General features: G+C 59.1%; 46 protein-coding genes (2 of these 46 cut by a window edge). 20 read left to right on the top strand and 26 right to left on the bottom strand.

Annotated features, from left to right (window positions below):
• From G547_RS0116365 to cysM, 5 genes are all read right to left on the bottom strand, one after another.
• Window positions 1-420: the beginning of an HD-GYP domain-containing protein gene (locus tag G547_RS0116365; protein ID WP_027330757.1), read on the bottom strand. Its footprint begins 816 nt before the window's first position; the window shows 420 of its 1236 coding nt (coding positions 1-420); its start codon is at window positions 418-420; its stop codon lies beyond the left edge, outside the window.
• A 166-nt stretch (window positions 421-586) separates the two neighbouring features.
• The gene (mazG, locus tag G547_RS0116360; protein WP_027330756.1) at window positions 587-1381 is read right to left on the bottom strand and encodes a nucleoside triphosphate pyrophosphohydrolase; all 795 of its coding nucleotides are present in this window, start codon (window positions 1379-1381) and stop codon (window positions 587-589) included.
• 5 nt (window positions 1382-1386) lie between these two features.
• Window positions 1387-3630: a GTP diphosphokinase gene (relA, locus tag G547_RS0116355; RefSeq protein WP_027330755.1), complete on the bottom strand. Its 2244-nt coding sequence runs from the start codon at window positions 3628-3630 to the stop codon at window positions 1387-1389.
• 57 nt (window positions 3631-3687) lie between these two features.
• Window positions 3688-5052 carry a 23S rRNA (uracil(1939)-C(5))-methyltransferase RlmD gene (rlmD, locus tag G547_RS0116350; protein ID WP_051235639.1) on the bottom strand — a complete coding sequence of 455 codons (1365 nt, stop codon included), beginning with the start codon at window positions 5050-5052 and terminating at the stop codon, window positions 3688-3690.
• On the bottom strand, window positions 5049-5948 hold the full coding sequence (cysM, locus tag G547_RS0116345) for a cysteine synthase CysM (RefSeq protein WP_027330753.1): 900 nt from the start codon (window positions 5946-5948) through the stop codon (window positions 5049-5051). Before cysM ends, rlmD begins: the two co-directional genes overlap by 4 nt.
• 147 nt (window positions 5949-6095) lie before the next feature.
• Between cysM and G547_RS21930 the strand changes: the two genes are divergently transcribed.
• On the top strand, window positions 6096-8900 hold the full coding sequence (locus G547_RS21930; RefSeq protein WP_051235636.1) for a response regulator: 2805 nt from the start codon (window positions 6096-6098) through the stop codon (window positions 8898-8900).
• Between the two features lie 138 nt (window positions 8901-9038).
• Entirely contained in the window at window positions 9039-10670 is a 1632-nt protein-coding gene (locus tag G547_RS0116335) for a sodium:solute symporter (RefSeq protein ID WP_027330752.1), read from the top strand.
• A 535-nt stretch (window positions 10671-11205) separates the two neighbouring features.
• Here the strand turns inward: G547_RS0116335 and G547_RS23890 are convergent.
• The 10 genes from G547_RS23890 to G547_RS21920 form a co-directional block, all read right to left on the bottom strand.
• Window positions 11206-13383, bottom strand: coding sequence for a galactose-1-epimerase (locus G547_RS23890; protein ID WP_245573500.1), 2178 nt, complete (start codon window positions 13381-13383; stop codon window positions 11206-11208).
• A gap of 194 nt (window positions 13384-13577) precedes the next feature.
• Complete coding sequence (locus G547_RS0116320) at window positions 13578-14345, bottom strand: hypothetical protein (RefSeq protein ID WP_027330751.1); 768 nt, start codon at window positions 14343-14345, stop codon at window positions 13578-13580.
• 114 nt (window positions 14346-14459) lie between these two features.
• Window positions 14460-15170, bottom strand: coding sequence for a DNA repair protein RecO (gene recO, locus G547_RS0116315; RefSeq protein ID WP_027330750.1), 711 nt, complete (start codon window positions 15168-15170; stop codon window positions 14460-14462).
• A gap of 14 nt (window positions 15171-15184) precedes the next feature.
• Window positions 15185-16090: a GTPase Era gene (era, locus tag G547_RS0116310; protein ID WP_027330749.1), complete on the bottom strand. Its 906-nt coding sequence runs from the start codon at window positions 16088-16090 to the stop codon at window positions 15185-15187.
• 2 nt (window positions 16091-16092) lie between these two features.
• Entirely contained in the window at window positions 16093-16797 is a 705-nt protein-coding gene (rnc, locus tag G547_RS0116305; protein WP_027330748.1) for a ribonuclease III, read from the bottom strand.
• The gene (locus tag G547_RS0116300; protein WP_027330747.1) at window positions 16797-17216 is read right to left on the bottom strand and encodes a DUF4845 domain-containing protein; all 420 of its coding nucleotides are present in this window, start codon (window positions 17214-17216) and stop codon (window positions 16797-16799) included. Before G547_RS0116300 ends, rnc begins: the two co-directional genes overlap by 1 nt.
• A gap of 31 nt (window positions 17217-17247) precedes the next feature.
• Window positions 17248-18129, bottom strand: a complete 882-nt coding sequence (lepB, locus tag G547_RS0116295; RefSeq protein ID WP_027330746.1) for a signal peptidase I — start codon at window positions 18127-18129, stop codon at window positions 17248-17250.
• A 46-nt stretch (window positions 18130-18175) separates the two neighbouring features.
• On the bottom strand, window positions 18176-19975 hold the full coding sequence (gene lepA / locus G547_RS0116290) for a translation elongation factor 4 (protein ID WP_027330745.1): 1800 nt from the start codon (window positions 19973-19975) through the stop codon (window positions 18176-18178).
• A 186-nt stretch (window positions 19976-20161) separates the two neighbouring features.
• Window positions 20162-21550, bottom strand: a complete 1389-nt coding sequence (locus G547_RS0116285; protein ID WP_425411503.1) for a DegQ family serine endoprotease — start codon at window positions 21548-21550, stop codon at window positions 20162-20164.
• 200 nt (window positions 21551-21750) lie between these two features.
• Complete coding sequence (locus G547_RS21920; protein ID WP_084646129.1) at window positions 21751-22659, bottom strand: MotY family protein; 909 nt, start codon at window positions 22657-22659, stop codon at window positions 21751-21753.
• Between the two features lie 144 nt (window positions 22660-22803).
• Here G547_RS21920 and pyrC point away from each other — a divergent pair, with 144 nt between their 5' ends.
• Window positions 22804-23859, top strand: a complete 1056-nt coding sequence (gene pyrC, locus G547_RS0116275; protein WP_027330743.1) for a dihydroorotase — start codon at window positions 22804-22806, stop codon at window positions 23857-23859.
• Window positions 23860-23894: 35 nt separating this feature from the next.
• Window positions 23895-24524, top strand: coding sequence for a ribonuclease T (rnt, locus tag G547_RS0116270; protein ID WP_036189453.1), 630 nt, complete (start codon window positions 23895-23897; stop codon window positions 24522-24524).
• 24 nt (window positions 24525-24548) lie between these two features.
• On the opposite strand, the gene G547_RS23975 is transcribed toward rnt, so the two are convergent.
• Window positions 24549-24683 (bottom strand): hypothetical protein, encoded by a 135-nt coding sequence (locus G547_RS23975; protein ID WP_281167784.1) that lies wholly within the window; start codon window positions 24681-24683, stop codon window positions 24549-24551.
• A 164-nt stretch (window positions 24684-24847) separates the two neighbouring features.
• On the opposite strand from G547_RS23975, the gene G547_RS0116260 reads away from it, so the two are divergent.
• Entirely contained in the window at window positions 24848-25669 is an 822-nt protein-coding gene (locus G547_RS0116260) for a universal stress protein (RefSeq protein ID WP_027330741.1), read from the top strand.
• 75 nt (window positions 25670-25744) lie between these two features.
• On the opposite strand, the gene G547_RS0116255 is transcribed toward G547_RS0116260, so the two are convergent.
• Together G547_RS0116255 and purL are read right to left on the bottom strand one after the other, a co-directional pair.
• A complete protein-coding gene (locus tag G547_RS0116255; protein WP_027330740.1) occupies window positions 25745-26407 on the bottom strand; it encodes a DUF3313 domain-containing protein in 663 nt (220 codons plus the stop codon).
• 34 nt (window positions 26408-26441) lie between these two features.
• Window positions 26442-30308: a phosphoribosylformylglycinamidine synthase gene (gene purL, locus G547_RS0116250; protein WP_027330739.1), complete on the bottom strand. Its 3867-nt coding sequence runs from the start codon at window positions 30306-30308 to the stop codon at window positions 26442-26444.
• Window positions 30309-30623: 315 nt separating this feature from the next.
• On the opposite strand from purL, the gene mltF reads away from it, so the two are divergent.
• Entirely contained in the window at window positions 30624-32102 is a 1479-nt protein-coding gene (mltF, locus tag G547_RS21915; protein ID WP_051235632.1) for a membrane-bound lytic murein transglycosylase MltF, read from the top strand.
• 72 nt (window positions 32103-32174) lie between these two features.
• A complete protein-coding gene (locus tag G547_RS0116240) occupies window positions 32175-32822 on the top strand; it encodes an IMPACT family protein (protein WP_027330738.1) in 648 nt (215 codons plus the stop codon).
• Here the strand turns inward: G547_RS0116240 and G547_RS21910 are convergent.
• Both G547_RS21910 and G547_RS0116230 read right to left on the bottom strand, forming a co-directional pair.
• Window positions 32799-34520 carry a hydrogenase maturation protein gene (locus tag G547_RS21910; RefSeq protein WP_051235631.1) on the bottom strand — a complete coding sequence of 574 codons (1722 nt, stop codon included), beginning with the start codon at window positions 34518-34520 and terminating at the stop codon, window positions 32799-32801. The two genes, G547_RS0116240 and G547_RS21910, sit on opposite strands and share 24 nt — an antisense overlap.
• A gap of 21 nt (window positions 34521-34541) precedes the next feature.
• Window positions 34542-35321, bottom strand: a complete 780-nt coding sequence (locus G547_RS0116230) for an MHYT domain-containing protein (RefSeq protein ID WP_036189204.1) — start codon at window positions 35319-35321, stop codon at window positions 34542-34544.
• Window positions 35322-35695: 374 nt separating this feature from the next.
• On the opposite strand from G547_RS0116230, the gene G547_RS22840 reads away from it, so the two are divergent.
• Genes G547_RS22840 through G547_RS0116195 form a run of 7 tightly spaced genes read left to right on the top strand, consistent with a single transcriptional unit; the run spans window position 35696 to window position 43280 of the window.
• On the top strand, window positions 35696-36580 hold the full coding sequence (locus tag G547_RS22840) for a response regulator (RefSeq protein ID WP_051235629.1): 885 nt from the start codon (window positions 35696-35698) through the stop codon (window positions 36578-36580).
• 46 nt (window positions 36581-36626) lie between these two features.
• Complete coding sequence (locus G547_RS0116220) at window positions 36627-36989, top strand: response regulator (RefSeq protein WP_027330736.1); 363 nt, start codon at window positions 36627-36629, stop codon at window positions 36987-36989.
• Between the two features lie 12 nt (window positions 36990-37001).
• Window positions 37002-37604, top strand: a complete 603-nt coding sequence (locus tag G547_RS0116215) for a chemotaxis protein CheW (RefSeq protein WP_027330735.1) — start codon at window positions 37002-37004, stop codon at window positions 37602-37604.
• Window positions 37601-39466, top strand: coding sequence for a methyl-accepting chemotaxis protein (locus G547_RS21900; protein ID WP_051235628.1), 1866 nt, complete (start codon window positions 37601-37603; stop codon window positions 39464-39466). Before G547_RS0116215 ends, G547_RS21900 begins: the two co-directional genes overlap by 4 nt.
• Window positions 39467-39468: 2 nt before the next feature.
• Window positions 39469-42279: a hybrid sensor histidine kinase/response regulator gene (locus G547_RS0116205; protein ID WP_027330734.1), complete on the top strand. Its 2811-nt coding sequence runs from the start codon at window positions 39469-39471 to the stop codon at window positions 42277-42279.
• The gene (locus G547_RS0116200; RefSeq protein ID WP_027330733.1) at window positions 42279-42782 is read left to right on the top strand and encodes a hypothetical protein; all 504 of its coding nucleotides are present in this window, start codon (window positions 42279-42281) and stop codon (window positions 42780-42782) included. Before G547_RS0116205 ends, G547_RS0116200 begins: the two co-directional genes overlap by 1 nt.
• A gap of 6 nt (window positions 42783-42788) precedes the next feature.
• The gene (locus G547_RS0116195; protein WP_027330732.1) at window positions 42789-43280 is read left to right on the top strand and encodes a chemotaxis protein CheW; all 492 of its coding nucleotides are present in this window, start codon (window positions 42789-42791) and stop codon (window positions 43278-43280) included.
• 25 nt (window positions 43281-43305) lie between these two features.
• On the opposite strand, the gene G547_RS21895 is transcribed toward G547_RS0116195, so the two are convergent.
• On the bottom strand, window positions 43306-44748 hold the full coding sequence (locus G547_RS21895) for a sodium/proline symporter (RefSeq protein WP_084646127.1): 1443 nt from the start codon (window positions 44746-44748) through the stop codon (window positions 43306-43308).
• Window positions 44749-44860: 112 nt separating this feature from the next.
• Between G547_RS21895 and G547_RS0116185 the strand changes: the two genes are divergently transcribed.
• Window positions 44861-46657: an ABCB family ABC transporter ATP-binding protein/permease gene (locus G547_RS0116185; protein ID WP_027330731.1), complete on the top strand. Its 1797-nt coding sequence runs from the start codon at window positions 44861-44863 to the stop codon at window positions 46655-46657.
• Here G547_RS0116185 and G547_RS0116180 read toward each other — a convergent pair.
• From G547_RS0116180 to G547_RS0116170, 3 genes are all read right to left on the bottom strand, one after another.
• Window positions 46654-48243 carry a PKD domain-containing protein gene (locus tag G547_RS0116180; RefSeq protein ID WP_084646125.1) on the bottom strand — a complete coding sequence of 530 codons (1590 nt, stop codon included), beginning with the start codon at window positions 48241-48243 and terminating at the stop codon, window positions 46654-46656. The two genes, G547_RS0116185 and G547_RS0116180, sit on opposite strands and share 4 nt — an antisense overlap.
• A 144-nt stretch (window positions 48244-48387) precedes the next feature.
• Complete coding sequence (gene traF / locus G547_RS0116175) at window positions 48388-49719, bottom strand: conjugal transfer protein TraF (RefSeq protein ID WP_027330729.1); 1332 nt, start codon at window positions 49717-49719, stop codon at window positions 48388-48390.
• A gap of 229 nt (window positions 49720-49948) precedes the next feature.
• Window positions 49949-50389 carry a DUF6491 family protein gene (locus G547_RS0116170; RefSeq protein ID WP_051235626.1) on the bottom strand — a complete coding sequence of 147 codons (441 nt, stop codon included), beginning with the start codon at window positions 50387-50389 and terminating at the stop codon, window positions 49949-49951.
• Between the two features lie 464 nt (window positions 50390-50853).
• Between G547_RS0116170 and G547_RS23515 the strand changes: the two genes are divergently transcribed.
• Both G547_RS23515 and G547_RS0116160 read left to right on the top strand, forming a co-directional pair.
• Window positions 50854-51030, top strand: coding sequence for a hypothetical protein (locus tag G547_RS23515; RefSeq protein WP_157209918.1), 177 nt, complete (start codon window positions 50854-50856; stop codon window positions 51028-51030).
• 186 nt (window positions 51031-51216) lie between these two features.
• Window positions 51217-53343 (top strand): TonB-dependent siderophore receptor, encoded by a 2127-nt coding sequence (locus tag G547_RS0116160; RefSeq protein ID WP_051235624.1) that lies wholly within the window; start codon window positions 51217-51219, stop codon window positions 53341-53343.
• Here the strand turns inward: G547_RS0116160 and G547_RS23510 are convergent.
• Both G547_RS23510 and G547_RS21890 read right to left on the bottom strand, forming a co-directional pair.
• Window positions 53340-53513 carry a hypothetical protein gene (locus G547_RS23510; protein ID WP_157209917.1) on the bottom strand — a complete coding sequence of 58 codons (174 nt, stop codon included), beginning with the start codon at window positions 53511-53513 and terminating at the stop codon, window positions 53340-53342. The genes G547_RS0116160 and G547_RS23510 overlap by 4 nt on opposite strands.
• 67 nt (window positions 53514-53580) lie before the next feature.
• A complete protein-coding gene (locus G547_RS21890; protein ID WP_036189200.1) occupies window positions 53581-54654 on the bottom strand; it encodes an SGNH/GDSL hydrolase family protein in 1074 nt (357 codons plus the stop codon).
• A 371-nt stretch (window positions 54655-55025) separates the two neighbouring features.
• Between G547_RS21890 and G547_RS21885 the strand changes: the two genes are divergently transcribed.
• From G547_RS21885 to G547_RS0116140, 3 genes are all read left to right on the top strand, one after another.
• Window positions 55026-56567, top strand: a complete 1542-nt coding sequence (locus tag G547_RS21885) for a rhamnogalacturonan acetylesterase (protein ID WP_051235622.1) — start codon at window positions 55026-55028, stop codon at window positions 56565-56567.
• A gap of 47 nt (window positions 56568-56614) precedes the next feature.
• Window positions 56615-57454, top strand: coding sequence for a sugar phosphate isomerase/epimerase family protein (locus G547_RS0116145; protein WP_036189197.1), 840 nt, complete (start codon window positions 56615-56617; stop codon window positions 57452-57454).
• A gap of 84 nt (window positions 57455-57538) precedes the next feature.
• Window positions 57539-57671, top strand: the 5' portion of a protein-coding gene (locus G547_RS0116140; protein WP_027330725.1) for a glycoside hydrolase family 88/105 protein. It continues 1169 nt past the right edge of the window; the window shows 133 of its 1302 coding nt (coding positions 1-133); its start codon is at window positions 57539-57541; the stop codon falls past the right edge of the window.

Below are 57671 nucleotides of genomic sequence, written 5' to 3'. Positions count from 1 at the left end.
GTTTCGAAGAATGCTATCAACGCAGCCCCGGACGGTCACTTTGGCCTGCTCAGTATCGATGGTGCCGCCGAGGCGGATGTCATCGACCAGAGTCTTGGTTAAACGTCGGGCGTCACGAAAGACTTTAATGGCGTGGCCGTGCTCTTTGCGTGCGGACACTTTATTGATATAGGTTTTTTTGGCGGGCGCGGGCACTTCAACGAAGGAACGATGCTCGGGGGGAACCCATTTTGATTGGACGGCATCGATCCAGACGTACTCGGCATGTTCCGCCACCGTCTGTGCCTCTTCGGGGGTTTCAATCATAAAGCCTTGAACCAGAAACGGCGTTTCCAGCCAATCCCGGTCCAGTTTGGATACGAACATGCCGACTCTCAGCTCGGACACGTGGATTTTGGTCGAGCGATTGCTCGTATCCATGAATCCGGGCCGTACCTCTTGCCACTCCACGCCTTACGCCTCCTTCAAGGGGCCAATATTGCTATTGTAGACAACAGGCGCGAGGTTATAAGAGAAATGGCGCCAAAGCACCGACTATTTATGCATAAATAGTCGGGAAAACCCAATTAAAAGTCATATAAATCTTTTATTCTTTAGACTTGGCCTGATCCCACAGGCGGTCGAGCTGGGCGAGCGAAGCACTGCCGAGTTGGTCGCCGGCCTGGGCCTCCACATAGCGGAAGCGGCGCTCGAACTTGCGGTTGGCGCCGCGCAGGGCGGCTTCGGGGTCGATTTTGAGGTGTCGGGCGATGTTGGCGGTGGCGAATAGCAGGTCTCCCAGCTCTTCTTGCTGGGCCTGTTTGTCCCCACTGTCGATTTCCGCTTCCAGCTCGGCCAGCTCCTCGCGGACTTTGGCGATAGGGCCGGAGACGTCGGGCCAGTCAAAGCCCACTCCCGAGGCGCGTTTTTGCAGCTTGGCGGCGCGGCTCAGTGCCGGCAGGGTCACGGGCACATCGTCCAGCACCCCCATGACCCCTTTCTCGGCCCGCTCTTCCTGTTTGATGGCTTCCCAGCGGACTTTCACTTCGTCCTGAATGGCGTCCTGGTCATCGACGCGGCTTTCCAGGGTGCCGTCCGGGAAGACGTGCGGGTGGCGCCGAAGCAGTTTGCTGACCAGCCCGTGCACAATGGCCGGGAAGTCGAAACGCTCTTCCTCTTTGCCCAGTTGGCTGTAGAAGATCACCTGAAACAGCAGGTCCCCCAACTCTTCCCGGAGGTGGTCATAGTCTTCCCGCTCGATGGTGTCCACCACTTCGTACGCCTCCTCCAGGGTGGAGGGCGCGATGGTTTTGTAGGACTGTTTCAAATCCCACGGGCAGCCGGAGCCGGGCTCGCGCAGGCGGGCCATCAGGTAAAGCAGGTCGTCAACGGTATAGGTCATGGCAGTCAGTGCTTGCGTCGGGCCGAGGCGATGTTGGGCAATTGGTTCAGGCGCGTGAGAATGCGGCTGAGCTCGTCGATACTGCGGATTTCCGCCGTGACCAACATGTCCACGGTGTTTTTGCGTTTGTCCGAGAGCGTCTGCATGGCGCTGATGTTGATGCGCTCACCATCCAGCAGCGTGGTGATATCGCGCAGCAGGCCGTGCCGGTCGTAGGCCTCGATGATGAGGTCCACCGAGTAGGCGCTTTGCGGGGTTTCCCCCCAGGAGACTTTGATGATGCGTTGGGGATCGTCCGCTTGCAACTGCAGGATATTGCTGCAGTCCTGCCGGTGAATCGAGACGCCTTTGCCCAGAGTAATGTAGCCGGTGATGGCATCGCCGGGTACCGGGTTACAGCAACTGGCGATCTGGGTGAGTAGGTTGCCCACCCCTTCGATGTAGAGGTCCGAGTCTTTCTTGCGCTTGGCGGAGCGGGCCTTGAAGGGGATGACCGGCTCTTCCGGGTGGGTGGCCTTGATCATCCGCTGGGCGGCGCTCAGCACCTGCCCCACGCCGATGTCGCTGGCGCCGACGGCGGCATAGAGGTCGTCCAGGCTGTGCATGTTGAGCTTTTGCGCGAGTTGCTCGAAGTCCAGATCCAGCAGCGCCAGGCGCTTGAATTCCCGGTCAAGCAGCGCCTGGCCTTCGGCGATGTTCTGATCCCGCGCCTGGACCTTGAACCAGTGCTGCACCTTGGCCCGGGCCCGGGGCGTGTTGATGTAGCCCAGGGCGGGCGAAAGCCAGTCACGGCTGGGCGCTTCGCGCTTGCCGGTGAGAATCTCGACCTGGTCCGCGGTGTTCAGGTGGTAGTTCAGCGGAACGATGCGGTTGTTGACCTTGGCCCCCCGGCAGCGGTGCCCCACGTCGGTGTGGATGCGGTAGGCGAAGTCCAGGGGCGTGGCGGTTCTCGGTAAGTCCACCACATGGCCTTCGGGAGTAAAGACGTAGATGCGGTCCTGGTCGACCGCGCGCAGCCCTTCTTTCAGGGACTGCCCTTCCCCGCCGAGTTCGTCGTGCCACTCCAGTACTTGCCGCAGCCAGGCGATTTTCTGTTCGTAGCTTTTTTCGCTGGCATCGGCGTCGGTGCCTTTGTAGCGCCAGTGGGCACACACCCCCAGCTCCGCCTCTTCATGCATGGCGAAGGTGCGGATCTGGATTTCCAGGACTTTGTTTTCCGGGCCGATCACCGCCGTGTGCAAGGAGCGGTAGCCGTTTTCTTTGGGCGAGGCGATGTAGTCGTCGAATTCGTGGGGAATGTTCCGCCACAAGCTGTGCACGATGCCGAGCACCGTATAGCATTCGCGTACGCTCGGAACCAGAATCCGCACCGCGCGGATGTCGTACACCTGGGAGAAGCTGATGCCCTTGCGTTGCATCTTTCGCCAGATGCTGTAGATGTGTTTGGCCCGGCCGGTAACATCGCCTTCGATGTTGGCATCCTTCAGCTCGGTTCGCAGCACATTGAGGACGTTATCAATGTACTCCTGGCGCGCCAAGCGGCGCTCATCCAGCAGTTTGGCGATGCGTTTGTAGTCGTTCGGTTCGAGGTAGCGAAAGGCCAGGTCTTCCAGTTCCCACTTGATATGGCCGATGCCCAGGCGGTGGGCCAAAGGCGCGTACACATCCGCCACTTCCCGGGCGACCTGACGGCGGCGCTGGGGGCCGGCGGCCTTGACCGCACGAATCGCACAGGTGCGTTCGGCGAGTTTGATCAAGGCCACCCGCACGTCGTCCACCATGGCGACCAACATTTTGCGGATGTTCTCGGCCTGCTCTTCGGACTCGCGGCCGAACACCCGCTCCTCGCCCTCGCCTCTCTGGTAACTGATGGCGGCCATGCGCAGCACGCCCTTTACCAGCTTGGCCACGGTTTCGCCGAATTGCTGCTGGACTTTGTCGAGGGAGAGTTTTTCCTCGCGCACGGCGCGATAGAGAACGGCGGCCACGAGGCTGTCCTGGTCCAGTTGCAAGTCGGCCAGCAACTCGGCCATATCCAGGCCGATGGTCAGGCAACTGCTGAATTCGCCCCAACCGTAATCCACAGTGGTGGGGGCGCTGTCGGCCAGGGCGCTGAGTTCACAGGCCTCTCTGAGCTGTTGGCGACTTTCCGCCGAACGCTCGGTTGCACCGGGTAGGCGCCCTATCCAGGCATCGATATCAATGGTGCCGTCATCGGTCACCGGATGATCTTCTCGGACTTTTACCATTGGTCGTTTTCAACCTCGGGGAGCAGCGCGTGCGTGCCCCCTATTTTCCAATCGGTTTTAGCGGCGCACAAACAGCGCCATGGATTCCACATGCTCGGTGTGCGGGAACATATCCAGCACGCCGAGTGATTGCAAGTCGTAGCCGGCGGTGGCCAGCTCGCCGGCATCTCGCGCCAGCGTGGCCGGGTTGCAGGAGGCGTAGACCAGCCGGCGGGGCCGGAGTTGCGCCAGGGGCGCCATCAGTTCCCGGGCACCATCGCGCGGCGGGTCCAGCAGGACCGCATCCAGCGGTGTGCCCTTGGGCCAGAGGCGGGCGTCCCCACGGGCCAGGTTGGCCGTATCGAACTCGGCCTCGAGGCCGTGGCGGCGAGCGTTTTCCCGGGCGCGCCCGACCATGGCGTCACTGCCTTCCAGCCCCCGGACCCAAGCCCCGGAGCGAGCCAAGGGTAGCGTAAAGTTGCCCATGCCACAAAAGAGATCCAGCACGCGCTCCCCCGGTTGCGGGGCGAGCCAGTCAACGGCCTGGCGGACCATGGCCCGGTTGACCTCGACATTGACCTGGGTAAAGTCCTGCGGGTGAAAGGCCAGGTCGAGCTCGAAATCCGGCAGACCGTAGTGAAGCCGCGGGTCACAGGGCTCGCCGTTCAGATCGCTGAGCCCTTCGCTGGTGGTCTGCCGCCAGATCCGATCGCCCAGGGCGCCATCGCCCACCGTGCCGAGCCGTTGCAGGTCCCGTGGCGACAGGGCTTTCAACTCCCGGACCACCATGGCCGGCCCTTCCTCGGACAGGATCAGTTCGATATGCCCGACCGCGTCCCGGCGCTCCAGGCCTTCCAGCCACCCCCGCAGCGGCGCGAGCAGCGCATTGAGCGCGGGGGCCAATACCTCGCAGGCATCGATAGGCGTCAGTGTGCGCTCGCGCTTGCGGCGAAAACCGAGCGTGACCGTGCCGTTCTTTTCGGTCCAGACCCCGAGGCGCGCCCGGTGCCGGTAGCCTTCCGAGGGGGACAGGATCGCCGGCACCAGTTCTTTCGGGCGCACCTTGCCCTGGCGCTCGAGCTGATCCAGCACCGCCTGCTGTTTGGCCGCCACCTGCGAGCGGGGGGCCAAGTGCTGAAGTTGGCAGCCGCCGCAGGTGCCGTAATGGCGGCACGGGGGTGTCTGGCGCTGTGCGGCCGGCACCAGGACCTCGGTCACCTCCCCTTCGGCGAAACGGCTTTGCTCGCCCAGTAGACGAACCGTGACGGTTTCGCCGGGCAAGGCGCCGGCGACAAACAGTGTTTTGCCCTCCCAGCGGGCGATGCCCCGGCCGTCATGGCTGAGCCGCTCGATGGCCAGGGGCTCCGGCAGAACGCGAGCCTGAAAGCGCGCCGCCGGCCGCTGCTGCTGGCGACCGGGGCGTCGATACGGACGGCGACTCACGCGCGGAATACGCCCGAGGAGAGGTAGCGGTCACCCCGGTCGCAGACAATGGCCACGATCACCGCATTGCTCACTTCCCGGCTCAACGCCAGGGCCGCCGCCACAGAGCCACCGGAAGAAACCCCGGCAAAGATGCCCTCCTCCCGGGCCAGGGCGCGCATGGTCTCCTCGGCGAGTGTCTGGGGCATATTGACGATCCGGTCCACCCGGGCGGCGTCGTAAATCTTGGGCAGGTAGGCCTCGGGCCAGCGCCGGATGCCCGGTATGCTGGCGCCCTCCTCCGGCTGCAGCCCGATGATTTCAATCTCCGGGTTCTGCTCTTTGAAATAGCGCGAGCAGCCCATGATGGTGCCAGTAGTGCCCATGGAGCTGATGAAGTGGGTAATCCGCCCGTCCGTCTCACGCCAGATTTCCGGCCCGGTGGTTTCATAGTGGGCCGTAGGGTTGGACTGGTTGCCGAACTGGTCCAGCACCCGCCCCTTGCCGTCGGCCTGCATTTTCAGGGCCAGGTCGCGGGCGCCTTCCATGCCCTCTTCCTCGGTCACCAGTATCAGCTCGGCGCCGTAGGCAGTCATGGCGTCCTTGCGCTCCTGAGTGGCGTTGGCGGGCATGATCAGAGTCATGTTGTAACCCTTGATCGCCGCGACCATGGCCAGGGCGATGCCGGTATTGCCGCTGGTGGCTTCGACCAGCGTATCCCCGGGCTTAATCAGCCCCTTGGCTTCGGCCTGCTGAATCATCCACAGCGCGGGCCGGTCCTTGACCGAGCCGGCCGGGTTGTTACCCTCGAGTTTCACCAGAATCTGGTTGCTGGTCTCGCCCGGTAGCCGCTGCAAGCGCACCAGGGGGGTATTGCCGACGTAGGATTCAATCGTGGGAAAACGTGAGGGGGCCATAATCACACTGCCGTTACTATCGATGGGGGGAGGCGGTGAACACCTTCACTGCCCCCTGAAAGGCCGCTATTCTACCGCCGAATATGCTATGGTGAAACCAGCCCGCGGCGAGCCCGCAGATGGAACGGACACGACAAAAACCACACCATGAGATTGACCGACCTGAAAGCCCAGATCTGGCGACTGGTATTATTCCCCGCCCTGGGGGTTACCCTCATTCTCGCCGCCACCCTGACGCACTTGTACCTGAACCAGTTGAACAAGTTCGTCAGCCACCGCGGCGGCGCCTTGAGCGAGAAGCTGGCTGAGCTCAGCCGCGAGACTCTGAACCGGAACGACCCCGACCTGTTACGCTCGATTATCGACGCCTCGCTCGAGGAGCCCTACATCCGGGCGGTGGAGCTGCACCTGCGGGAGAACGACACGGTGGTACACAGCGGCCCCCGTATGATGCCGTTAACCAACCCCGAGCCGGTCGATCTCACTCAGCCCCAGCAGCGAAATACCCTAAAGTCCATCCGCTTCGCTCATCCTATACCGCCCCGGAATGAGGGAGAACCCTCTCCGGGTTGGATCGAGGTGGAGCTGCTGGCCGCCCCCTTCGTGGTGCTGCGCTACCAGACCATTCTGATCACGCTGATCCTGACGCTGATGTGCCTGGGCCTGTGTACCTGGTTTGCCACCCGGCTCTACAAGCGCTTGACCCGCCCGATCGAACAGATCCGGACCACGATTCAGGGAATGGCTCGCGGCCAGATGGACCGGCGCCTGCCCGAGCTGGAAAGCAAGGAACTGAACGAGCTGGCCCGGGCAGTGAACGATACCGCCGAATCCCTGGAGCAGGCGCACCGGGATATGCAGGTGCATATTGACCAGTCCACCGAGGATTTGCGCGAGACGCTGGAAACCATTGAGATTCAGAACATCGAGCTGAACATGGCCCGCAAAGAGGCCCTGGAAGCGAGCCGCATCAAGTCCGAGTTCCTGGCCAACACCAGCCACGAGATTCGCACCCCGCTCAACGGCATTCTGGGCTTTACCAACCTGGCCCTGAAAACCAAGCTCGACGAGCAGCAGAAAGAGTACCTGGAAACCATTCGGGACTCCTCCCAGAACCTGCTGACGGTGATCAACGATATTCTGGACTTCTCCAAAATCGAATCCGGCAAGCTGACCCTGGACTATGTGCCCCTGCCGCTTCGCAAGGTGGTTGAGGAGTCCGCCCACATCCTCGGGCCCGATGCCCACGAAAAGAATCTGCAGCTGATTACCCTGATCGACGGCAACCTGCCCCTGCACTTGCTGGGCGACCCCCTGCGGTTCAAGCAGGTGCTGACCAACCTGGTGAGCAATGCCATCAAGTTCAGCCAACAGGGCAACATTGTGGTGCACGCCGCCCTGATCAACCGCCAGGAAACCCAGGTCACCGTGAAGATCAGCGTAAGCGACAACGGCATCGGCCTAACGCCCGAGCAGAAGGAACGATTGTTCAGTGCCTTCAATCAGGCGGATACTTCCAGCTCCCGCGAGTATGGCGGCACCGGTCTGGGGCTGGTCATCTGCAAAGGGCTGGTGGAGCGCATGGGCGGCGAAATCGGTGTGGAAAGCCAGCCGGAGCAAGGCGCTCGCTTCTGGTTCACCGCCCGCCTGGGCATTGACAAGAGCCGCCCGGAGACCCCGGCCGAGCGCTTCCTGCTGGGCGAGCGCGTGCTGATTTGCGGTGACAACCCACCCTCCTGCCACCAGCTCCAGGAACTGGTGCACCAGTGGCAGGCGGATACGGAAACCATCAACAAGGTGCACGACATCTTCCCGCACCTGCGCAAGGCCCGCGAGCGGGACCAGCGTTTCCGCCTTCTGCTGCTGGACATTTCCCCGAGCGAGCAGACTCTGCAGCCCGCCCTGCTTGAGAATCTTACTCAACAGGTACGGGCGGAGTTTGACTGCGCTCTGGTCGCCTGTTGCACTCCGGCCCACCAGCGACTGTTCCGCCAGGGGGTAGAGAGCTGCAGCACCACCTTCGTGAATAAACCCATCACCTACGAAACCCTGCTGGAAACCCTGGCTCGCCAGATGGACATTCCCCTTTCCTCGGGAACAGGCCAGGAGGATGCCCCCCGTTCCCCAGAGGAGCCGCCGGCGGCGCGTATTCTGGTGGTGGATGACAACCCGGCCAACCTGCAGCTGGCGAGCGAGCTGCTGCGCGGCCTGAACACCGATGTGATTCAGGCCAACAACGGCCAGGAGGCGCTCACCCTGTGCCGGGAGCAGAATTTCGACCTGATTTTCATGGACATCCAGATGCCCGGTATGGACGGCATTGAGACCACCAAGCGGCTGCGCACCGAGCATCCGGGGCGGCGCACGCCCATTATCGCTCTGACTGCCCACACCATGACCGAGCAGAAAGCGGAGCTTCTGATCGCCGGCATGGACGACTGCGTCAGCAAGCCGGTGAGCGAGGCCCAACTGGCCCACATCGTCAACCGCTGGGTTCATCTCAGCGGGCGCAAGGCGGTGGAAGGTGGAATGGCTTCCACCACGCCCACCCAGCCGCGGCTCCCGGCCATTGAGCTGGAAGAGGACGAGCAACCCGGCCCGGTGGACATTCCGCTCAGCCTGAAACTGGCCAACAACAAGCCGGCGCTGGCGCGGGACATGCTGGAAATGCTGCTGACCAACCTCGGCGGTGAACGGGACGAGATCAACGCGGCCTTCGAGCAGAAGGACTATCAACAGCTGGAGGAGTTGGTGCACCGGCTCTACGGCAGTTGCTGCTACTGCGGGGTGCCCCGACTCAAGCGCATCAGCGGGTTGTTGGACAAAATACTCCAGGCCCGCCAGTATGATCAGGTGGCCAGCCCGATCACCGCCTTGAACAACGAGGTGGACGAGGTCCTGAAATGGGGTTACGCGCGGGATATCAGCGCCCTGTTTCAGGTTGAGCGGTGAAAACCGCTCATTTGACGGGAAGTGATTCTCACGATGGCCTTATGAATGTTATGATAATACTTTAATAAGCAGGCCCCTTTTAAGGGGTCGTTTTTTTACCTATAACGCTAATATAGCCATAACAGGGTGGTAGAAACGATGATTCCATTCAGTGGTCTGGACTGGGCCGTGCTCGGCCTGTTCTTCCTGGTACTCCTCGGGGTGGTGGTCTGGTCCTTCATGGAGAAGGAAAAAGACACGACCGATTACTTCCTGGCGGGCCGCAACGCGGGTTGGCTGGTCATCGGTTCCTCAATCTTCGCGTCCAATATCGGCTCCGAGCACCTGGTGGGCCTCTCCGGCGCCGGTGCCGAAACCGGCATGGCCATGGCGCACTGGGAGCTGCAGTCCTGGATTATCATTATCCTCGGCTGGGTGTTCGCGCCTTTCTACTGGAGCGCCAAGGTCTACACCATGCCGGAGTTCCTCGAACGCCGTTACTCCAGCAGCTCGCGCACTTTTCTCTCGTTCATCTCCCTGGTCAGTTACGTTCTGACCAAAGTCTCGGTAACGGTCTACGCCGGTGGCGTGGTGCTGAAAACCGTTCTGGGGATCGACTCTATCTGGGGCATCGACTTCTTCTGGATCGCCGCCATGAGTCTGGTGCTGGTCACCGGCCTGTATACCGTGGCCGGCGGCATGAAGGCGATTCTGGTCACGTCGGTGATTCAAACCCCCATCCTGATCCTCGGTTCGCTGGTGATTCTGTTTGTGGGTATGGACAAAGTCGGCGGCATGGCCGAGCTCGAACGCATCAACGGCGCGCGCATGGACCTGATCCGGCCGCTGGATGACCCACAGTTCCCCTGGCTGGGCGTGATCGGCGGTTCCATCATCATCGGTTTCTGGTACTGGTGTACCGACCAGTACATCGTGCAGCGGGTTCTGACCGCCAAAGGCATCCAGGCCGCCCGTCGCGGTACCATCTTCGCCGGTTACCTGAAGTTGCTGCCGGTGTTCATCTTCCTGTTCCCGGGCATGATCGCCTACGCACTGCACGAGCAGGGCCAGATCAACCTGGCCAGCGCGGACCAGGCGTTCGCCACGCTGGTGACTGAACTGCTGCCCTCAGGCATCAAGGGCATCGTGATCGGTGGTCTGATTGCCGCCCTGATGAGTTCTCTGGCTTCACTGTTCAACTCCTCGGCCACCCTGTTCACCATCGACTTCTACAAGAAGTACAAGCCTGAATCGAGCGAAAACCACCTGGTGAAAGTCGGTCGCTACGCTACCGTCGCGGTCGTGGCGCTGGGCATTCTCTGGATTCCGGTGATGCAGTTGATTGCCGATGTACTGTACGAATACCTGCAGTTGGTGCAGTCCCTGATTGCCCCGGGCATCGCCGCGGTCTTCCTGCTGGGTGTGTTCTTCCGCCGCATTACCCCAACCGCCGGTTTCACCGGTCTGGTAGCCGGCTTTGTGATCGGTATGACCCGTCTGGTATTGACCATTTTCGAGGACAGTCTGCCCGAAGGCAGTATCTGGTTGGGCATGGTTGAGCTGAACTGGTTGTACTTCTGCTCGATTCTGTTCATCTTTATCACACTGCTGGTGATTGGCGTGAGCTTCTTCACCAAGCAGGCCAGCGATGAGCAGGTGGCCGGTTTGACTTATGGTTCAATCAGCAAAGAGCAGCGCAAGGAGATCCGCGACGGTATCGATAAGTGGGATATCATCCACACGCTGATTATCTTCGGGATTACCGCGTTCATCTATGTCAGGTTCTGGTAACCGGTAGTTCGGCAAGGATGCCGCCAAGAAACAACGAAACGGCTCACCTTTTGGTGGGCCGTTTTTGTTTGAAGCGGTTGGTGACTACGCATTGGAGTGCTGCGGGTATATATCTTGGGGCGAGACACGCCGTAAATACGTCCCTGTAGGCTCGAATCGCGGGTCCCCCGCTCCACGGTCTCGCCCCAAGATATATACCCTCCGCCAGTGCCGAATTAGACCGCGCTAGAGATAGTTTAGTATGTCAAGAATTTGAGTAGGGTAGCGTAAGCGAAGCGCCACCTACCATCGTTGCCCATTCAGGAGATTTACAAACAATTCCCGTAGGGCAGATAAGCGCCAGCGCATCTGCCAATTGCCAAGTATTTCGGATGGCAGGGGGCGCTTGTCCACTTATTGGTGGGTGGCGCTTCACTTACGCCACCCTACCCCAAATCACGTCCTTACCTCACCGCGAAGTAACAGCCCCGCATAAAAAAACCGCCCAAGGCAGAACCTTGGGCGGTTTTCTTGTTGAGCTTAAAAGCGCTCTGGTTTACTTGACGCTAAACCGGAAGCTCATGCTCGTTTCGTACACCTCACCCGGCTCCAGAATCGTGCTCGGGAATTCCGGCTGATTGGGTGAATCCGGGTAATGCTGCGGCTCCAGGCAGAAACCACCGTGCAGGATGAACTTCCGCTCACCATCGGTCAGCGAGCCATCCAGGAAGTTACCGGAATAAAACTGAATGGCCGGCTCCTCCGTCAGAACCTCCAGCACACGGCCCGTATCCGGATCCTCCGCACGGGCGGCCAGGATGCGACCCTCTGCGTCAGCACGGTTCAGCACATAGTTGTGATCATAACCGCCACCAACACGCTCCAGTTGCGCAAAGTCCGCGTTGATATCCTCGCCGATCGGCTTGGGTTCGGTGAAGTCCATCGGGGTACCTTCCACCGGGGCCAGCTCACCGGTCGGAATCAGGCCGCTGTCTACCGGCGTATAGCGATCCGCGTTGATCTCCAGCACATGGTCCAGAATAGACCCCTCGCCGGACAGGTTGAAATAGGTGTGCTGAGTCAGGTTCACCGGGGTGGCCTTGTCGGTCACCGCGTGGAAGTCCGTCAGCAGCGCGTTATCGTCGGTCAGCACGTAGCGGGTAGTGACTTTCAGGTTACCGGGGTAGCCCTGGTCACCGTCTTCACTCAGCAGGAACAGCTCGACCGCCAGGCCGCGCTCATCGGAGACGAACTTCGCGTCCCACAGCTTTTTGTCGAAGCCGACAATGCCGCCGTGCAGGTGGTTCTCACCATCATTCTGGTCCAGCTCGTAGACCGTGCCATCCAGCTCAAAGCGGCCTTCGGCGATACGGTTACCGTAGCGGCCGATCAGCGCACCGAAATACGGGGGGTTCTGCTCCAGATAGTCTTTCAGAGTATCGAAGCCGAGGACCACATTGCCCATTTCCCCTTCACTGTCTGGGGTAAAGATATGAGTCACAACACCGCCGTAGTTCATCAGCTTCACTTCCATACCCTCGCCGTTGTTCAGGGTATAGAGGGTCACTTCGCGCCCGTCAGGCAGCTCACCGAAAGGCTGCTTGTTCAGGTACGCCGGACCGTAGTTTTCATCGGCCGTCGCGGTGCTTGGCTCTTCATCCACGTGGTGGTTGTCGGCGCGGTCCGCATGGAATACCGGGAAGCCGTTCGCATCCCACTCCAGCACGCGCACCCGGGCGTGACGGTTGGGGTCGGACAAGGGCGAGCCTTTCAGCTCCTTGTAGTTGCGAGTGTGGTAAACCAGCAGGTCGGTTTCGCCATCTTCCGCTTTGGTGAAGCTGTTGTGGCCCGGACCAAAGCGTTTGAGCTCGGCGTTGGAGGAGAACACTGGCTCCGGTGATTTCTTCCAGACGCCCGGGTCCATCAGGTCCGCGTCGGCGTCTGCCCACAGCAGCCCCATGGCGTAGTTATGGTCGGTGGCGGCCGCCGAGTAGGTGACGAAAATACGGTCTCCGTGCTTGATCACGGCGGCACCCTCGTTCACTTCGTGGCCGACACGCTCCCAGTCCAGCTCGGGCTCGGAGAGCGTGATGACCGGGCCGGTGATAGAGGCCGGGCCGTCCATTTCCGCCATATAGAGTGCGGAGTTGTACTTCTGCTCCCGGTCACCCTGGGCCCAGATCAGGTAGCGGGTGCCGTTGTGCTCAAAGGTGGTGGCATCCAGTGCGAAGCTGTCCCAGGGCGTCTCAATCTGCCCGACATGGGTCCACTCCCCGGTCATGGGGTCTTCGCTGTCATTGGCCAACACGTGCATGCGCATCCGGAACGGCGCATCGCCATCGCCCAGCGCTACGTGAACGTACCAGACACCGTCAACGCGGTGCAGCTCGGGGGCCCAGACGTTTCCGGCCATTTCGCCCTCTTCCGGACGCTGCCAGATCACCTTGGGCTCGGCATCGGTCAGGCCATTGAGGGTATCGGCGGTGAGCAGCTCGATCCGGTCAAACTCCGGGGCGGTGGAAATGAAGTAATACTGGCCCTCATCGGTCCGGTGAATCCAGGGGTCAGCGCCGTATTTCACCAGGGGCACGTTATATTCGGCAAGGGAGGTGCCGCTTTGGGGTTCGGCGGATGGGGTGCTCTCTTCGGTCTCGGAGCAGGCCAGCAGGCCCAGGGCGGAGACTGCCAGCAGCCCCCCGGCGAACAGGCGCCGCAGTGGAGTGATGCTTGTCATAAACAGTACCTTCAGATCGTTGTCGTTATAAGGGTAGTATTCAGTCCGTTATTCTACGAAAGGCCCTATTGTAATACAATACTGAGCCTCAAACGTGACTAGTTTTACGACAACAATGGAAGGGGGTCCAACGGGAGACAGCCAGTCAATCTTTATCACGATGCACTACAAAACCCCAAAATCCTCAATCCAATTTAATATTCATCCTCAAAAGGATCTAGCCCGAGCTCACGTCTCTTTTTATTCAAGGAGTCGTAAATAGACTCGGCTCGGCGGTCAACAATCTCTTGGTTCTCCTTTGTGAAAACGAAGTTAGTATCATCAACAACCCCCTTTAGAAAGTCCCGATGTCCTATATCATTACCCATTTTTGAAGACACGGCACATAGAGCAAGCACGTCGTAAACCGCCTCCCTCGCAGCTTTCTCGTCGTAAAGCTCCGCCTTCAGTCTAGAGGATATCGATATAGCTCTGGTTACCAAAGCGGAAGTCGCACCTCTGGCCGCGGCCTCCATTAATACATCAGCTTCTTGGGCGAACTCTAAACGTCGGGCATATCGGTGTGATAACTTCAACAACGCTCTAACGTCTCCACCATCACCCAATGAGCGCAACGTTTCATCGCTATAGCCATCGTAAGTCTTTATCTCAATATCATCAAAATAGCCATGCTGCTCATTCAGTGCAGCTTGCTTTTCCATTGCCTTAATGAGCGCTTCCTCGCTGCTCTCGGCGCCATCTTGGCTCTCAATAACAGCTTGTTCTGAATGAGTGTTCGAACTCGGCCCTGAACCATCATCAGTCTCGCGCGTATAACCCGCACTAGACGATACGGTGCGCTCTACGACAGCTGGTTTTTCCGATGCATCATTTTTTACCTCAGCGTTCTGGTTATAGAGGTAAGCCATCAAAACGACACAAGCCAGACCAACACACGCAAGCACTATTGTAAAATTTTTCATACGTTAAACAGTTCCCGCAGACAGATTCGCCGCTTCGATAAATAAACTCGATTTGATCAGCTTCAGAGGTCTACATATGCCCCTTTTGCAGCCGGTGACACGGCAATACAAAACTCACTTGAACAAGTCCCGACTTTTCAGAGGCTTGGAGCCAAGCAGAGGATGGAGCATCTGGCGGCTGAGTCGTTTTGCTACGGCTAAGACTTGGGGCTGAGTGAAGTCCGCCTCAGCGCAGGCCAGCAGATCGGCGCCAATGAAGAGCTTGGGGGTTTCGATGGGATTCCGGCTGCTGTAGGTGGGGATAAAACCCGCTTCCGGGTCGAACCGGTAGAGGCACTCCGGTGAGATGGCATCGCCGGTGTCCGCTTCCTGGGTGAAGCTGATGCCGTAGCCGAGGTGGTCCAGCAGACGCCACTCGAACTGGCGCAGTAGCGGTTCGGGGGTTCCGCCATCCAGTGCCGACAGGGCCTGCATGGTCCAGCGGTAATCGTCGAAGATGTCAGGGTTGGGGTCCTGCTCGCCGAGCAGGCGCACCAGCAGTTCGTTGACGTAGAAGCCGCTGTACAGTGCCAGGCCGGCAAGGCGAAGGCTGGGGCCATCGGCTTCTACGGCGGTGAGGGTCTTCAGGTTGCTCTTGCCGGCCAGGGAGACCAGTACGGCAATAAAGGGATTCAGCAGGGGGCGGCGCTGGCTTTTGCCCCGGCGCACGCCCTTGGCGACGGCGCCGATGCGGCCGTAGTCCGGGGTCAGCAGGTCCACCAGCAGGCTGGTGTCCCGGTAGGGGCGGGTGTGCAACACATACGCGGGCTGAAATTCAATGCGCATGGTTCACTACCCGTTTATACGTCGTCGTAACCCAGGCTGCGCAGGGCCCGACTGTCATCGGACCAGCCGGATTTGACCTTGACCCAGAGCTTGAGCATTACTTTCTTCTCAAACAGCTTTTCCATATCCAGGCGGGCCTGCTGCCCGATCTGTTTGATGCGCTCACCACGCTCGCCGATCAGAATCCGTTTCTGGCCTTCCCGCTCGACCAGTACCACGGCGGAGATGTGGAGCACACGTTCTTCGTCTTTGAATTCTTCAATTTCAACGGCCATCTGGTACGGCAGCTCATCACCCAGTTGCCGGGTGATTTTTTCCCGTACCATTTCCGCCGCCATAAAGCGGGAGCTGCGATCGGTGAGCTGGTCCTCTGGATAGAAGTGCACACCTTCGGGCAGACGTTCGACGATCAGGTCTTCCAGCCGATCCAGGTTGGTGTTCTTCAGGGCGGACAGCGGGATGATTTCCGCTTTCGGAAAACGCTCGCCCAGCTTCTGCAAATGCGGCAGCAAGCTCTCTTTTTGCTCGACCTTGTCGACTTTGTTGATGGCGAGAATGATCGGGCAGCTCAGATTTTCAAGCCGCAGGGCCACCATTTCGTCTTCCTCGGTCCAGGTGAGCCGGTCCACCAGAAACACGACCACGTCCACATCTTTGATGGCGGTGGTGGCAGCCTGATTCATATAACGGTTGATGGCTTTTTTCTGGCCCTGATGCAGCCCGGGGGTGTCGACAAAAATGATCTGGTTGGACCCTTCGGTCTTGATGCCCTGAACATTGTTACGCGTCGTCTGCGGCTTGCGCGAGGTGATGCTGACCTTCTGGCCCAGCATATGGTTGAGCAATGTGGATTTGCCCACATTGGGCCGGCCCACAATCGCCACGTAGCCGCAACGGCTGGGGGGTTGAGTCTCGGTCATGGTTAGCCCTTGCGCTTGGGTTTGAGTTCAAGTTTCTGCAGTTGTTCGAGCACTTCGGCGGCGGCCTGCTTTTCAGCGACGCGCCGACTGTTAGCCCGGGCCCGCGCCGCCTCTTTCAGCGGCGCCACCCGGCATTCGATGGTAAAGCGATGGGCGTGAGCTTCACCCTCGACTTCAACGACGTTGTATTCCGGCAGCGGCAATTTGTGGGCCTGGAGGAATTCCTGAAGTCGGGTTTTGGCGTCCTTGGCGGGGCTGGCCAGCGAGAGCGCGTCGAGCCGTTCCCGGTACCAGGCGTTGACCCGCTCGGCACAGACTTCGAAACCAGACTCGAGGTAAATGCCGCCGATCAAGGCTTCGATGGTATCGGCCAAAATGGAATCGCGGCGGCTGCCACCACTTTTCATTTCCCCCTCACCGAGCAGCAGGCAGTCGCCCACCTCGAACTCACGCGCGATGGCGGCGAGTGTCTCGCCCTTGACCATCTGGGAGCGCAGGCGGCTGAGCTGCCCCTCTCGCGCCTCGGGAAAACGACGAAAGAGGGCTTCGCCAATAATGAAGTTCAGGATGGAGTCCCCCAAAAACTCGAGACGCTCATTGTTGTGAGCGCCGTGGCTGCGGTGCGTCAGCGCCAGATCGAGTTGGGCCGGATCACGGAAATCATAACCGAGACGTTGCTGAAGGCGTTTTTTGAGTAAATCAGTCACTAGTCGCTACTGAGATTCTGCTCCAACGGCGTACAGCACTGCTCCGGTGCCGAGCTGTCGAGCTGATTGTTGAAGGAAAAGACCAGATCGATGTTTTTGATAAAGTCGATACGTTCCTCGTAGGCGATGGTAATCACCACGCGGCTGGAGTGCTTGTCTATATCGATGTTCTTCCGGCCTTCAGCGTTGACGTTGTTGACGGTGTAGAACTTGGTCAACTGCGAACGGATCTCCGTCGGGCTCATACTGAACAGGTCAGGATTGTTGCGCGCCAGGGATTTCAGGGCAGAGGTAATATAGCGATTCTCCGCATAAGGCGGCACCACCTTGAAAGCCGTGAAGACAATAGCCACCACGACCAGAATGATAAACACCACACCCAGCGTAGACATGCCGGTTTGCTGCTTTTGCAATTGCATCCGCTCGCCCTCTTGGTTAAGCGCCCAACGGTTATTGAATGGTTCCAGCCCGCTCAAAACTGGGCAGACTGAAGAGTGAATCCCAATGCATCCAGATCGCAAAGGCTTTGCCGACAATCTCGCTCTCGGGCACGAAACTGAAATTCTTGCTCGGGTCCTGGTTCAGCTCATTCCAGCCGCGGCTGTCAAAGCTGCCGTCCCGGTTGTCACCCATCATGAAGTAATGCCCTTCCGGCACCACCCAGGAGCCGTAGCGGCTGTAGCGACCGGGGTTCAGGTGCTTGCGAACAGTGTAAGTATTGTCCCCGAGCGTTTCTTTGACAACCCGGTAGGGCTGTGGCGCCGACTGGTTCACTTCCACAAGCTCCTGCGGAACGGGTTCACCATTGATGGTCAATTGGTGGTCAATATAGGTGACCGTGTCGCCCGGCAGGCCGATTACCCGCTTGATAAAATAGGTCTCCGGCTGGTGGGGCGGAAAGAAGACCATGACATCTCCCCGCTTGGGGTCGTTGATCGGAATCACTTCCGTGTTCAACACTGGCAGGCGGATACCGTAGGTAAACTTGTTCACGACGATAAAGTCGCCTACCTGAAGCGTGGGCTCCATGGAGCCGGAGGGAATCTGGAACGGCTCGGCAATAAACGACCGCAGCACGAACACCAGCGCCAACACCGGGAAAAAGGATTTGGAGTACTCGACCCAGATCGGTTCCTGCCCGGCGGCCTCCCGAGCCTCTTCGTAGGCCTTGCGCTGAGCGGCATTATTAAGGTCAGCGCGGGCAAATTGCTTATCCACCGCGGCCAGGGCCTGCTTACGTGGGCGGGACAGCACCAGGCGGTCATACAACCACACCAGGCCGGTGATAAACACCGCCAGAGTCAGAATCAGGGGTAGGTTTATACTACTCATTCGGGTTCCTGTTGCTGTCCGTATTGGTTGTTATCAGTAGCCGACCTTAACTGTCGACCTTAAGCACTGCCAGGAAGGCGTCCTGGGGAATTTCCACCCGTCCGACCTGTTTCATGCGCTTTTTACCGGCCTTCTGTTTTTCCAACAGTTTTTTCTTGCGCGAGGCGTCGCCGCCATAACACTTGGCGGTCACGTTTTTGCGCAGAGCCTTGACCGTAGAGCGAGAGATGACGTTACCGCCGATCGCCGCCTGAATGGCCACATCGAACATCTGCCGGGGAATCAATTCTTTCATTTTTTCCACCAGAGACCGGCCGATGCTCTGGGAGTGGTCCCGGTGGACAATCAGCGCCAACGCGTCCACCTTGTCGCCGTTGATCAGTACATCCAGGCGGACCAGGTTGGCTGCCTCAAACCGATCAAAGCTGTAATCGAGGGACGCAAAACCGCGACTGGCGGACTTGAGGCGATCAAAGAAGTCCATGACCACCTCGTTCATCGGCATATCGTATCGCAACGCCACCTGACTACCGGTGTACTGCATGTCTTTTTGCATACCCCGTTTCTCACTGCACAGGGTAATGACGTTGCCCAGGTATTCCTGGGGCACGAGGATGTTGGCCTCGGCAATTGGCTCGCGCATTTCTTCAATGTCACCGGTATCCGGCAACGCCGAGGGGCTGGAGACGTAGAGCGTCTCGCCCTTGGTGGTCAATACTTCGTAGACCACGGTGGGCGCGGTGGTAATCAGGTCCAGGTCGTATTCCCGCTCCAGCCGCTCCTGAATAATTTCCATGTGGAGCATTCCGAGAAAGCCACAGCGAAAACCGAAGCCGAGGGCATCGGAGCTTTCCGGCTCGAAAAACAACGAAGCATCGTTCAGCGTCAGCTTGGACAAGGCCTCACGGAAATCTTCAAAGTCATCGGCGTCCACCGGGAACATGCCGGCGTAGACCTGGGGCTTCACTTTTTTGAAGCCGGGCAAGGCGGGCGTGTCCGGGCTGTTGGCATGGGTCAGCGTATCGCCGACCGGCGCGCCCAGAATTTCCTTGATACCGGCGACCACAAAACCCACTTCGCCGGCCCTCAGCTCTTTGAGGTTGGTGGCCTTGGGGTTGAACACCCCGAGGCTGTCCACCACGTGCGACTTGCCGATGGACTTGGTGACGATTTTGTCTTTGACTTTCAAGGTGCCCTGCGTCACCCGCACCAGTGACACCACGCCCATGTATTTATCGAACCAGGAGTCGATGATCAGAGCCTGCAAGGGCGCATCCACGTCCCCCACCGGTGGCGGAACCAACCGCACCAGTTCCTCCAGCACATCCTCGATGCCCTGGCCGGATTTTGCACTGCAACGCACAGCATCAATGGCCTCGATACCGATGATATCCTCGATTTCTTGCGCTACACGTTCCGGTTCAGCCTGGGGCAGGTCCATTTTGTTCAGTACCGGAATCACTTCCAGCCCCTGTTCAATGGCGGTATAGCAGTTGGCCACGGACTGGGCTTCCACGCCCTGCCCCGCGTCCACCACCAGCAACGCACCCTCGCAGGCGTACAGGGAGCGAGAGACCTCGTAGGAGAAGTCCACGTGGCCGGGGGTATCAATAAAGTTAAGCTGGTAGGTTTTCCCGTCCCGAGCCTTGTAGCTCAGGGTGACGCTCTGGGCCTTGATGGTGATGCCACGCTCGCGTTCCAGATCCATGGAGTCGAGCACCTGCTCGGCCATTTCCCGGTCCGTCAGCCCGCCGCAGACCTGGATGAAGCGGTCTGCAATGGTCGATTTTCCGTGGTCGATGTGGGCGATGATGGAAAAGTTACGAATATGGCTGAGATCAGTCACTGGGCGTCTTATTTCGTTGATTGAAAAATGGCAAGGCGGCGGGAACGGCTGGGTGGCAAGCCTTTGAAGTGAACATCAAGAAGAACCCTCAAGGGTCGCCACCGAGTGCGGTATAGGGGCCGCCGGGCAAAGGCGGCCAGTTTAGCGTATTTGACCCGGCCCGGCTATGGGCCGGGTCGTGACAAGCTACTCAATCTTGAGGGTGGTGAACGCCGGCTGGCCTTCGCGCAGGAAGCGCACGGCTACCGGCTCGCCTTTGGGCAGATCATCGACGAGCTCACGGTAGCCGCTGACCGAAGCGACCTGCTCGTAACCCAGTTGGGTGATCACATCGCCCGGGCGCAGACCGGCGCGGGCAGCAGCGCTGTCTCTTGCCACCTGCTTGACCAGAACACCGCGCTCTTCCACATCGGAGGGCAGGTTGTCCACTTGCAGCCCGAGGGGATCACCCATGGGAGAGGCGCCCGGAGCGTCACCGGCCACCTGGCCACTGCGATCGGGCAGCAGGCCGATTTCCACATCAATGGTGCGTTTCTCGCCCCGGCGCATGATCAGCACAGGGACTTCGGAGCCTGGCGCGGTGCGCCCCACCATCGGCGGCAAATCGCCGGACTCGCCCACTTCCCGACCGTTGTATTCCAGAATAATATCGCCCACTTCAAGACCGGACTGGGCCGCCGGCCCTTCCGGGTCCATATTGGAAATCAGGGCACCGGTGGGTTTGCGCAGCCCGAACGAGCTGGCCAGGTCCCGATTGACCTCCTGAATCATCACGCCCAGCCAGCCGCGCTCGACGCGACCGCTTTCTTTCAGCTGAGCCACCACATCCTTCGCCAACCCGGCAGGAATGGCAAAGGACAACCCGATCGACCCCCCCGAACGGGTGTATATCTGGGAGTTGATGCCGACCACTTCGCCATCGAGGTTGAACAGCGGCCCCCCGGAGTTACCTGGATTAATCGCGACATCGGTCTGGATAAACGGGACATAGGTATCGTTGGTGGAGCTCGGAATGCTGCGGCCAATGGCACTGATGATCCCGGAACTTACTGAGTAATCCAGCCCGAACGGCGAGCCGATGGCCAACACCCACTGCCCCACTTTCACGTCATCGGAGTCCGCAAAGCGCAGATATGGGAGGTTGTCGGCATCCACTTTCAGCAGCGCCAGATCCGAGCGGGGGTCAGTACCGATGACTTTAGCGGTGAACTCCCGCCGGTCGATCAGGCGCACATAGATGTTGTCGGCATTCTTGACCACATGGTTGTTGGTCAGAATATAGCCGTCCTCAGAGATGATGAAGCCCGACCCCATGGAGCGGACATCACGCTCTTCGGGCATACGACGCTCGAAGAACTCCCGGAACATGTCCGGTATCTCTTCCTGGTAGGGAATCCGGTTGCCGGTCTCAACGCGCCCTTTAGTGGTAATCTTGACCACCGCGGGGGACTGCTCTTCCACAAGTTCGGTGAAATCGGGCAGCTCGCGCGCCTGGGCCGGCGCGGTGAACATCAACAGGCACAGCAGGCTCGTCAAATACACCATCAACGAATGACGAAAACCGATCTGGGGCATGAAAGATTCCTCTTGGTCGTTACTGAAATTCAAGCGGGCGCAGCCAAACATTCAACGTTTACTACGCCGGACGGGCCAGATTGGACTCGAACTGACACAATAAATTCCACAGACACCGGAGCCCAAAGCTCCCCACCGGGACCTGCGGGAACGGAAGATGTTGTTTATTGGATAGTTGGGGCGGGTTGCCCCATATCAAGTCAAGGCGCGCGAGCGGTGGTCGATTGACCGGTGCGCTCCAAACGAATGGTGACCCGGCGGTTCTCCGCCCTCCCCTCGGCGGATTGGTTGCTGGCCACCGGATAGCGCTCACCGTGCCAGCGGGTCGTGATCTGGCGTGCGGGAATGCCCCGGTCGACCAGTAATTGGGTGACCATTTCCGCCCGCTCCCGGGACAGCTCAAGGTTTTCGGCGCGCAAGCCGGTACCGTCGGTATGGCCGTCCACGTAGACCCGGTCCACCCGCGGGTCCGCCTTGGCGTATAGGATCACGGGCTTCAGTTTGTCCAGCTCAGACTCCGACAACTCCTGGGTCCCCGCCGGGAAGTCGAGGGAAGTACGCTCCACCTGATCAAAATTGACCGGCAGCAAGCTCTGCAGGCAGGCGTGAAACGCCTCAATACCGGCCCTGAAACCGACCGGGGCCACGATGACCTCCATCGGTTCCTGCCGGTTATCCCAGGGCTCACGGGTGAATACCAGCCGTCGCCCCTCACGCAACTCGGCCGCGAGCCGTTGGGAGTAGCGCCAGTCGGTGGTCACAGTTTTGGTCCCCACTTCGACGGCGACCGGCGCCAATGGCTCGGGGCTGGCGGTTTCGCGCCAGACCGGGTGCTCGCTGCGAACGCGGGCCTCGCCCGCTCCCAGAAACCGATTGCTCTGGCTCAGGACAAAGCGTTGCTCCTCACCCGCGCGGCGGGTGAACACCGCTTCACCGAAGCGTGGGATAGAGTGAGAGAGCCGACATTCAAACACAGAGGCATCCAACACCCAGCGGGCGTCGGCCACCGGACCGCCGAAGACCTCGGCACGGCTTCCCGTGACCGCCACCAACGGCAGGCACAGCACCAGCCCTATGGCTCGCCGAAGATTCTGGCCTACCCCTCTCATCAACGTCACACCCTCATCAACCTCGCGCCCACTGAAAATACCCAGCTATACACGCTGTATCGGCCCGTGGTGGCTGCGCTTTAGCGGCAATTTTGGTAGCATGCGCGCTCTTCGATTGAATCCGGCCTAAACCAAGCGGTGTCCATGACCGAGCAACTGACCATCACCCGTCCCGACGACTGGCACATTCATCTGCGCGACGGCGACGCCTTGCCCCGTACCGTGGCAGACGCCTCGGCCCAGTTCCACCGTGCCATTGTGATGCCCAACCTGGTACCACCAGTGACTACGGCAGCCATGGCCAATGCCTATCGGGAGCGTATTCTGGCAGCCCTGCCCCCGGGGCGGGAATTTGAGCCGCTGATGGTGCTCTATCTGACCGACAGAACCACCGCCGAGGACATTCGAGCCGCCAAAGCCGCCGGCGTCGTGGCCTGTAAGCTCTATCCCGCGGGTGCCACCACCAATTCCGACTCCGGCGTCACGGACATCAAGGGCCTTTACCCGGTACTCGAAGCGATGGAACAAGAGGGGCTGCGTTTTCTGGTACACGGAGAGGTCACCGACAGCGACATCGATATTTTCGACCGGGAAAAAACCTTTCTGGATCGGATCTTCAGCCCGCTGGTCGCCGACTTCCCCGGGCTTTACACGGTGCTGGAGCACATTACCACTGCCGACTCGGCCACTTTTGTCCGCGAGGCGGGCGAGCGCGTGGCCGCCACCATTACCGCACACCACCTGCTGTACAACCGCAACCACATGTTGGTCGGTGGTATTCGCCCGCACTACTATTGCCTACCGATTCTCAAGCGCAACCGCCACCAGGAAGCGCTGGTCGAGGCGGCCACCAGCGGCCACCCCCGGTTTTTCCTGGGGACCGACTCGGCCCCGCACACCAAAGGCAAGAAAGAGGCGAGCTGCGGCTGCGCCGGCTGCTACACCGCCCATGCCGCTATTGAACTCTACGCCGAGGCCTTTGAGCGCGCGGGGGCATTGGATAAACTCGAAGCCTTCGCCAGCCACTTCGGTCCCGACTTCTACGGGCTGCCGCGCAATACCGATTCGGTCACCCTGACCCGAGAAGAGTGGACCCTGCCCGAGGCCCTGGCCATGGGCGAACACGAGCTGGTGCCCCTCCGGGCGGGCGAAAGCCTACACTGGCGTTTGACCACCCCGGGCGAGACGAGGTCCCAGTGAACCAGCCGGAAGCCGCCAAAGATCCGAACTCCCCCATGGCCAGCCGCTTTCGCGGCTACCTGCCCGTTGTGATTGATGTCGAGACCGGGGGGTTCAACGCCGTGACCGATGCGCTGCTGGAGATTGCCGCGGTGACGCTCACCATGGACGCGGACGGCACGCTGCGACGGGACGAGACGTTCGATTTTCATGTCGATCCGTTCGAGGGCGCCAATATTGAGCAATCGGCTCTGGATTTCACCGGCATTGACCCGGAAAGCCCGGACCGGCCCGCCGAGCCGGAATCCATGGTGATGCCCGAGCTGATGCGCTCGATCCGCAAGTCAGTCCGGGCCCACGGCTGTACCCGGGCGGTCATGGTGGCCCACAACGCCCACTTTGACCTGGGGTTTGTCAACGCCGCTGTCGCCCGCTGCGGCGTCAAGCGCAACCCCTTCCATCCCTTTTCCTGCTTCGATACCGCCACACTGGCGGGCCTGGCCTGCGGGCAGACGGTACTGGCCAAGGCCTGCCGGATCGCGGGCATCGAGTTCAGCAACAGCGCGGCCCACAGCGCCGCCTACGACGCCGAAAAGACCGCCGACCTGTTCTGCTACATCGTCAATGAGTGGAAACAACTGGGCGGCTGGACCCCACCCCTGCCGGGGGCGGAGCAGGAAGACTGAGCCTTCAGCGGGAAGACGGCGCCTTTAGCGAGCGGGCCCGCTGCGTTGAGTGGGTTCCGAGCTGCGACGGCGGCGGGCCTCTTCTTTGCGCTTGCGGGATTCGTGACTGGACTTGACCCAGTCATCAGTGCGGCGCTGCCACTGTTTGTCGTTGGGCATAGTCATCTCTCCTTTTTCATTCCAGAGGCCCCTATACTAGAGCAAAACCGGCGCTAACCCCATGACCAGCGGGAAAATTTCCGCTGTAAAAACATTTCCGTGATTGCTATGCTAAGCCTTTCTAATAATCACAGAATTGAACAGGAACCTCAGCAGGAGCCACTATGACAACCCCTCAGCAAAAGATCTTTGTCGTTGTCGACCCCAACGATGAGCAACACATCGCTCTGGAACGCGTGGCGGTGACCGCCAAGCTGCTCGACGTTAAGCCTTTTGTGTATGTATTCGTGGCCGTGGATGGCGACGCAGTAGACACACGGGCAAGCAACGACAAACTGTTCCGTGACCAGCGCTGGTTCGACGCGATGATCAAGAAGCCGCTGGAAGAGGCGGGTATCGAGTATATGATCGAGGTGTCCTGGTCGAGCGAATGGCAGGCCTCCATCATGCAGTCCGCCAAGCGCTTCAGCGCTGACCTGATCTATCTGCCGGTGCATGCCAAGGTCAACTACACCCGCTTTACCTTTACCGAGTCCAAGTGGGAGCTGCTTAAAGGGGCTCACTGCCCGGTGGTCCTGATCCGTCCCGGTGCCAAAGAAGCGCGTAAAGTGATTTTGGCAGCCGTCAACTTCCAGGCCCAGCGGGATGTGCAGCGCGAGCTCAACAAGATTATTCTCGAGCAGGCTCGCCACTACGCCCAGCTTTACGATGCCGAGCTTCATGTCGTGAACGGCTACCTGGACGCCATGAACTACCCCGACCGCGGTCGCCTGGTGAGAGAGACCGGACTGCAGCCAGACCGCATTCACGTCGACAATGGTTACACCTCTGAAGTCGTGTCCCAGGTGGCCGAGAAAATCAACGCCGATCTGGTGGTAATGGGTACGCTGGGCCAAAACGGTATGGCCACGTCCCGTCGAGGCAACACCGCCGAGCGCCTGATCGCTGCGCTGGACGACGATGTAATGGTGATCAACCACGAGTAATGACCCATCGCTGGTCCGGCACAAAAAAGGGCGGCCCCGCGGGGCCGCCCTTTTTTATTGTCCAAATCTCCGGGGTCAGGAGCCCGAACGCAAAACATCAAGCTCCCGTCGGAACCACTCCATCCAGTCCAGAAATGCCTGCTGTATCTGCATGGCCGTCAACTGGCTCGCACGTTCATTGAGTGAGCGGGCCAGCGGCTGTCGCTGACTCAGGGCCGCCACCAGCTCACCGGATTCGGAATCGTGCAGATCCAGGTTGAGTAGCATAACCACGGCCCCTCGGGGAAGGCTGCCCTCATCGGACGCCTGCAGCCCCTGCTGAAGCCGACCCCGGACTTCCAACACCCCCGGGCCCGGCTCCATGGCCAGCTCGTAACCACCCTGCATCACCAGGGTATGAACCAGCGTTTCCGTGTAAGTCTGGCGGATAAACTGCTCATCGTTGCGATTGAGTTCCTGAAGCGGAAGCTCCTGCCCCAGCGGGCGCCACTGATCAAGATTCAGGGTCGGCACCAGCAGCGAACGGTAGCGGCTGAAATCCACCCCCGGCACCACAAACACGCCATCCAGACGAGGGTCCAACCAGGCCTCTTCGGAGATTGGGGCGCGCTCGGCCTCGGCGGCCTTAGCGCTCGCCGGTTTCGGCGCCTCCTCGGTAGTGGTACAGGCCTGCAGCGCCCCCACCAACATCCCCAGGCAGACCAGCCGAGCCATCCACATCAACCGCTGCCTTTGCATAACACGCTCTCTTTAGCCTAATTTACGAATAGTCTCAGCCCACAAACACCCGGGCGTTGCGGAACATCCGTAGCCAGGGGCCATCTTCCCCCCACGAATCCGGATGCCAGGAGTTGGTCACGGTTCTGAACACCCGTTCCGGGTGCGGCATCATGATGGTCACTCGACCGTCTTTGCTGGTCAGACCGGTAATGCCTTTGGGCGAACCGTTCGGGTTCGCCGGGTAGCGATCAGTCACATTGAGCGCGTTGTCCAGGTAACGAACGGAGACCAGCCCGCTGCCATCGCACTCAGACAACGACGCGCCGGAAAATTCAGCGCGACCCTCACCATGGGCCACCGCCACCGGCAAGTGCGAACCGGCCATTCCCCGCAACAGGACTGAAGGTGACTCTTCGACCCGGACCAGACTCACCCGGGCCTCGAACTGCTCTGAACGGTTGCGTACAAAATGCGGCCAATGGTCGGTTCCCGGAATCAGGGACTTGAGGTTGGACATCATCTGACAGCCGTTACACACACCCAGGCTGAACGTGTCTTCGCGCTCGAAAAAGGCGGAGAACTGATCCCGCGCCAGGGCATTGAACAGCACGGTCTTGGCCCACCCCTCGCCGGCCCCGAGCACATCACCGTAAGAGAAGCCGCCGCAGGCCACCAGCCCCTTGAACTCTTCCAACGAGCGCCGTCCGGACAGGATATCGCTCATGTGAACGTCCACCGCCTGGAAGCCGGCGCGGTCAAAGGCCGCCGCCATTTCCACCTGACCGTTAACGCCCTGTTCTCGCAGAACGGCCACGGCCGGGCGAACACCCTTGGCAATGTAGGGGGCGGCCACATCGTCGCTCGGGTCAAAACTGAGCTCGGCGCTCAGGCCGGGATCGTGGCTGAGCAACTGTTCGAATTCCTGTTGCGCGCACTCGGGGTTATCGCGCAACGCCTGCATCTGGTAGCTGGTTTCCGCCCACAGAGTCTGCAGAATGGCCCGGGACTGATCAAACAGCATGACGCCGTCCTGGCGGATATGCAGCCAGTCCTCGTCGTTGGGCTCACCAATGACCCGCGCCGCCACACCGGCCTGCTCAAACCGGCGCAATACCGCATCGCGGTCGTCACGACGCACCTGAATCACCGCACCCGGCTCCTCGCTGAACAGCACGGCCAACGCCTCCTCGCCCATGCCCGAGAGATCGATATCCAGACCACAGTGGCCGGCGAACATCATCTCCGTCAGAGTGGCAAACAGCCCACCGTCGCTGCGGTCGTGGTAGGCGAGCAACTGGCCTGCGGCCAGTGAGGCCTGAACCGCCTCAAAGAAGCCCTTGAGCTGAGCGGCATCGTCCAGGTCCGGAGACGTTTCGCCCATCTGGTTGTACACCTGCGCCAGAATGGACCCCCCCAGGCGGTTTTTACCGTTGCCCAAGTCCAGCAGAAGCACGTCGCTCGGACCGCCTTCCAGTCGCAACTGGGGCGTCACGGTCTGGCGCACATCCAGTACCGGAGAGAACGCCGAAATCACCAGAGAGAGCGGCGCGGTCACGGCCTTTTCGCCGCGCTCGTCCCGCCAGGCGGTACGCATGGACATGGAGTCCTTACCCACGGGGATGGTGATTCCCAGGGCCGGGCAGAGCTCCATCCCCACTGCCTCGACCGTGCGGTACAGTTTTTCATCCTCACCCTTGTGGCCGGCGGCACACATCCAGTTGGCGGACAGCTTGATGTCCGACAGCTTGTCGATACGGGTGGCCGCGATGTTGGTAATCGCTTCGGCGATGGCGAGACGCCCGGACGCTGGAGCATCGAGCAAGGCGACAGGGGTGCGCTCTCCCATGCTCATCGCCTCGCCCTTGTAGCTGTCATAGCTGACGGTGGTGACCGCACAGTCGGCCACCGGAACCTGCCAGGGGCCCACCATCTGATCGCGCGCCACCATGCCCGTGACGGAGCGATCACCGATGGTAATCAAAAAGTTCTTGCTGGCCACCGAGGGGTGTTTCAAGACCCGCTCGGCCGCCTCGTTGATGTCCAGCTCGGTCGTGCCAAAGGTCGATGTGGCCGCCTGATAGCGCTCGGCACTGCGGTGCATCTTGGGCGGTTTGCCAAACAGCACGGACATGGGCAAGTCCACCGGTCTGGCCTCAAAGTGGGTGTCATTGACCAGCAGGTGCTGCTCACTGGTGGCCTCACCCACGACGGCGTAGGGGGCCCGCTCACGCTGGCAGATGGCCTCGAAACGCTCGAGGTCCTCGGGCTGAATGGCGAGCACATACCGCTCCTGGGACTCGTTACACCAGATGGCCAAGGGGCTCATGCCGGGCTCGTCATTGGGCACGTTACGAAGCTCAAACCGGCCGCCGCAGCCGCCGTCTTTCACCAGTTCGGGGAAGGCATTGGACAAACCGCCGGCGCCCACGTCGTGAATAAAGGCAATGGGGTTGCGTGCGCCCTGCTGCCAGCAACGGTCGATCACTTCCTGACAACGACGCTCAATCTCGGGGTTCTGGCGCTGGACTGAAGCGAAGTCCAGGTCCTCGGTGGAGCTGCCCGAGTCCATGGACGAAGCCGCCCCACCGCCAAGCCCGATCAGCATGGCGGGGCCGCCCAACACCACCAGCTTGGCACCGGCGTTGAACGGGGGCTTGTCGACGTGCTCACTCTTGATGTTGCCGTAGCCACCGGCCAGCATGATCGGCTTGTGATACCCACGCCGCTCGCCGTCAAAGTCTTCCTCAAAGGTCCGGAAGTAGCCGCAGATGTTGGGGCGACCGAACTCATTGTTGAAGGCGGCACCGCCAATGGGGCCCTCCAGCATGATGTCCAGCGGGCTGGCGATCCGGTTCGGGCGTCCGTAGCTTTGCTCCCAGGGCTGCTCAAAGTTCGGAATCTGCAGGTTGGAGACGGTGAAACCGGACAGCCCCACCTTGGGCTTGGAGCCGCGACCGACGGCGCCCTCATCCCGGATTTCCCCGCCGGCACCAGTGCCCGCACCGGGAAAGGGAGCAATGGCGGTGGGATGGTTGTGGGTTTCCACCTTCATCAGAAGGTTGATCGGCTCTTCATGAAAGCTGTACGTCTGGGTCTGCGCGTCGGGGTAAAAACGACCGGCCGTGGGGCCTTCCACCACAGCGGCGTTGTCCGCATAGGCGGACAGCACCTGCTCTCCGCCCTGCTCGTAAGTGTTCTTGATCATTTTGAACAGCGAGCGCGGCTGATCCTCTCCATCCAGCGTCCAGGAGGCGTTGAAAATTTTGTGACGGCAGTGCTCCGAGTTCGCCTGGGCGAACATCATCAACTCTACATCCACCGGGTTGCGTCCCATTCCCTGGAAGCTTTCCACCAGATAGTCGATTTCGTCATCCGCCAGCGCCAGGCCCAGCTCGCGGTTTGCCTGCACCAGAGCTTCGCGCCCGCCCTCGAGGATATCCACGCTGGCTTGCGGCGCGGGGGTCTGTTTCTGAAACAGGCGACTGGCCTGCTCCAGCTCGGGCATGACGGTTTCCACCATGCGATCGTGAATCAGTTCGTTGACCGCCGAGCGATCACGATCAGAAACAGCGCCTTCTATATAGAAGGCGGTACCACGCTCCAACCGGCGAATTTGGCTCAGACCGCAGTTGCGGGCGATGTCCGTCGCCTTGGAGGCCCAAGGTGAGATCGTACCCGGGCGGGGTAGTACCAGAAACAGTTGGCCCTCATGGCCCGCCTCGGTCTCGGGGGCGGGACCGTAGGTCAGGAGCCGTTCGAGCGTCTGTTGCTGGTCGTCAGACAAGGGGCTGTCAAGGTCGGCAAAGTGCACATATTCGGCGCTCAGGCCAGTGATGGCGGGGACTCGGCTCTGCAGAGCCGTCAGTAGTTTTTCAGAGCGGAAAGACGAAAGTGCGGGGGCGCCGCGCATAATCAGCATGTCGATCAGGACCTCAGAGGTTCGGAGGGTTTTGGAGAGGGCGCAATTGTACTTGAAATGGTCATCGAAGGCAGCTGTTCCGCCCAGTCAATTTACCGACTCAACCGACCCTATTAAGAGAAATAATGGCGTTAAAGTCGACACAAGTGCCGAAAGCGACTAAAATTTAATCACTCATTCAGGTTCCGTTAACCTATTTTAGGTTAAAAAACAAGCTAGCACGTCACAGCGACAACCTATAGAATTGCGCAAATTTTGCACGGGTCAGATTGGATCTGGCGCCACATCCGTAACAGCGGAGAGGAGAAACCGTAAATGGAAGTCCGCAAAAAAGCTCGCCTTATCCGGGCGATCACCCACACCTGCTTTGGCCTGATGATCGTCAGCGCCAGCGCCCTGTTGGTTGGCAGCAAACTGCCGACCACCCTGGAGCGTGTCCATGCATTGGGTGAACTGCGCGTCATTTCCCGCAACGGCCCCACCACCTATTACGAAGGGCCCCACGGCCAGACAGGGTTTGAGTACCTCCTGTTGAAGCAGTTTGCCAACGAACTCGGCGTGGAACTGGTCATTGAGGACGAAGAGGCCCTCAATACCATGCTGCACAAAGTTCGAAGCGGGCAGACCCATTTTGCCGCCGCTGGCCTGAGTGTCACCGAGCGGCGGCGTCGCCTGGTGCGATTCAACACGCCTTACATGACCATCCGCCAGCAGGTTCTGTACAACAGTCGGACTAAAAAGCCGACGTCGGTGCAGGACCTGGTGGGCAAAGAGATTCTGGTCATCGCCAATTCGTCCCACGCCGAGCGCCTGAAGAACCTGCAGCAACACTACCCCGCCCTGAGCTGGCGCGAGGAAAGTGCCATTGAGATGATCGACCTTCTGGAAAAGGTCCACAGCGGTGAAGTGGACTACGCCATCGTGGACTCTAACGCTTACAGCCTCAACCGCCACACCTTTCCCCGGGCGCGGGTCGCCTTTGATCTGGGTGCGCCCCAGGAACTGGCCTGGGCGTTCCCCCAAAGCCAGGACGAGAGCCTGTACCGTGCGGCCGAAGACTTCCTGCAGAGGATCAAATCCGACGGGACCCTGGCCGCCATCAGCGAGCGTTTCTACGATCATATTGACGAAGTCACCACTGGCGGGGCCCTGCTCTTTTCCTACCGTCTGAAAAACCGCCTGCCCCAGTGGCAGACCCTGCTTAAGGATGCCGCTCAAGAATTCGAGCTGGACTGGCGCCTGCTGGCGGCCATCAGCTATCAGGAAAGCCACTGGAACCCGGATGCCCGCTCGCGCACCGGCGTGCGTGGCCTGATGATGCTGACCATGGCGGCCGCCAGTGACATGGGCATCAACAATCGCGTGGACCCCGCCCAAAGCATTCACGGCGGTGCCAAATATTTCCGTAATCTCTACGACCGCTTGCCAGAGCGCATCCAGGGCGAAGACCGCACCTGGTTGGCCCTGGCGGCCTATAACGTCGGCATGGGTCATCTGGAAGATGCCCGCAAGATTACCCAGGCGCTGGGCGGCGACCCGGACCGCTGGGTGGATGTGCGTGAGCACCTGCCCCTATTGGCCAAACGCTCCTATTACAAATACACCCGGCATGGCTACGCCCGCGGTTGGGAGCCGGTGACCTACGTGCGCAACATTCGAAACTTCTACAGCATCATCGCCTGGCACGAACAACAGGATGAGCGTGAAATCGCCACGCAAACCGCCGAAGCCGATGTTCCTCACGCCCGCAAGGTCAGCCATCGCGCCTTGAGTATGCCTCTGTCTGTGCTTTAACACGCGCCGCAGCGCCACGCCCATCAAATGCCGGTGTCTTGAGCCTCACGGCATTTATGGTTAAATAGCGCCATGACAGACACCCCACCCCCTCAAAAACCCTACTGTGTACTGGCGGAGCCCTGCCAGCACACGCTGGAAGAAAAGCGCAGCCTTTTCCACACTTATCTGTTTCCAATACGAAACCGCGAAGAAGCCCTGGCCCAGGTAGAGACCTTAAGGCAGGAGCAACCGGGCGCGTCTCACTATTGTTGGGCCTATATTCTGGGGCCAGCGGACCAGCCCCAGAATCAGGCCTTCAGCGATGACGGCGAGCCCTCTGGCACGGCGGGCAAACCCATGTTGAATGTACTGACCCAGCGCGGTGCGAGCGACTGCCTTGCGGTAATCGTACGTATTTTCGGTGGGGTGAAGCTTGGCGCGGGCGGGCTGGTTCGCGCTTATGGTGGTGCCGTCTCCCGGGCGTTGGATAACGCCCAATGGCGGGAGGTAACCCCGACCACCCCAATTTCGGTAGCGGTGGACTTCGCTCACGAGGAACGGTTGCGTCATCAGTTACAACAGGACGAGATTACCTTGTGCGGAGTCGATTACCGCCAACAGGTGTGGCTTCATATCGCCGTACCCCTCGGCGAGCAGCAACGACTGGAGAGTCGCGTGCGGGAATTGACCAGCGGCCAATACCAATGGCAGCCTTCAGGCCGACACCGCCTCGACTGACTGACCCGGCTCTCGCTGTAACCTCGCCGGCGTTTTACCACACGAGAGCTTACACACGAACCGGTATCGCAAGCGGTGGTAGTCACTGTCAGCATCATCGAATATGGCTTTCATCCGGCGGAGCTCTTCGCGTCGATAATGCGCCAACGGACATCGTTGCTCATCCCGCTCGCGAGACAGGCGCTTTTGCTCCAACGTCGCCTCCCACACCTGACGATCACTCACCAGTGACTGGCAATAATCATTCAACTCCCGGTGGTACAAACTCCAGGCTTCCGGCAAGAGTTCATCAACCATTCCTCTATCCAGAGCTTCATCCACCAAGAGCGGTTCACAGCCATTGATGAGCTGCTGGGCAAAGGTCGCGCCCACTCGGCGAGGCAAGACGTACGTCCAGTACTCGGAACCGTACAGTCCCATGGTCTTGTAGTGCGTGTTGAGCACCACCCCCGAACGGGCCACCACATAATCGCAGGCTTGAGCGAGCACGGCCCCACCTGCGCCGGCATTGCAACGCAATGCGGCGACCGTCAGCTGGGCGGTGTTGGTAAGAATACACTCGACGATATCGTCCATGGCGTTGATGTTGCGCCAGGACTCCGCCGCTGGATCCTCCGACATTTCGATACAGTTCAGGTGAATACCGTTGCTCCAGAAATCCTCACCGCCCATCAGTACCACAACACCCACAGAGAGATCCGATCGCAGAATTCGCAGGTGTGCCAACAGCGCCCGACACTGTTCAGTATTCATGGCGCCGTTGTAGAAATCAAAATATACATACGCGACGGCCCCTTCCCGTTCCACCTGTATGTCACAGGCCTTGTCATCATTGAGTGCGGGCAGGTGGCCAACCCTCTCCCTCAGCGCGCTGTGATAAAGCGCCCGCATCGCCGGCAGCTTTATGGTGATTTCACCCGAAACCGGCACGAGCTTGAGTTGGCGAATCCACACACTGCCGTCCACTGTCGCGCGACAGATGGCATCCTCGCAATGACCGAGCAACTGACCGGGCTCGGCCGTGGGATAAATCTTGCCTTTGCGAGCACCGTAAAGATAAAAATCAACCCCGTTCAGGCAATCCTTAACGCCGGGAAAACCGTCACCGGCGTGAATTTTCTGGATGACAGTCGCCGTGGAGTCCGTGCGCCAATCAATGGCCCTGACAGACTGCTTCATCAGGGGCCGAGCGCGTCCGCGAACGTCCGGGTTGGCGTAGTCCAATGGCCGGGGCTCAAACCCATCACGGCGAAAATCCGCCAGCGCCTGCTTTATCAAAAATGTCGCTGACTGAACCACTTCGCGCCGATAAAGGCTGCCTTTGCTGGCCGAGCGACAGGGAAACTCCTCCGTCCCCCAAATATCCCCCGCATCCATTTCCTGGTCGGCCTGCAGCAGGGTCACCCCCCAGCTCGCGCTGGATTCACTGATGGCCCAATCCAACGATGAAGGCCCCCGGTCACCTTCAATGCCCGGGTGAACAATCAGGCAGGGAAAGTGCTGCCACACCGTTTCCGGCACGCGATGCTTCAAGAAGGGACAAAGGATGAGGTCGGGCGCGACACGACTGACCGTTGCCTCGATGACCGGCTGGTCGGCACACAACTCAATGAACACCTCATGACCGATACTTAACAGCTCCCGATCAACCCGTTGGCACAGGCCATTGTAAGCCGAAGCGAGCAAAAGCACTCTCATAATGTGAACTCCGTTTCAGTGTTAGTTGGAATGGGCGGTCACGTTGGTCTCAAGAACTCCCAACTCTTCCTGCATTTTCTGGTTGAGCTGACTGAGAGAAGCAATAAGACACAGCACGAGTAGAACCATGCTGGTACAGAACACCAGAAGCCCCATGGTCATTGGCGCCATCCCCTGCCCCAACACGAGATTTGTCGCGGCATTGGCAGAGCGTTCCATGGTCATGGCCGCCATCCCGGTATAGTGCATACCGCAAACAGCAACCGCCATCACCACGGCACTCAATAACATCTGCGCCGTTCCTTTCAAGTTCACCGCCAGCCACAAGGCTGCCGTCGCCGCCACGAGGGCAATGCCGATGGAGAGGGCCACCAACGCCTGGTCGTATCGCATCTCGCCCGGCATCACCATCGCCGCCATGCCCACATAGTGCATGCTCGCCACACCGAGGCCGGTCAGCACGCCGGCCCCGATCAGACGCGGCCACGTCAGATGACCCGAGACGGCAGTTGCCACACCCAACCCGACAGCCAGTACAGCAATAATCAGAGAGAGGAAAGTCAGCCAGGGGTCATACCCCATATCCATGGGCATTTGATAGGCGAGCATACCGATGAAGTGCATGGTCCAGATGGCGCCTCCTCCCAGCGCGAAGGCAGCGGCGATAACCCAGCCCCACGAAAAGGCTTTCCCTGAGGCTTTCATGCCGTTGGTCATCTGCAAGCCGGTAAAAGCGCCGAACACCGAAATCAAAAAAGACAGCGCCACCAAGAACCAGTTATAGCTCGCTTCCATTTCCATACCCAATCACCCGTCAAAGTAAATTTACCCCGAAAGACTAGTGAACCCCAAACAAGCAATCAAGACAGCAGCGCTAGTACATTTTGAAGTAAAAAATCAGAAAACTGAAATGTTCGCTATTAGAGGATGAATCATGTGAAATTTCTCGATAAAAAGAAGTCGATCGCGCCAACAACTCAATAATAAGCGCCACGAAAAATTGGTCTCGTCGTTCATTTCGACAGAATATTTTTTTGAGTTTTTTGTGATGTCTATACAGATTCGAAAGAACGATAAATATTTCTTGAATTTTATTGAGAACTGGAAAAGAGTGTATACAATCAGCAACAAAACTGAGCGGTACAACCTCGCTACTGACAAAAAACGGACTCATAATGACACAGCGGACAGCCACAAAAACCCATGATTTCCGCGTTTTTCATGTTGCTCTTATCGGTGCCGAACAGAAAGACCAGATCACTTTCAGCCGACTTCTGGGCATTACCCGGTATCGAGCCCGACGCTACCAGTTGATACCGGTCGCCACCCACCTGAGCCTTGACGTTGCCGCTCAGGCATTGAACCGGAGTGACATAATTATACTCAACATCAACAACCCGGAAGCGATTTTATTCTGGAGTCGGTTGGCGTCAAAAATACCAGAAAAACGAAAAAGGCCCGTACTGCGCATTACCCGTGAGAAGAACATCAATACCAACTCGTCTCTCACGCTTTCCTGGCCCATCAACCCGACTCGGGTGGTTCAGATTCTGGACCGCTATACCGTCGACCACCTCAATTTTATTCCCGAGTTTGAGATTGGTGGCAGCGCCAACGCATCCGGTGAAGTGGTTTCTCTCCCTGTATCCGGCAGCGGCGCACCGTCAAGAAACCCGTCGCCCACACCGGGAACGCTTCGAAAAGCACTGGTAGCGGATGACAGCCTGGCCGTGCGCCGTCAACTGGAAATTGAATTTGAACGCATGGGGTGCGATCTGACCGTTGTCGCCGATGGCGAGGCGGCCCTGGCTGCCGTCAAAAAGGCGCACTACGATATTATTTTCCTCGACGTCATCATGCCCGGGCTGGATGGCTATAGCGTTTGCAAGAGTATTCGGCGCACCGAGCTGAATCGGAAAACCCCCGTGGTCATGCTCACCAGCAAGTCTTCCCACTTTGATCGCATCAAAGGGAAGCTTTCCGGCTGTGACACCTACCTGACCAAACCCATCAACCACAACGAATTCTGCTCGGTGACCGAGCAGCATTTCCGGGAATAACCGCCCAACAACCCGAGTAAAAGAGCAGTACTAACAGGAGTGAACAATGAGCGCGAGCAAAGTCATGATTGTCGACGACTCCCCAATCGACCTTCAGCATCTGAAAGACATCGTCACCACCGCCGGCTACCACGCCATTACCGCCACCAGTGGACGAGAAGCCTACAGTATGGCCAAACAAAGTCGCCCCGATGTCATTTTGATGGATGTTGTAATGGAAGACGTGGACGGCTTTGAGGCCTGCCGGACCATCCACCAGGATCAGGAGTTGAACAAAATCCCGATTGTGTTCGTGACCAGTAAAAACCAGAAGGCCGACCGGGTGTGGGGGGAGCTGCAAGGGGGACGGGCCATGATCTCCAAACCCTATACTCAGGAACAGATACTCAGTGCGCTATCCTCTTTGTAGCGCTCGATCTTTATGACCATTTCGACAACTGAAGCCCAGAATCAGCTTATCAAAGCACTGACCCGCTTTTCGGATCTTCCTCCGGAAGCGGGCCTGCCCGAGAGCGTCCGGCCAAAGACGGAGGCAGTCGGCACCGCTTTCTATCGTTTCTCGACCGGCGAGTTTCACTGGGTCTTCCCCGCCGAGCAACGGGCCGAAGCGTTTTCCGGGCTCAGCATCGCTCCCATACCGGGCAGCGACGAGCTGCTGGTCGGTCTGGCGCAGATTCGGGGCGAACTGACACCGATCTATCAACTCCACGCCAGATTGGGACAGGCCTTGCCGATACGAAGCAAAACACTGGTTTTTCACCTCGATGGCGCCATGGTCGGGCTGCTCGTCGATGCGCTCCCGGAACGGCAATGGCTGACGCCATCAAACGTCACGGACGAGTCACCGTTCGATGAAAAGACCGATGTGGTCTCAGCCCTCATTAGTGGCGTCGCTCGCGACGGCGAACGATATCTGATTCAACTGGCCGTCGAACACCTTGGCTCAGCGTTGCGTGATTTGGCGTCGACTGAACGTCGCACGCATACGGCAGGCCCCAGACCCTCAATACCGGAGCACCTATGAAAGCACTCACTGGCCTAAAAATATCGCACAAGATCAGCAGCCTGATGATTGGTTTGGTTGTGGGTTTCGTGATGATGGGCGTGGCCTACTATGCCCAGATCGCGACCGAAATACGCAGCGAGGATATTCAACAGCAACGTGCCTCCACCCAAAGCCAACTGGAACAGCTTGATGCCAATTTTGCGCAGCGCCTGAGCGCGATTGACCGCTGGTTCACTACCGGGGACCCGGCGGCGCTTGAGCGCCGCGAGGTGTTGTTGGAAAACGCCGCCACCCTGATCAACCAATTGGGCGAGCGCGACCCCAGGTTTGTCAACCGACCGTTGCTCAACACCCTCACGGAACAACACAACCAGCTGAAAACCCAGACCGGAGAGCTTCTGGAACAGTGGGAACCACAGGATCCGTTCTCAACCGACGCCACCTCAGCGATTTCCCTCGGCGGGCGTGAGGCGTTTGAGGCCTATTCAGCCTGGGCAGATAACAATGCCCAACAGCGCCTGGACATTGCCGCGCAGGAACGCACTATCGCCCAAACGCTGTTTGCCGCCCTGTTGCTGATCACTGCCATCGGTACCACCGTGGCGATGTACTTTATTTATCGCAGCATCGTCTTGCCGCTGTGGCATATTCAGGGTGTCATTGCCCGGCAGAATCGGGGCGAAAACCAGGCCCGGGTGCAACTGAACAGCCAGGACGAACTGGGTACGCTGGGTCGGGCCTTCAACCGCCTGCTGGATGAGCGGATTCAGGTACTGGAAAGTCAGGCGAAAGAAAACGAGCAGCTGAACGATTCCATCATTACCCTGATCAAATCCCTCGGGATGATTGCCCAGAAAGATCTGACGATCAAGGTTCCGGTCTCGGCGGATGTGACCGGCACCGTATCCGATGCCGTCAACCTGCTCACCTCAGAGACGGCGCGCACGCTTCACCAAGTGACCCAGATTTCGGCCCAGGTCAACCGCATTTCCGATCAGTTGCTTGAGCAGTCCGGCTCGGTCTCCCAAATGGCAGAACAGGAACGCGAACAAGTGGCCGAGGCAAACAAGGCACTGGAGAGCCTGGCCAAGGCCATGAATCAGGTCGCGATGGAGGCGCGCACAACCAACCAGGTGGCCCGTACCGCGATTGAGCACACACACGAAGCGCAGTCCGCTGTGGGCGAAACCGTTACGGGCATTCGCGCCATTCGTTCGACACTGGGGGAAACGGAAAAACGTATCAAACGCTTGGGGGACCGTTCCCAGGAAATTACCGGCATCGTCAACCTGATCAACACCATCGCCGAACGCACCCACATTCTCGCACTGAATGCCAGCATGCACGCGGCCTCCGCCGGTGAAGCAGGCAAGGGGTTCGCCGTGGTCGCCGAGGAAGTGCAGCGCCTGGCAGAAAACGCGCGCGAAGCCACCTCGGACATTTCCGCCATGGTAAATAACATTCGGGTGGAAACCTCCGATACGGTGAATATTATGAACACCCTGATCACCCAGGTGGCCGAAGGCACGCGCCTGGCCGAGGACTCCGGGCAACGCATGCAGCACACGGAAAAGGCCACCCGCCAACTGGTAGATCACGTCAAATCCATTGCCACCAACTCGGTGGCGCAGGCCAGCAACGCCAGTCGTGTTCGCGACCGCGCGCAGAGTATCACCGAATCCACCCGGAGCACCCACCGGGAGCTGGAACAGCAGGCCGTTCAGGTCAACGAGTTGAAGGCCTGTGCACGCACCCTGGTCGAGCGGGTCAGCGTCTTTCATCTGCCGGAATTTCAGGCGGAAGCCCAGCAAGCGGTGAACAGCCTGAAACAGCACGCCGTCAATCAGGACTTGTCGGCTCATTCCAGCCAGAGCGCCTGACCATGATGAGTGAGTCGACCGTGCCGGCCCTGAATCGAGAGCAGCAGGACATGCTCTCGCTGCTGATCGTCGAGCTTCAGGAGCAGTTGGATACCTCCCTGGAGGAGCCCGCGCCAGAGTCGGCTGAGGCCCTGGGCAGTTGGTTAGAGCGACGGAGCTCCGATCTTGAAAATCTGGAAAATGCCGCCGAGCTGATTGGCCTGGGCGGTCTGTCCGAAGTGTGTTGTCACCTGCGAGAGAATGTGCAAGCGGTGTCCCCCCACTCCGCCAGCGAAGCGGTTCTGATGTTGGCTGCCAGCTCGCCCATGTATTTGCTGGCGTATGTACAACAGTTGCAGTCGGGCGAGCAGGACGACCCGGAGTCCATCGAAAGCCTGTTGCAGTTCCTGTCCGACCCTGCCTGGCCGCTCCCCTGCCCCGACGGGGATCGCCTGCAAGGCGCGTTGACACAGCCTGAGTGGGAAACGCCGGAGGAGGTGAGCGCCCCGTCGGGTCCGCCGCGCCAGGCGAACGCTCAGATGCTGACACTGAAGCTCGGCGAGGACATCAACCCAAGATTATTCGAGGGGTTGATGTTGGAGCTGCCCGGACAGATGGAGCAGTTCTCCGACACACTCTCGCGGTTTATTCAGACACGCGCACCCGAGGCCCTGCAGCGGGCCCAGCGAATCACCCATACGGTCAAGGGCTCGGCCAACGTGGTCGGCGTGACGGGCCTGGCGAACTGGATGCACTACAGTGAAGACTTCCTGGACTTGCTGGAGCGGATGGCACCCACGGTGCCGGAGGGCATCGACGATTTTCTGATGGAAATGGTCGATACCGCCGCGAGCCTGCTCGATCACTTACTGGACGCGACCGAGCCTGGCGACGAGGCTCTGCAGGCTTTGCAACACTTGTTCGACCGCTACCATCAATTGGCAGCCGGAGACCTGGGGGATCCACCCAAAGAGCCATCGACCGCAGCGCCAGCCACCGATGAAGGTTCGGCATCCGTCGAGCCCGAGCGCGCTGTGGAGCCGACACAGATCCGCGTCGCCGAAAGCGGAATCAATGCGTTGCTGACGCTTTCGGGGGAAGCCAGTATCGGCAACCACCGCCTTACCACCCAAACTCACCGTGCCCGAAGCGGCGTCCTGCAACTGCAGCAGTTGCAGCAAAAGCTGAATCGGTTAACCGAGGAGTTGGGCCAGGTGATCGAACTGAGGAACCTGTTCGCCAACCACGCGCTTGAGAAGGACCAGTCACTGGATCCGCTTGAGCTCGATCGATACAACGAGTTGCACAGTTTCTATCATCAGTTGCAGGAATACGCCGCCGATGCCAATGACCTTATCCTGGGGACCAAAAGTGAGCTGAGTACCCTGAACGATCTACTTCAGACCCAGCAACGCCACCAGAACGACGCGCAGCAGCAACTGCTCGACATGCTGAGCGTTCCGGCACGTCAATTGGAGTCGCGCCTTCAACGTTGCGTTCGTCAGGCCTGTCGGCTCACGGGAAAGCAGGTGGAGCTTCACATTGAAGGCGCGCAAGCCCCGCTGGACCGAAACGCCCTGCAGCAATTGGCAGACCCGCTCATGCACTTGCTGCGCAATGCCGTGGACCACGGCATTGAAAGCGCCGACGAGCGTGCGGCCCAAAATAAACCCGAGGCGGGTCAACTGCACTTGCGCTTCCGCTCAGAAACGCAGTCCACCCTGATTGAGTTAAGCGATGACGGCGGGGGCCTCAACCACGAACGAATTCTCGAGCGGGCCGAAGCTCTGGAGCTGACGCCACCGGAAAATGCTGACGCCCAATGGCTGGAGTCCCTCATTTTTCTCCCGGGGTTTTCAACTCGAGAGACCGTCAGTCAAACCTCCGGACGCGGCGTTGGCCTGGACGCGGTAACCGATCAGCTCAAAGCGCTTCAGGGGCAGATCAGCGTGCAGAGTGAACCCGGTCTCGGCACCCTGTGGCGGTTGGTCATTCCCAACCGCCTCATTGCCGAACATCAATTGCTCGTGCAGGCTGGTTCCAACACCCTCTCGCTCAGCAGTCGCGGCGTCCAGCAAGTGGTGTTCATGGAACCCGAGCAGTTGAGTAACGACGGTGACGCGCTTTTTTATCGTTACGGCGAGCAGGTATTCAGAGTCTGGCACCTGTCCCAAGTGGCCCGCCTTCCCGGCACCGAGAGCGCCGATACCCGGCAGGCTCAAGCGGTTCTCATGCTGCAATCCGGGCAAGGGGAGATCCAGGGGTTGTTGATCGACCGCATTCTGGCCAGTCGGGAAATGGTCGTCAAACCTCTGCCCGCCTTCTGTCCGGAACTGCCCGGCGTGCTCGGAGCAACGGTTCTCGGTGACGGTCAGGTCGCCCCGGTGCTGGATGCCATAGCCCTCGTGGAAACCGCCTCAAAGGCCATACGTCACCACTCGGAGTCGCCCTTACCCACTCTGTCCAAGGCCCGCCCCCTGGCTTTGATTGTCGATGACTCCCTCAGTACCCGTCGCTCATTAGTGGAGTTCGTCACCGAGTTGGGTCTCGATGTGGTCACCGCTAAAGACGGTTTTGAAGCCATTGATCGTTTACAGGAGCGAACGCCGTCTCTGGTACTGGTGGACATGGAAATGCCCCGAATGAACGGTCTGGAATTCACCGCTCACCTGCGCGCCCAAGAGGCGCTGAGAGACATCCCCGTTATCATGATCACATCGCGCAACACCGAAAAACACCGGGAGCTGGCCCGCACGGCGGGAGTGGATCGCTACCTGAACAAGCCGTTCTCCGAAGTGGAACTGCTCAACAGCATTGAATCGAGTCTGCACTGATGAACGACACTTCCGATCCCGGACTGACTCTCTCGCCCCGCTCCGACCAGCCTCGGGAGGAATGGCTGTTAGTCGATGCCGTGGAGCTGCTATGGCTGCTACCCAGACGAGAAGCGGTGCACCTGAGCGAGCTCACCGCTACCGAAGCGGCGCTTCCCGCCTGTGGGCAGGTGCGACTCCACGACCAGGCTTACGCCGCCGTCTACTGGAACCGGAAGCTTCGACTGTGTCTGCCCGAGGAAGGTGCCTGCCGTTCCGCCCTGATCGTACAGAGCCCCGGTGGGGCACTGGCTCTGGCCTGCCATCGATTGATGCGGCTGGAGCGGACTCCCCGCTTCTATACGCTGCCCCAATGCATGAGGGGCCGGCATCACGCCTTTGAGCAAGTCGCCGTCATCGACGGCCGAGTCGCCGCCAAGGTCAACACCGAGCTGTTGTTACGGCAACTACCCGAGGCGCTACGCCGAAACATTCACTCACAACAGTCGTCACTGGGAGGCTGACCTTTTATGGAAGCGGTGCAACAGGACCCGAACCCATCCCTCAGCGCCTGGCGTCTGACGCTCTCGGACGGTCTTGAGATCGTGCTCGCCCAAGGGGAGGTCAAATACCTGGAGCAGGTCACTGAGGTCGTCACCGTACCTGGCCTGCCCGCCTACAGCTCACAGGCGTTTGTCTGGCGCGAACAACTGATTCCGCTGCTGCAATTGTCGCAATTGCTGACGTCCCGCCCCCTCACCTGCCCCCAGGCCCCGCTGGTCGCCATTGTGGCGTATCGTTCGGGCGCGAACGAGACATTGCAACTGGGCGCCCTGCCCCTGGCGGGAAAACCGGAACTGCTTCAGGTTACCGCCGAGCAGGCGCGTCCGGTGGATAGCCTGAGTGGCCGATGGCCCCACCTCAGTTGCGCTGCACTGAGTTACGAAGACCGGCTCTATCCGGTCCTCGATCTGAGCCATCTGTTTGACTCCACGCCCCAGGCGTTGATCACCTTGCATTAGCCGCCCAGCGCGGGCTCTCAAATCGCTAAGCTTGAGTATCTCTTTCAACGCTCTCTTCGCGCTGATGGCCCACTACTGGAACCGGAGATTTCAGATGCAGCAACCCGTAAACCGCAAAGGCCACCATCATTGAGGGCATCAATTCGTACACATAATCGGTAATCACCGTGTAGTGCGATATCAGATAGGCGATAACGCCGGCAAGCATCACAGTGATGCATTGCGCCTCCGAGGGCAGCCGGTGGAAACGGTAAATCAGCAACAAGGGGGCAAACGCTGAAGCCAGCAGGCCCCAGGCCAGAATCACCAGCTCAAACACACTGTCATTGCCGTATATAGCCAATACCAGGGCGATCCCGATGACCGCCATGGTCGCCACTTTGGTCTGAATAAACGTCAGGGGCCGACCGGGACGAATGTCCCGCGAGACCGCCGCCGAGCAACTTAGAACCAGAGAGTCTGCCGTCGACATGGTGGCCGCAAACAGTCCGGCGAGAACCAGGCCGGCAAGGATAGGAGGCATCAGTTCCACCGCCATGGTGGGCAGCGCCAGCTCGCTGTCAAACTGCTCGGCATTGGTGATGATGAGCCGTGCCAGGAGACCAACAATAATCGTAGCGCCATAGAAAAAGGTAAACCAGCCGTAATAGTAGGCGCGAACCTGGTTCATCAGCTTGCCGTCGGTCAGGCTCATATAGCGCACCATGACATGAGGCTGACCCACCACACCGAAGCCGGCAAACAACCACCCCACTACAAACAAACAGGCCGACCAGATCGTGCTGCCCGGGGGAAACCAGTTCATAAAACCGGATTCCACCTGATACAGGTCATTGACCATCTGGTTCCAGCCGCCGACACTCTGCATCGCCATCCACATCAGCATGGGCATGGCGACCACCATCACCATGGACTGCGCCGCATCGGTCCAGATGGAGGCGCGGATGCCACCCGCAAAGCTGTAAATCAACACCATGACGGCGCCCAACCAGGCCCCGGTGGTCAAATTCCAGTCCAGCAAAACGTGCAACGCCTTGCTGCCCGCATTCAGTTGTGCCCCTGCGTAGGTGCCGAGGAACATAAGGATCAACAGCCCGGCGATGCGGCGCAGCGTTCGGTAGTCTTGCCCCCACCAACGCGTCACCAGCCCACTGAACGAATCGAGCTCCTGGCGCTCCGTGGTCTCGCGAATAGAGCGCCACAATAGTAGGGAGCCGACATAGTCACCGAGAATCCAACCGATCATGAGCCAAATGGAGGACAGGCCGTTCATATAGGTAAAGCCGATCATGCCGGTAAACATATAACCACTGTTATTGGTCGCCACGGCCGAGAGGGCCACCAGCCAGGGCTTGATGCTCTGCCCTGCGGTCAGATAGTCCGTGGTCGTGCGCTTGCTGGCCAGGACCGACAAGGCCCCGATCACGACAAATACCAACAGAAAGAACAGAAAACTGGCAATAATCATGGCGTCTCCAGCGGCCGAAATGACACTCTATTACAGCCTAGCACACAGGCTCCGGGCCCAGCCTGTATACTGCCTGCCCAATTGCTGACCCCAGAAATACATGAGGAGCGCCATGCGCGGCTACGCCCAAAACCCGCCCGAGCCGGACCCGTCGGTACCGCGACTGAATCTACCGCAGGTCTGGGGCTATATCTGGCCCTACCTATGGGCGTACAAAGCGCGCGTCATCATCGCTCTACTGGCACTTCTTGCGGCCAAAGGGGCCTCCTTGACGATGCCCTGGGCACTCAAACATATTATCGATGGGGTCGACCGGAGCCTGCAGCCAGAAATTGTGCTGCCGGTCGCCTTTCTGCTGTTTTACGGCTTTCTGCGTTTCGGCAGCGTTTTCTTCGGCGAACTTCGGGATGCGCTTTTCAGCCGGGTGACCGAGCGGGCCATGCGCCGAATCGGCCTGCGAGTGTTCGAGCACCTGCATCAGCTTGAGCTCAACTTTCACCTGAGCCGGCAGACCGGCGGGATAAGCCGGGATATCGAACGGGGAACGACCGCCATCAGCTTTCTGATGCGGTTTCTGATGTTCAACATCGTGCCGACGCTGTTTGAAATCATCATGGTCGCGGTCATTTTTACCTTGGCGTTTTCGCCCTGGTACGCCCTGATCATTCTGGTAGCGGTATCCATTTATATCGGCTTTACCGTGCTCACTACCGAATGGAGGACCCGCTTCGTCCGGGAAGCCAACCAGGCGGACTCCTCCACCAATACCCGCGCGGTGGACAGTCTGCTCAACTACGAAACCGTCAAGTACTTCAACAACGAACGTTTCGAGGCCAACACCTACGATTCGTTCCTGGCCCAGTGGGAGAGTGCCAAGCTTAAAAACCGATTGTCCTTACTGGCGTTGAACTCGGGGCAGGCCCTGATTATCGCCCTCGCCATTACCGGCATGATGTTTATGGCCACACAGTCAGTGATCGACAAGGAGATGACGCTGGGGGATCTGGCGATGGTGAACGCTTACATGATTCAGCTGTTCATCCCACTCAATTTCCTTGGGTTTGTCTACCGGGAGATGCGCCGGGCGCTGGCGGATCTGGAAAACATGCTCGGGTTGTTACAACGGGCGCCGCGCATCACCGACCGGGAAAACGCCAGCCCGCTGGTGATCGAAAACGGGGAAGTCCACTTCCGCCATGTGCACTTTGGTTACCACAAAGACCGACCGATTCTAAAAGACCTCTCGTTCCGGGTGGCCGCCGGGCATAGGGTCGCGATTGTCGGGGCCTCCGGCGCCGGGAAAAGCACCATCGCGCGGCTGCTCTATCGTTTCTACGACATTGACGAGGGCAGGATCGAAATAGATGGTCAGGATATTCGGTCCGTAACGCTCGATAGCCTCAGAAAAGCGATCGCGGTCGTTCCCCAGGATACCGTGTTGTTCAACACCAGCATTCGGGAAAACATTGCCTACGGCAATCCCACCGCTCCGGAGGAGGCCATCGACCGGGCCATTCGCATGGCGCACCTGGACGATTTTATTGCCAGCCTGCCCAATGGCGACAAGACCCTGGTCGGAGAGCGAGGCCTCAAAGTCTCTGGCGGAGAGAAGCAGCGAATTGCCATTGCCCGGGTGCTTTTAAAGGGCGCGCCCATCCTGATTTTCGATGAAGCCACCTCGGCACTGGACTCCCGAGCAGAGGCCGCGATTCTGAGCGCGATAAGGGAGGTCTCCGCCGGGCATACCAGCCTGGTGATCGCCCATCGTTTATCCACGATTGTCGATGCGGACCAGATTCTGGTGCTGGATGACGGCAAGCTGGTGGAGCAAGGCAGCCACCACCAGCTTTTACAACAACAGGGCCGTTACGCTCGGTTATGGGCGCTACAGCAGTCGGCCCAGGATTAGTCCCCCGTCACTTCCACCGTTTGAGAGGACACATCCGAGGCCTCACCGTCGCTAACGCGCAGAGTCACCTCGTAGCTTCCGGGGGTCTCGTACTGATAGCGAACCTCTGCGGTCGTGGAAATTCGAACCTGCTCGGTGCCGTCACCCAGGCTCCACTCATACTTCAGGACATCGCCATCGGCGTCATAAAACTGCTCCGGCGTGCAAGACACCCAGGTCCTGCCGGTGTTTCGGCAGTCGAACGCCGCGGAAGGCACCGTATTTTCCGCATCGCCCATCTGGACATTCACAGTGATGTCACCACTGAAAAAGTTACCCGTGGCCGTGAGGCGAACTTCGTAGAGCCCGGGCTCGTCGTAAGTGTGACTGGTCACCGTCTCGGTAGACTCGGTGCCATCACCAAAATGCCAGCGCAAGAAAGAGGTTCTCAACGAGTCGCTGGCATCCACGTAGAGTGTCAGCCCCTGCTTGCGAAACAGGGGGCGGGGATCCCCGTAAAAATCAACATAGCCCTCGATGGCTTGGCCGTAATTCCAGGTGGTATCCCCCAGTTCGCCATCGGTCACCGTGAGCACATCGTTGAACGATGGCAGAGCGACAGAGGAGGAGGATTGGCTCGAGCTGCTCTGAGGTAGCGAGGATGTGGAAGAGGCACTGGCGCTCGCGGCGCTACTGGCAAAATACGAATTGACGGGGTACTGCTCAAAGGTGAGCGTGTCACCATCAAGATCCCCTGACAGGGAAACGTCGTCATCGACGTTTCCGTACGAATAGTGTGCCGATAATACCGCGACTGGCGCATGGTTGCCTTCCGCCTTCCACTCGCCGGCTTCCACCTGAAACGACTGCTTGACGTCGCCCGACTCAGTTTCCACCAGGACGGTGACCTCATAGAGACCGGGGAAAAAGTAGGTATGCCAAGCCTCATGAGCACCATACACCGAATGGCCGTCGCCCCAATCAATGGTGACGCGTTCCGGCTGGGGAAGGCTCTGAATAAAACCGAGTGCGTCCACAAAGACCGTTTGCCCGTGCATGGTGGCCTGCACGTCAGCGACGGCGCCGTCCCCCTCCGCGTAGCAGAGCGGTTGCTCTCCAGCGCCCCCGGTGTGCGTGCCTTGAATGCCAAACCCGACAGGGTTATCCCCAATATACCCATTCCAGGATTTGGACGCCGCTCGATAGTCGGGGGAACTGCCACTGATAGTGACTCCCCAGGCGTTGTGAATGGTGTAGCCCTCGGGCAGATCCAACACCACTTCCCAACCATCAACCGGTTGATTCCCGGTGTTAGTCACTTCAAAAGAATAGACGAATCCGCTGTTCCAGACACTCTCGCTGCTTACCTTGCAGTTGAAGGAGTCATCCGGTGCTGGGGAAGAAGAAGACCACTGCGAAACGCTTGATGACGACCAATACTGACTGCTGGAGGACGCAAGCGGTTCGCTACTTGCCGAGGCGGAGTGATCGCTACTTGAGGAGGCAGACGACAACGGCGTGATCGGTGTCTGCGCAAACGCGACTGAGCTGAAGAGAAAAGAGGTGACGAGCGACAGCACGCCGACCAATGGACGATAAAGTGACATAAAGAATTCCTTGTACGATCGTGGTTATTGGATGATCGCCGGTACTGACCGAACCTCTTTCCGGCAACAGTAACAGCCTAGCAAAATCGCACGCTCTTTCAGGAAATCTCTCTCAAATCACGGAAAAGCTTTCTTCGATGCAACTTAGAATGCCAAACCCGCCTGTAAGGCGACACCCCATTCATCTTCGCGCCCGCTTCTCGCCACACCGATGTCCAGGTGTGCCGTTCGCCCACCAAAGCCCAGCCCGACCGATGGCAGTGTTGTCGCGTCAATCAGGTTGTGGCGAAGTCCCGCACGCAAGGCGGTGTTTCGCCACAAGAACCATTCGGCGCCCACGGCCACAAACTGCTTGTCCGGGTCAAACCCCAGCGGTTCATTGCGTGTGAGATCCATGTCGATACTGATTCTGAGAGGCTCAGTGCGATACCCCAATCCAATGCGCGCGATGGGACGCTGCTCAATGCGATCGCCCCGTACCGTGTGGTAATCGTGAGCCAGCAGGTTGCGAACCACCAGCCCCCATTGCCAGGGGCCGGATAAGTCATGAACCATTCCCAAATCCATATTAAAACGGGTGGATTGTTGTTGATAAGGGGCCTGGTTATACGCACTGAAATCGAAGTCATCGATACGCTGTTCAAAGTGAATGCTGGTAAATGTCACTTGTTTGAGAGAGAGGCCAATGTGGACGCGGTCCTGTTGGGCGAGACCGTAACTGCGGGCAAAACTGATGGCCTGTTCTGTCACGTCGGCGCCCTGGGTTTCAATCGTTGAAAAAAACTCTTCAGGAATGGGCTCACGGAGGTAGTCTTCGACATTTCGACCTTCCAACTGCTCCGCTCGGGCGTCATCGTACAAGGCTTTAAAATCCACATACTCATCCAGCGCCAGGGCCGCCAACCAAAAATTTCTCGCCTTGCCGAGGACGTCGTCCAGGCTCAGGTTGTCGGGATCGACCATGACCCCTTCCAGCTCGCGCAGATCAGCCGCCGCGTCGTAGAGATCAGCCACACTGTCCACGGTGTCGGTCACTCGACGGATATTGGCGTTGTCCTGCTCAGAGACGTGAACCACGCTTCCCAGCACGAGGTACTGACGATGGTACCCACCGATGGCCCACCGTCCTGCAGGGTAACCAAACGACACGCCATAGGAGGCACTTGCTCGCAAGGGCTTATCGGAGAGGTGGTTGATATCGACCTGGGCCTGGCGGATCCTTCCGTTGGTCTGGCGCAACTCGGTCGCTACCTCTGACTCGCTCCCCTCCCAGTTCAGCTCGACGTCGACCAACGTATCCAGGGCGGCGTCATCATAACGTTCCGAGAAGTCTTCGGCGGAGTTCAGAAAATCGTCACGATCCAGAAGGCGAGCGCCGACATAGCTGTGTGCATGCAGCTTCGACAGCCGTTTAGGGTCGTGGTTGATCAGTAGCGCGGGGTTGAACAGACTGGCATTATGAGAGCGAGCCGTCACAACACCCGTCCCTCCCATAGAGAGGGAGCGAGCGTCAAAAGAGAGAAATGAAACGGCAGAGGCCGGTACAGAGATAAAGGCTATCAGGCCGGCGACAAGCCTCATCGCCATGGGCGGGCGACAACGGAACGGTATACAGGACATGGCATCCTCTTAGTCCAGACTTCAGTGACCGTTCCCAGCTTAGCAGAGTTTTCCTACCACCTGCGGTTCCGGAGGGCGCACCAGGTTACTCCGAGGCGCTCTCCCTGGCTTTATTGTATGCCTCAACCGCTTTCTCATGAGCCTCAAACGCGGCCTCTCGATTTTCAAACTCAAAGAGGTGGCGAATGGTGCAATGATCGCCGCTGGTGTACATCTTGTGCATACCACCACCACAGACTTCGGTAAACCGCTCTTCAAACGCAGCCCTCGGCGAAGTCCCCACGTCATGACAGCCGGGCAGCAGGGTGGCCAGATAGTAGTTACGACGACCGTCTATCGAGACCACATCGTGATCAAGCACCCCATAGCCGCGAATATCTTTCTCTTGAACACAAGCCCGCCCGTCTTGATCGGTCGTATCTTTCAGGACCTCCTGGAACCGGGGCACATCGCCTCCGGTGGTGCTACAGCCGGCGAGCAGGGCCGCGGCCAGGCCGCTCAACAGACCCAATCTTACTTTTTGCATAGTTCCACCTCGTACTCTTTGCGTTGGTGCAATCACTCGTGCGTCATGCCAATAATGTATCCTGTCACCGTAGAAGACATAAGATGAGGCAGCAAGTTCGCCGCTATAAATTCTAATTTGGAATAGTTAAATAGGTATTGATTCAAATTTACACTTATCATAACGGATTTCTACCTCGTTATGACTTGCGAGTGAAACATGGCTCGCGTATTCTGACTCCTTATAGTCAAACAAACACAAAAGATTTCATGATCAGCATCAGCAGCTTTACGCAACGGCACAATCGCCTGACGGTTACGATGTCGGTTTACCAACCGACCCGTCGCCACTGTTCGCTGTCTGCTCATTACTGAACTTTTTAACCAGGCCGCGAATGAATCGCGGTCTGTGCTTCTGCCTTCAACACTTCCCGAGCCTTCCTAAGCCGCGCTTCATTCTCCGCCTTTTACACGGAGAGTTGTCTCGTGCAACCGATAAAATGGTGGCGCGCCTGGCGGGCGCGCAAGAAGAAAGGCCCACCCGATATCGCCGACCCCGCCGTGCCGGAAGCGCTTCAGCGCGATGCGGGCGTTGAGGTGATCCGAATCCGCCTGCCTTCCGGGGCAGAGGTGCAAATCGTCAAACGCCACCCCAGAGAATAGTCTATGAAGGGCGGCGCCCGCCTTCGGTAAGCCCCTCGCCAGGTGCCGCTCTGAGTCTCTCCAGCGCCGGAAAGATTTCTGCCCAGGATTCAGTCTGGATGATTGGAGCGTCAAAGAAGTTGACTCCGGTAATGATAATACATATCATTTGCGCCTGTTATTTCATTAGTCTTCAGGAGTCACTCTGTGCCAAAGACCCACCCTTCTCTGCTTGCCTTCGCCATCAGCGCCCTCTCAGCCGCCCCCGGAGCCTTCGCCCAGGAGTCGTCGGCACCAGCGATTGAGGAACTGCACATTACCGGTCAGCTTTCCCGCTACTCGGCCCTAAAGTCCGATACCCCCATCATGGAGACCGCCCGCTCAGTCTCCATCGAGAGCGAGCTCGATATCATTGAGAAAGGGGCGCTGGCTCTGGACGACACCTTTACTTACTCCTCGGGGGTTACAGGCAAAACCTTCGGCTACGCGACACGGGGGGATTGGCTCAAAGTCCGAGGGCTGAATGTCCCGCTGTACCAGGACAGCCTTCAGTCCCTTTTCGGCAACTACAACAATACCCGACCGGATGTATACACGCTCGAGCAGGTGGAAATCCTCAAAGGCCCCGCCTCGGTCCTCTACGGGCAGGGCTCACCCGGTGGTATTGTCAATATCGTCTCCAAGCTGCCCAAGGCGGACTCGGCTCATGAAATCGTCGCGGAATTGGGTAACTTCGACCGCAAGCAGTTGGCGTTCGACAGTACTGGTCGGATCGGCGACAGTGACGAATGGCTCTACCGCGTGGTCGGCGTGCATCGGGACTCGGACACCCAGGTGGATTTCGTGGAAGACAACACCACCGTCATAGCCCCTTCCATCACCTGGCGACCCGACACCGATACCGACCTGACTCTGCTGGTCAATCACACCGAAACCGAAAGCGATACCGGCGCCCAGTTTCTGCCCCTCTACGGTACCCTTTACCCCGCGCCCAATGGCGAGGAGATCGAAAACAGCACCTATACCGGCGAGCCGGGATACAATCGCTACAACACCGAAACCACGTCGGTCACCTTCCTGGCGAACCACCACTTCAACAGCATCTGGAGCCTGGAAGTCACTTCGCGCTACAGCGACGCCCAGGCCGACTACCAACAGGCCTGGACCTCGTTCATCGGAGGGGATCGCTATGTCTATAACGACGATGGCAGCCTCTATAACGATGGCCTGGTACCGAGAACTTTTTATCGCAACGACGCCAGCTCAGAGCAACTGGCGATCGACACACGTTTGCGCGCCCAATTTTCGACCGGAGCGCTGTACCACGAGGTTCTTGTCGGTGCTCAATATCAGGACGTCACGCTGGGGGACGCCGGCTACTATGCGTTCGCGCTGGGTTACGATTCCGAGAGCCGCGGCCCTGATAACAACTTTGGCGATGCTTACTGGCTCAACGTGTTCAATCCGGTATACGGCAATGTGCCGCCCGCCGATTACCTCAACAGCTTGTACAGCACCAGCCCGGACACCACTACGGAAGATCTGGGGCTCTACGTCAACGACCAGATCAGCATCGGAAATTGGCGCGTAACCGCTGGCCTTCGGGTCGATGACACCGAGACCAATACCGGCACCGCCCGTCAGCAGGACGACGCTGTCAGCAGCGCACTGGGCGTGCTCTATCAATTCGATAACGGGCTCGCGCCCTACGCGAGTTATGCGGAGTCCTTCGAGCCGGTGATTGGTGACGACGGTCGAGGCAACACCCTCGACCCCCAGGAAGGCGAGCAGGTGGAAGTGGGTGTGAAGTACCAATCCTACGATATACCGGCGATGGTCACCCTGGCCTACTTCGACATTACCCAGAGCAATCTGAGCGACCCGACATCACTTGCCGGGGACTACCAGCAACAGCGGGGTGAAGCGTCGGTGGAAGGCGTGGAGCTGGAGGCATTGGTCACGCTGGGAGATCTCGATCTGGAGTTCAACGCCAGCCACCTGGACACCGAGTCCGCCGAGGGCTACCACCTGGCCAGTGTGCCGGAGAATCAGGCGTCTACATGGGTCACCTGGCGACCCGCAGGCTTCCAGGGCTTCAAAGTCGGGGGTGGCCTTCGCTACATGGGTGAAAGCTGGGGCGGTCAAGATGAGATCCGGACCCCGTCGTACACACTGGGAGACCTGATGATCGGCTACCAGGCCGGCCAGTGGGATTTCACGTTGAACGCACGGAACGTCGCGGACAAGGCGTTCCAGGCAACCTGTCTTTCACGGGGCGACTGTTTCCCGGGCGAAGCACGCAACGTTGTCGGTCGGGTCCGCTACCAGTTCTAAACCCGTCGTCCGGTTTCGCGGTTGGAGGTACCCCGCTCTGCGGGCGCCTCTCCCGCCACCGCTGCGTCCAGTGCCCGCCAGGGCTTTCCGTCGCAAACCGGGTAATTCTTACAGGTGGGCAGGCAACCGCGGCAGGGCAAGCGGTCTACCGAATCGGCACTCGGGGGCATGGCAACACTCCAAAAGAATCATCATGATCAGATGAATACGACGGGCGCGGCCATCCGGATCTCTCCTCTAGCCACCCCACCCCAAATCCCGCGCTAACACTTTCTCAAGATTATGCCCCAAGCGTGCCTGCGTCATCACGTTGGGATGATAGTCGCAACCATAGCCCTCTTCCGGCTCGATTTTCCCGAGATCCAGAAAGTGAATGTTGTTGTCGTTCGCCAGTGACTGCAACACCGCCACTTGGGACTCACGCGCCTCTGCGCTCAGCATCGGGCTTGCGATCAGGTAGAAAGGCACTCGCGGGTAATCGGTTCGCAGCTGGGCGAGCAGCGACTGCATGGCGTTGTGGTACCCCGGAGCCGACCCGGTCCAAAAGTCGTTGGTGCCGATGGCGATCATCACGGCATCCGGTCGATATCGCTGAACATCCCACTGTGGTTGGGGCTCCAGCGCCAGCGTCCGGCGACGCCGTTCGATCAACGTGGGCTGCTCACTCACGTCTTCCCCATAACTGCGCCAGACACCGATGCCGGACCAGGCGATGAGATGCGCTTCGGCGTCCAGCGCGTCTGCCGCCACCGAGGCATAGGTCAGCAGCGGGTTACTGGTTTCCTGAGCGTAAGGGCATTGCGCGGTCTCCCCTTCCACCCCGTAACCCGCGGTGATTGAATCTCCCAGGAAAAGGAGCTGCCGCTGCGGTGCCGTCGGTGGCGAGAGCAAACGACCCTCCACCTCGGGCGCCGACGCAAACACGGTTGTGCCTTCAAACGACTCACCGAGGCGAGTGATCCTTATCGTATGTTCACCCGCTGACAATCCGGAGACAAGCTCGTAGCGATGCAAGCCTTCGCTGACCCAAAGATCAGCGCCCTCACCGCCATCCACGGTCACCTGAAAGCGGACCCGACCGGCACTCTGAATTTTGAGAGACGCGGCCGTGCCCGAAAACCGGAACGCCATGGCTGAACCGGGCCAGGTGAAGGCGGCACTGCCCGATTCACGCACATCGAACCGCCCAATCAGCCGCGCGGACGCGGGCTCCAGATCCTCAACACCCTTCTCCCCCGCAAGCTCGCCAGGAGATTCCAGGGCACAAGCCGCCAACAACACCAACGCGGACAACAACCAAACATTACGCATAACACCGAGCGCCTTTTACGAATTGAAGGGGAAATGTAACCGATTCCACGTCGTGCCACAACGTTCAGGGCAATCGCTTCTGACGAAAAGCGCTTCACGCCTTGATGTCAAAAAAAATCACAAATAACAATTTAATTGCATTTTAGGTCACTATAGAACTATAGTGCGGTTTTCCCTCTCCTGTCTGACCAACGACTCAACACCAGAGTGATGTGCCAGACATGGGAGGAGGCCGCACAACATTCAACAGACTTTTTAACGCCGATGCGGCAACGCCGGTCGTTACGTCACCGCCTACTGCCCGGTATCCAGCGTTAAAAGACAATAAAAGCACGGGAATCAACCACCGTCAGACCCAAGAGGAACTCCGCATGCAGTCACGACGAGCCACCGGTTTTATCACCCTCGTCCTCACTCTCATGCTCGGACAGCATTGCCTGGCCGACGACCTGCGCCCCCAACACATTTTCATCGCGGGAGACTCCACCGCCGCCTCCTACAGCGATAAAGACCACCAGGGCTGGGCCGCGCTCTTGCAGACCTATTTCGACAAGAAACAGGTAACCGTTGAGAACCGGGCTCGCGGCGGCCGAAGCAGCCGCACCTTTATCACCGAAGGTCTGTGGCAATCCATGATGGAAGAGGTACAGCCCGGTGACCTGGTGCTTATCCAATTCGGTCACAACGACGCCGGTGAAATCAACGACGACAGCCGCGCGCGCGGCTCCCTGCCCGGCCTGGGAGACGAGCAGACCGACATATCCAATCAGGTGACCGGAAAAGAGGAAACCGTCTATACCTTCGGCCACTACATCCGTCAGATGGTCGCGGACGTCCGCGCCAAAGACGCAACGCCGGTACTGCTCTCGCTGACCGCACGCAATCGGTGGGATCAAGGCAGAATCGAGCGGCGTAACGGCCAATATGGGCACTGGATGCATCAGTTGGCCTGGGAGCTGGATACACCGTTTATTGACGTGACCAACCTGGTCGCTGACAAGCTGGAACAGCTGGGGCCCGAAAAGGTATCGGCGCTCTATCCGAAAGACCACACGCACTTCAACGCGGCCGGCGCCGAGATCCATGCCGAGACCATCGTATCGGCCCTGAAAGGGCTGCGCCCTACTCTGGCGGCGGACCTGTATTCCGAAAAAGGTCGCGAGGTCCGCGCTTATGACTGGACTTTCTTACGCTTACCCGTGGTGGCGTCACCCGAAAAAACCAGCATTTTCATGGTGGGCGACTCCACCGTTCGCAACGGCTGGGGCGATGGCGCCGGCGGCCAGTGGGGCTGGGGCGACTTCCTCGGGCACTATCTCGACAGCAATCAATACAACCTGGTCAATCGCGCCATCGGCGGTTTCAGCAGCCGGACTTTCGTGACGGGAGGCCACTGGAAGCGAGCCTTGAACATGACCCGCCCGGGCGATTATATGCTGATCCAGTTTGGCCACAATGATTCCGCGGCGCTCAATGACAAACAACGTGCGCGCGGCACGATTGATGGTATCAGCGAAGCACAGGAAACCATCGACAATAGGCTGACGGGCGAAACCGAGACGGTTCACACTTACGGTTGGTACCTGCGCAAAATGATCGGTGAAGCGATGGCCCGCGGCGTGACACCGGTGCTCTTTACCCCGGTGCCCCGGAAAATCTGGGATGAAAGCGCAGAGCAGATTGTCCGCCCGGAAAACAGCTACCCTCAGTGGGCACGACAAATCGCGGCAGAAAGCGGAGTCCACCTGATAGACCTGCACAAATTGGTCGCCGATCGCTACGACGAGCTGGGGCCTGAGCATGTGGAATCATTCTTCGCCGATGAGCACACGCATACCTCCCTCGACGGTGCCAGATTCACCGCGCGTATCGTGGCCGATGAGCTTGAAGCCATCCTTGAAGAGCAGCCCTGAACCATCGTCGATCATCATTCACTGACTGTTTAAGAAGGACATACACTATGCTGAACTTGGGCCTGAGAGCACACGACTACGGCCAGGGTACCCCCGCCGACATTGCGGCCATGCTTGGCCAGTACGATGTGTCCTGCGTGCAACTCGCCCCCGCCAAATCGTTCCCTGTGATTGGCGAGCAACCCGGGCAACTGAGCCCCGGGTTTGCCAATCAGGTTCGCGATGCCTTCGCCGCGCAGGGCATTGCGATCGCCGTACTGGGCTGCTACATCAACCCCATTCACCCCGACCCGGTCGCCAAAGAGCAGGGCCTCAAACGTTTTGAAGAACACCTGCGCTTTGCGCGGGATTTCGGCTGCGCCATTGTGGGCACCGAGACCGGCTCAAAGAACGGCGACTGCAGCTATCACCCGGACAGTCAGACAAAGGAGTCATTCCTGGAGTTGGTGGACGCCGTCCGACGCCTGGCGAAAACCGCCGAAACCTATGGCACGATTGTGGGCATTGAGGGGGTGGCACACCATCATACGGTGCATAGCTACGAGAAGATGCTGGAGCTTCTGGAGATGGTGGACTCCCCCAACGTTCAGGTGATCTACGACCCGGTCAACTTTTTCCCGCTGGACCAATGCCATCGTCAGCAAGAATTAATGGATGAGGCTTTCAATCTCTTTGGCGATCGTATCGTCGCAATTCACAGCAAAGACTTTGTGGTCAAGGACGGCAAGAAAGAAGGTGACCTGCCTTCCGGTACCGGTGAAATGGATCATCGCTATTTGATGTCGCTGATCCAGAAGCTCAAACCCGGCATTCATACCATTCTCGAGAGCACTAACCCCGGGAATGTGCAGGGTATTCTGGAGCATTTGCGCCAGTGCGCCACGTAGCCTATGGAGATTCCTATCATGCATCCATCATTTAAAAAAATAACACCTGAACTCACCTCCGGCCTCTTACCCAGATATTTCGCATTGAGCGTTTTGTGCCTCTGGGCCACTACCGCCATGGCCCAACCCAATGACGCAAGGGTGCCGCTCCATCTGCTTCCCGCCGAGTATCCAACCCCTTATGGGGCACCGGAAGTGCAGAGCGTAAAGTCCGTCC

The organism is Marinimicrobium agarilyticum DSM 16975 (genome assembly GCF_000423345.1).
GTDB lineage: Bacteria > Pseudomonadota > Gammaproteobacteria > Pseudomonadales > Cellvibrionaceae > Marinimicrobium > Marinimicrobium agarilyticum.
Note: the sequence above shows the minus strand (reverse complement) of the source record. Positions and strands in the feature narration are given on the sequence as shown.

Coding starts and splice junctions, on each gene's coding strand:
- G547_RS21885 (WP_051235622.1), top strand. CDS start 55,026: ATGCAGTCACGACGAGCCACCGGTTTTATCACCCTCGTCCTCACTCTC.
- G547_RS21890 (WP_036189200.1), bottom strand. CDS start 54,654: ATGCGTAATGTTTGGTTGTTGTCCGCGTTGGTGTTGTTGGCGGCTTGT.
- G547_RS21920 (WP_084646129.1), bottom strand. CDS start 22,659: ATGAGAGGGGTAGGCCAGAATCTTCGGCGAGCCATAGGGCTGGTGCTG.
- era (WP_027330749.1), bottom strand. CDS start 16,090: ATGACCGAGACTCAACCCCCCAGCCGTTGCGGCTACGTGGCGATTGTG.
- G547_RS23975 (WP_281167784.1), bottom strand. CDS start 24,683: ATGCCCAACGACAAACAGTGGCAGCGCCGCACTGATGACTGGGTCAAG.
- G547_RS0116285 (WP_425411503.1), bottom strand. CDS start 21,550: ATGCCCCAGATCGGTTTTCGTCATTCGTTGATGGTGTATTTGACGAGC.
- relA (WP_027330755.1), bottom strand. CDS start 3,630: ATGGTAAAAGTCCGAGAAGATCATCCGGTGACCGATGACGGCACCATT.
- G547_RS21895 (WP_084646127.1), bottom strand. CDS start 44,748: ATGATTATTGCCAGTTTTCTGTTCTTTCTGTTGGTATTTGTCGTGATC.
- lepB (WP_027330746.1), bottom strand. CDS start 18,129: ATGAGTAGTATAAACCTACCCCTGATTCTGACTCTGGCGGTGTTTATC.
- pyrC (WP_027330743.1), top strand. CDS start 22,804: ATGACCGAGCAACTGACCATCACCCGTCCCGACGACTGGCACATTCAT.
- recO (WP_027330750.1), bottom strand. CDS start 15,170: ATGCGCATTGAATTTCAGCCCGCGTATGTGTTGCACACCCGCCCCTAC.
- G547_RS0116205 (WP_027330734.1), top strand. CDS start 39,469: ATGATGAGTGAGTCGACCGTGCCGGCCCTGAATCGAGAGCAGCAGGAC.
- G547_RS0116215 (WP_027330735.1), top strand. CDS start 37,002: ATGACCATTTCGACAACTGAAGCCCAGAATCAGCTTATCAAAGCACTG.
- G547_RS21910 (WP_051235631.1), bottom strand. CDS start 34,520: ATGAGAGTGCTTTTGCTCGCTTCGGCTTACAATGGCCTGTGCCAACGG.
- G547_RS0116320 (WP_027330751.1), bottom strand. CDS start 14,345: ATGAAAAATTTTACAATAGTGCTTGCGTGTGTTGGTCTGGCTTGTGTC.
- G547_RS0116230 (WP_036189204.1), bottom strand. CDS start 35,321: ATGGAAATGGAAGCGAGCTATAACTGGTTCTTGGTGGCGCTGTCTTTT.
- G547_RS0116180 (WP_084646125.1), bottom strand. CDS start 48,243: ATGTCACTTTATCGTCCATTGGTCGGCGTGCTGTCGCTCGTCACCTCT.
- G547_RS21930 (WP_051235636.1), top strand. CDS start 6,096: ATGAGATTGACCGACCTGAAAGCCCAGATCTGGCGACTGGTATTATTC.
- rnt (WP_036189453.1), top strand. CDS start 23,895: ATGGCCAGCCGCTTTCGCGGCTACCTGCCCGTTGTGATTGATGTCGAG.
- purL (WP_027330739.1), bottom strand. CDS start 30,308: ATGCTGATTATGCGCGGCGCCCCCGCACTTTCGTCTTTCCGCTCTGAA.
- G547_RS23510 (WP_157209917.1), bottom strand. CDS start 53,513: ATGCCCCCGAGTGCCGATTCGGTAGACCGCTTGCCCTGCCGCGGTTGC.
- G547_RS0116200 (WP_027330733.1), top strand. CDS start 42,279: ATGAACGACACTTCCGATCCCGGACTGACTCTCTCGCCCCGCTCCGAC.
- G547_RS0116240 (WP_027330738.1), top strand. CDS start 32,175: ATGACAGACACCCCACCCCCTCAAAAACCCTACTGTGTACTGGCGGAG.
- G547_RS0116145 (WP_036189197.1), top strand. CDS start 56,615: ATGCTGAACTTGGGCCTGAGAGCACACGACTACGGCCAGGGTACCCCC.
- G547_RS0116255 (WP_027330740.1), bottom strand. CDS start 26,407: ATGCAAAGGCAGCGGTTGATGTGGATGGCTCGGCTGGTCTGCCTGGGG.
- G547_RS22840 (WP_051235629.1), top strand. CDS start 35,696: ATGACACAGCGGACAGCCACAAAAACCCATGATTTCCGCGTTTTTCAT.
- mazG (WP_027330756.1), bottom strand. CDS start 1,381: ATGACCTATACCGTTGACGACCTGCTTTACCTGATGGCCCGCCTGCGC.
- G547_RS23890 (WP_245573500.1), bottom strand. CDS start 13,383: ATGACAAGCATCACTCCACTGCGGCGCCTGTTCGCCGGGGGGCTGCTG.
- G547_RS0116170 (WP_051235626.1), bottom strand. CDS start 50,389: ATGCAAAAAGTAAGATTGGGTCTGTTGAGCGGCCTGGCCGCGGCCCTG.
- G547_RS0116185 (WP_027330731.1), top strand. CDS start 44,861: ATGCGCGGCTACGCCCAAAACCCGCCCGAGCCGGACCCGTCGGTACCG.
- G547_RS0116300 (WP_027330747.1), bottom strand. CDS start 17,216: ATGCAATTGCAAAAGCAGCAAACCGGCATGTCTACGCTGGGTGTGGTG.
- G547_RS0116220 (WP_027330736.1), top strand. CDS start 36,627: ATGAGCGCGAGCAAAGTCATGATTGTCGACGACTCCCCAATCGACCTT.
- cysM (WP_027330753.1), bottom strand. CDS start 5,948: ATGGCCCCCTCACGTTTTCCCACGATTGAATCCTACGTCGGCAATACC.
- G547_RS0116260 (WP_027330741.1), top strand. CDS start 24,848: ATGACAACCCCTCAGCAAAAGATCTTTGTCGTTGTCGACCCCAACGAT.
- G547_RS0116335 (WP_027330752.1), top strand. CDS start 9,039: ATGATTCCATTCAGTGGTCTGGACTGGGCCGTGCTCGGCCTGTTCTTC.
- mltF (WP_051235632.1), top strand. CDS start 30,624: ATGGAAGTCCGCAAAAAAGCTCGCCTTATCCGGGCGATCACCCACACC.
- G547_RS21900 (WP_051235628.1), top strand. CDS start 37,601: ATGAAAGCACTCACTGGCCTAAAAATATCGCACAAGATCAGCAGCCTG.
- G547_RS0116195 (WP_027330732.1), top strand. CDS start 42,789: ATGGAAGCGGTGCAACAGGACCCGAACCCATCCCTCAGCGCCTGGCGT.